The organism is Planotetraspora sp. A-T 1434, from assembly GCF_025420585.1.
Taxonomy (GTDB): domain Bacteria; phylum Actinomycetota; class Actinomycetes; order Streptosporangiales; family Streptosporangiaceae; genus JAOEGB01.
Window position 1 is genome coordinate 115,343 of the sequence record NZ_JAOEGB010000013.1, and the last position, 56,949, is coordinate 172,291.

The 56,949-nt window shown below is 70.3% G+C and carries 55 protein-coding genes and 1 pseudogene (2 of these 56 only partly in view); 32 read left to right on the forward strand and 24 right to left on the reverse strand.

Translation table 11 applies throughout. The features are described from left to right. The 3 genes in view from N5079_RS18530 to N5079_RS18540 are tightly spaced (at most 10 nt apart) and all read right to left on the reverse strand, a layout consistent with a single transcriptional unit that may run on beyond the window. Positions 1-1,999 carry the beginning of a type I polyketide synthase gene (locus N5079_RS18530; RefSeq protein WP_261585173.1) on the reverse strand. The gene continues 3,650 nt to the left of window position 1, outside the view, so the window shows 1,999 of its 5,649 coding nt (coding positions 1-1,999); the start codon lies at positions 1,997-1,999; the stop codon falls past the left edge of the window. Between the two features lie 10 nt (positions 2,000-2,009). Further along, positions 2,010-7,169, reverse strand: coding sequence for a non-ribosomal peptide synthetase (locus tag N5079_RS18535; RefSeq protein ID WP_261585174.1), 5,160 nt, complete (start codon positions 7,167-7,169; stop codon positions 2,010-2,012). Next, positions 7,166-8,095 (reverse strand): ornithine carbamoyltransferase, encoded by a 930-nt coding sequence (locus N5079_RS18540; RefSeq protein ID WP_261585175.1) that lies wholly within the window; start codon positions 8,093-8,095, stop codon positions 7,166-7,168. The genes N5079_RS18535 and N5079_RS18540 overlap by 4 nt, the downstream gene beginning before the upstream one ends. A 109-nt stretch (positions 8,096-8,204) precedes the next feature. Here N5079_RS18540 and N5079_RS18545 point away from each other — a divergent pair, with 109 nt between their 5' ends. Beyond that, positions 8,205-9,008 carry an alpha/beta fold hydrolase gene (locus N5079_RS18545; RefSeq protein WP_261585177.1) on the forward strand — a complete coding sequence of 268 codons (804 nt, stop codon included), beginning with the start codon at positions 8,205-8,207 and terminating at the stop codon, positions 9,006-9,008. 93 nt (positions 9,009-9,101) lie between these two features. On the opposite strand, the gene N5079_RS18550 is transcribed toward N5079_RS18545, so the two are convergent. Next, positions 9,102-9,428, reverse strand: coding sequence for a hypothetical protein (locus tag N5079_RS18550; protein ID WP_261585178.1), 327 nt, complete (start codon positions 9,426-9,428; stop codon positions 9,102-9,104). A 249-nt stretch (positions 9,429-9,677) separates the two neighbouring features. On the opposite strand from N5079_RS18550, the gene N5079_RS18555 reads away from it, so the two are divergent. Further along, positions 9,678-10,538, forward strand: a complete 861-nt coding sequence (locus N5079_RS18555; RefSeq protein WP_261585180.1) for an AfsR/SARP family transcriptional regulator — start codon at positions 9,678-9,680, stop codon at positions 10,536-10,538. A gap of 199 nt (positions 10,539-10,737) precedes the next feature. Here the strand turns inward: N5079_RS18555 and N5079_RS18560 are convergent, their stop codons facing one another. Further along, on the reverse strand, positions 10,738-11,355 hold the full coding sequence (locus N5079_RS18560) for a hemerythrin domain-containing protein (protein WP_261585181.1): 618 nt from the start codon (positions 11,353-11,355) through the stop codon (positions 10,738-10,740). 224 nt (positions 11,356-11,579) lie between these two features. Between N5079_RS18560 and N5079_RS18565 the strand changes: the two genes are divergently transcribed. The 16 genes from N5079_RS18565 to N5079_RS18640 all read left to right on the forward strand — a co-directional run bounded on the left by N5079_RS18565 (position 11,580) and on the right by N5079_RS18640 (position 23,881). Then, a complete protein-coding gene (locus tag N5079_RS18565) occupies positions 11,580-12,194 on the forward strand; it encodes an SIS domain-containing protein (protein WP_261585182.1) in 615 nt (204 codons plus the stop codon). After that, positions 12,191-12,475: a HypC/HybG/HupF family hydrogenase formation chaperone gene (locus N5079_RS18570; protein WP_261585183.1), complete on the forward strand. Its 285-nt coding sequence runs from the start codon at positions 12,191-12,193 to the stop codon at positions 12,473-12,475. The genes N5079_RS18565 and N5079_RS18570 overlap by 4 nt, the downstream gene beginning before the upstream one ends. Before the next feature lie 4 nt (positions 12,476-12,479). Beyond that, a complete protein-coding gene (locus N5079_RS18575) occupies positions 12,480-13,226 on the forward strand; it encodes an SIS domain-containing protein (protein ID WP_261585184.1) in 747 nt (248 codons plus the stop codon). A gap of 95 nt (positions 13,227-13,321) precedes the next feature. Further along, the gene (locus N5079_RS18580; RefSeq protein ID WP_261585185.1) at positions 13,322-14,344 is read left to right on the forward strand and encodes a hydrogenase expression protein HypE; all 1,023 of its coding nucleotides are present in this window, start codon (positions 13,322-13,324) and stop codon (positions 14,342-14,344) included. Position 14,345: 1 nt separating this feature from the next. Continuing rightward, positions 14,346-16,130 (forward strand): nickel-dependent hydrogenase large subunit, encoded by a 1,785-nt coding sequence (locus tag N5079_RS18585; RefSeq protein WP_261585186.1) that lies wholly within the window; start codon positions 14,346-14,348, stop codon positions 16,128-16,130. 33 nt (positions 16,131-16,163) lie between these two features. Continuing rightward, a complete protein-coding gene (locus tag N5079_RS18590; RefSeq protein ID WP_261585187.1) occupies positions 16,164-16,799 on the forward strand; it encodes a NifU family protein in 636 nt (211 codons plus the stop codon). Next, positions 16,796-17,434, forward strand: a complete 639-nt coding sequence (locus N5079_RS18595; RefSeq protein WP_261585188.1) for a DUF5947 family protein — start codon at positions 16,796-16,798, stop codon at positions 17,432-17,434. The genes N5079_RS18590 and N5079_RS18595 overlap by 4 nt, the downstream gene beginning before the upstream one ends. After that, positions 17,424-18,161 (forward strand): DUF6084 family protein, encoded by a 738-nt coding sequence (locus N5079_RS18600; protein ID WP_261585189.1) that lies wholly within the window; start codon positions 17,424-17,426, stop codon positions 18,159-18,161. Before N5079_RS18595 ends, N5079_RS18600 begins: the two co-directional genes overlap by 11 nt. Next, positions 18,158-19,597 carry a hypothetical protein gene (locus N5079_RS18605; protein WP_261585190.1) on the forward strand — a complete coding sequence of 480 codons (1,440 nt, stop codon included), beginning with the start codon at positions 18,158-18,160 and terminating at the stop codon, positions 19,595-19,597. The genes N5079_RS18600 and N5079_RS18605 overlap by 4 nt, the downstream gene beginning before the upstream one ends. Further along, positions 19,594-20,268 carry a hydrogenase maturation protease gene (locus N5079_RS18610; protein ID WP_261585191.1) on the forward strand — a complete coding sequence of 225 codons (675 nt, stop codon included), beginning with the start codon at positions 19,594-19,596 and terminating at the stop codon, positions 20,266-20,268. The genes N5079_RS18605 and N5079_RS18610 overlap by 4 nt, the downstream gene beginning before the upstream one ends. Then, positions 20,262-20,435: a DUF6893 family small protein gene (locus tag N5079_RS18615; protein ID WP_261585192.1), complete on the forward strand. Its 174-nt coding sequence runs from the start codon at positions 20,262-20,264 to the stop codon at positions 20,433-20,435. Before N5079_RS18610 ends, N5079_RS18615 begins: the two co-directional genes overlap by 7 nt. An 8-nt stretch (positions 20,436-20,443) precedes the next feature. Beyond that, a complete protein-coding gene (locus N5079_RS18620; protein ID WP_261585193.1) occupies positions 20,444-20,836 on the forward strand; it encodes a hydrogenase maturation nickel metallochaperone HypA in 393 nt (130 codons plus the stop codon). Next, entirely contained in the window at positions 20,784-21,062 is a 279-nt protein-coding gene (locus N5079_RS18625; protein ID WP_261585194.1) for a HypC/HybG/HupF family hydrogenase formation chaperone, read from the forward strand. Before N5079_RS18620 ends, N5079_RS18625 begins: the two co-directional genes overlap by 53 nt. Positions 21,063-21,068: 6 nt before the next feature. Next, positions 21,069-22,193: a hydrogenase formation protein HypD gene (hypD, locus tag N5079_RS18630; protein WP_261585195.1), complete on the forward strand. Its 1,125-nt coding sequence runs from the start codon at positions 21,069-21,071 to the stop codon at positions 22,191-22,193. Then, positions 22,190-23,437 (forward strand): hydrogenase expression/formation protein HypE, encoded by a 1,248-nt coding sequence (gene hypE / locus N5079_RS18635; RefSeq protein WP_315967865.1) that lies wholly within the window; start codon positions 22,190-22,192, stop codon positions 23,435-23,437. Before hypD ends, hypE begins: the two co-directional genes overlap by 4 nt. 24 nt (positions 23,438-23,461) lie before the next feature. Further along, positions 23,462-23,881, forward strand: coding sequence for a hypothetical protein (locus N5079_RS18640; RefSeq protein ID WP_261585196.1), 420 nt, complete (start codon positions 23,462-23,464; stop codon positions 23,879-23,881). Positions 23,882-24,176: 295 nt separating this feature from the next. Here the strand turns inward: N5079_RS18640 and hypF are convergent, their stop codons facing one another. The 4 genes from hypF to N5079_RS18660 form a co-directional block, all read right to left on the reverse strand. Further along, the gene (hypF, locus tag N5079_RS18645) at positions 24,177-26,618 is read right to left on the reverse strand and encodes a carbamoyltransferase HypF (protein WP_261585197.1); all 2,442 of its coding nucleotides are present in this window, start codon (positions 26,616-26,618) and stop codon (positions 24,177-24,179) included. A gap of 80 nt (positions 26,619-26,698) precedes the next feature. Next, a complete protein-coding gene (locus tag N5079_RS18650) occupies positions 26,699-27,178 on the reverse strand; it encodes a DUF1622 domain-containing protein (RefSeq protein WP_261585198.1) in 480 nt (159 codons plus the stop codon). Between the two features lie 252 nt (positions 27,179-27,430). Then, complete coding sequence (locus N5079_RS18655) at positions 27,431-28,195, reverse strand: hypothetical protein (RefSeq protein ID WP_261585199.1); 765 nt, start codon at positions 28,193-28,195, stop codon at positions 27,431-27,433. A gap of 131 nt (positions 28,196-28,326) precedes the next feature. Then, entirely contained in the window at positions 28,327-29,877 is a 1,551-nt protein-coding gene (locus N5079_RS18660; protein WP_261585200.1) for an MFS transporter, read from the reverse strand. A 285-nt stretch (positions 29,878-30,162) separates the two neighbouring features. On the opposite strand from N5079_RS18660, the gene N5079_RS18665 reads away from it, so the two are divergent. Beyond that, positions 30,163-30,426, forward strand: coding sequence for a hypothetical protein (locus N5079_RS18665; protein WP_261585201.1), 264 nt, complete (start codon positions 30,163-30,165; stop codon positions 30,424-30,426). Between the two features lie 45 nt (positions 30,427-30,471). Further along, entirely contained in the window at positions 30,472-31,545 is a 1,074-nt protein-coding gene (locus N5079_RS18670) for a tetratricopeptide repeat protein (protein ID WP_261585202.1), read from the forward strand. Positions 31,546-31,616: 71 nt separating this feature from the next. On the opposite strand, the gene N5079_RS18675 is transcribed toward N5079_RS18670, so the two are convergent. From N5079_RS18675 to N5079_RS18700, 6 genes are all read right to left on the reverse strand, one after another. Further along, positions 31,617-32,030, reverse strand: a complete 414-nt coding sequence (locus N5079_RS18675) for a VOC family protein (protein WP_261585203.1) — start codon at positions 32,028-32,030, stop codon at positions 31,617-31,619. Positions 32,031-32,241: 211 nt separating this feature from the next. Continuing rightward, entirely contained in the window at positions 32,242-32,913 is a 672-nt protein-coding gene (locus N5079_RS18680) for an acetoacetate decarboxylase family protein (RefSeq protein WP_261585204.1), read from the reverse strand. 100 nt (positions 32,914-33,013) lie between these two features. Further along, positions 33,014-33,877, reverse strand: a complete 864-nt coding sequence (locus N5079_RS18685) for a L,D-transpeptidase family protein (protein ID WP_261585205.1) — start codon at positions 33,875-33,877, stop codon at positions 33,014-33,016. Positions 33,878-34,181: 304 nt separating this feature from the next. Further along, entirely contained in the window at positions 34,182-34,745 is a 564-nt protein-coding gene (locus tag N5079_RS18690) for a hypothetical protein (protein WP_261585206.1), read from the reverse strand. 122 nt (positions 34,746-34,867) lie between these two features. Beyond that, positions 34,868-35,014: an AraC family transcriptional regulator gene (locus tag N5079_RS18695; protein WP_261585207.1), complete on the reverse strand. Its 147-nt coding sequence runs from the start codon at positions 35,012-35,014 to the stop codon at positions 34,868-34,870. A gap of 1 nt (position 35,015) precedes the next feature. Next, positions 35,016-36,569 (reverse strand): serine/threonine-protein kinase, encoded by a 1,554-nt coding sequence (locus N5079_RS18700; protein WP_261585208.1) that lies wholly within the window; start codon positions 36,567-36,569, stop codon positions 35,016-35,018. Between the two features lie 118 nt (positions 36,570-36,687). Between N5079_RS18700 and N5079_RS18705 the strand changes: the two genes are divergently transcribed. Then, positions 36,688-37,962, forward strand: coding sequence for a serine/threonine-protein kinase (locus N5079_RS18705; protein WP_261585209.1), 1,275 nt, complete (start codon positions 36,688-36,690; stop codon positions 37,960-37,962). On the opposite strand, the gene N5079_RS18710 is transcribed toward N5079_RS18705, so the two are convergent. The 3 genes from N5079_RS18710 to N5079_RS18720 form a co-directional block, all read right to left on the reverse strand. Then, positions 37,952-39,814 (reverse strand): N-6 DNA methylase, encoded by a 1,863-nt coding sequence (locus tag N5079_RS18710; RefSeq protein ID WP_261585210.1) that lies wholly within the window; start codon positions 39,812-39,814, stop codon positions 37,952-37,954. The genes N5079_RS18705 and N5079_RS18710 overlap by 11 nt on opposite strands. Positions 39,815-39,849: 35 nt before the next feature. Beyond that, complete coding sequence (locus N5079_RS18715; protein ID WP_261585211.1) at positions 39,850-40,035, reverse strand: phospholipase D-like domain-containing protein; 186 nt, start codon at positions 40,033-40,035, stop codon at positions 39,850-39,852. A 66-nt stretch (positions 40,036-40,101) separates the two neighbouring features. Continuing rightward, complete coding sequence (locus tag N5079_RS18720) at positions 40,102-40,251, reverse strand: hypothetical protein (RefSeq protein ID WP_261585212.1); 150 nt, start codon at positions 40,249-40,251, stop codon at positions 40,102-40,104. Between the two features lie 283 nt (positions 40,252-40,534). On the opposite strand from N5079_RS18720, the gene N5079_RS18725 reads away from it, so the two are divergent. Both N5079_RS18725 and N5079_RS18735 read left to right on the forward strand, forming a co-directional pair. Continuing rightward, the gene (locus tag N5079_RS18725) at positions 40,535-41,185 is read left to right on the forward strand and encodes a DUF4352 domain-containing protein (protein ID WP_261585213.1); all 651 of its coding nucleotides are present in this window, start codon (positions 40,535-40,537) and stop codon (positions 41,183-41,185) included. Between the two features lie 308 nt (positions 41,186-41,493). Beyond that, positions 41,494-43,287, forward strand: coding sequence for an O-acetyl-ADP-ribose deacetylase (locus N5079_RS18735; RefSeq protein WP_315967866.1), 1,794 nt, complete (start codon positions 41,494-41,496; stop codon positions 43,285-43,287). Positions 43,288-43,333: 46 nt separating this feature from the next. Here the strand turns inward: N5079_RS18735 and N5079_RS18740 are convergent, their stop codons facing one another. Next, positions 43,334-44,620, reverse strand: a complete 1,287-nt coding sequence (locus N5079_RS18740; RefSeq protein ID WP_261585214.1) for a CdaR family transcriptional regulator — start codon at positions 44,618-44,620, stop codon at positions 43,334-43,336. A 185-nt stretch (positions 44,621-44,805) separates the two neighbouring features. Between N5079_RS18740 and N5079_RS18745 the strand changes: the two genes are divergently transcribed. From N5079_RS18745 to N5079_RS18765, 4 genes are all read left to right on the forward strand, one after another. Continuing rightward, positions 44,806-45,735: a substrate-binding periplasmic protein gene (locus N5079_RS18745; RefSeq protein ID WP_261585215.1), complete on the forward strand. Its 930-nt coding sequence runs from the start codon at positions 44,806-44,808 to the stop codon at positions 45,733-45,735. 19 nt (positions 45,736-45,754) lie between these two features. Next, positions 45,755-47,260, forward strand: coding sequence for an amino acid ABC transporter permease/ATP-binding protein (locus tag N5079_RS35375; RefSeq protein WP_315967867.1), 1,506 nt, complete (start codon positions 45,755-45,757; stop codon positions 47,258-47,260). Between the two features lies 1 nt (position 47,261). Next, entirely contained in the window at positions 47,262-48,518 is a 1,257-nt protein-coding gene (locus tag N5079_RS18760; protein ID WP_261585216.1) for an NAD(P)/FAD-dependent oxidoreductase, read from the forward strand. Between the two features lie 377 nt (positions 48,519-48,895). Beyond that, entirely contained in the window at positions 48,896-50,308 is a 1,413-nt protein-coding gene (locus N5079_RS18765; RefSeq protein ID WP_261585217.1) for an MFS transporter, read from the forward strand. A gap of 401 nt (positions 50,309-50,709) precedes the next feature. Here N5079_RS18765 and N5079_RS18770 read toward each other — a convergent pair whose 3' ends face one another. Together N5079_RS18770 and N5079_RS18775 are read right to left on the reverse strand one after the other, a co-directional pair. After that, on the reverse strand, positions 50,710-50,949 hold the full coding sequence (locus N5079_RS18770) for a transposase (protein ID WP_261585218.1): 240 nt from the start codon (positions 50,947-50,949) through the stop codon (positions 50,710-50,712). A gap of 161 nt (positions 50,950-51,110) precedes the next feature. Then, positions 51,111-52,058, reverse strand: a complete 948-nt coding sequence (locus tag N5079_RS18775) for a helix-turn-helix transcriptional regulator (protein ID WP_261585219.1) — start codon at positions 52,056-52,058, stop codon at positions 51,111-51,113. Positions 52,059-52,120: 62 nt separating this feature from the next. Here N5079_RS18775 and N5079_RS18780 point away from each other — a divergent pair, with 62 nt between their 5' ends. Then, a complete protein-coding gene (locus N5079_RS18780; protein ID WP_261585220.1) occupies positions 52,121-53,062 on the forward strand; it encodes an alpha/beta fold hydrolase in 942 nt (313 codons plus the stop codon). A 206-nt stretch (positions 53,063-53,268) separates the two neighbouring features. On the opposite strand, the gene N5079_RS18785 is transcribed toward N5079_RS18780, so the two are convergent. Then, positions 53,269-54,282, reverse strand: a complete 1,014-nt coding sequence (locus N5079_RS18785; RefSeq protein WP_261585221.1) for a hypothetical protein — start codon at positions 54,280-54,282, stop codon at positions 53,269-53,271. A 59-nt stretch (positions 54,283-54,341) separates the two neighbouring features. Between N5079_RS18785 and N5079_RS18790 the strand changes: the two genes are divergently transcribed. After that, the gene (locus N5079_RS18790; protein WP_261585222.1) at positions 54,342-54,734 is read left to right on the forward strand and encodes a hypothetical protein; all 393 of its coding nucleotides are present in this window, start codon (positions 54,342-54,344) and stop codon (positions 54,732-54,734) included. Here the strand turns inward: N5079_RS18790 and N5079_RS18795 are convergent. After that, positions 54,617-55,158 (reverse strand): annotated as a pseudogene (locus tag N5079_RS18795) (DUF4158 domain-containing protein); the annotation flags it as partial. The gene N5079_RS18790 and the pseudogene N5079_RS18795 overlap by 118 nt on opposite strands. Before the next feature lie 505 nt (positions 55,159-55,663). Here N5079_RS18795 and N5079_RS18800 point away from each other — a divergent pair. The 3 genes from N5079_RS18800 to N5079_RS18810 all read left to right on the forward strand — a co-directional run bounded on the left by N5079_RS18800 (position 55,664) and on the right by N5079_RS18810 (position 56,855). Further along, a complete protein-coding gene (locus N5079_RS18800) occupies positions 55,664-56,254 on the forward strand; it encodes a hypothetical protein (protein ID WP_261585224.1) in 591 nt (196 codons plus the stop codon). A gap of 70 nt (positions 56,255-56,324) precedes the next feature. Then, positions 56,325-56,537: a hypothetical protein gene (locus N5079_RS18805; protein WP_261585225.1), complete on the forward strand. Its 213-nt coding sequence runs from the start codon at positions 56,325-56,327 to the stop codon at positions 56,535-56,537. 96 nt (positions 56,538-56,633) lie between these two features. Then, positions 56,634-56,855, forward strand: a complete 222-nt coding sequence (locus tag N5079_RS18810) for a hypothetical protein (protein WP_261585226.1) — start codon at positions 56,634-56,636, stop codon at positions 56,853-56,855. A gap of 28 nt (positions 56,856-56,883) precedes the next feature. Here N5079_RS18810 and N5079_RS18815 read toward each other — a convergent pair whose 3' ends face one another. Beyond that, positions 56,884-56,949, reverse strand: partial view of a Cof-type HAD-IIB family hydrolase gene (locus tag N5079_RS18815; protein ID WP_261585227.1) — the final stretch only. Its footprint extends 747 nt past the window's final position; the window shows 66 of its 813 coding nt (coding positions 748-813); its start codon lies beyond the right edge, outside the window; it ends in the stop codon at positions 56,884-56,886.

A 56,949-nucleotide genomic window follows, 5' to 3' on the forward strand; every position in this document is an offset into this window, starting at 1 on the left:
GCGCGTACTCGACGGCGAAGAGCAGCGGCTGGGCCAGGGTTGCCTCCGCCAGCTGAGCCGCGTCCGCCTCACGCCACGGGTCCGCGAGCTCCAGGCCGTGCCCGGCGAAGAGCCCCAGCACGTCGTCGAAGGCGCGGGTGAACGCGTCGTCCGAGCCGTGCAGGCCGAGGGCCATGGCCACCTGCTGCGCGCCCTGCCCGGGGAAGGCGAACACGACGTCGCGGCGCTCGGCCGCCCCCTCCACGACCCCAGAAACGAGCCGAGAAACGACCCGAGAAACGACCCCGGAACCGGCCCCGGAAGCGGCGCCTGAACCGGCCCCCGAGGCGACGCCCGGCCCGACCTCCGAAACGGCCCGTGAACCGGCCCCTGAACCGGCCCCGAAACCGGCCCCGGAACCGGTCAGAGCGCTCACGGCCTCGGCGGCCGAGCCCGCGACGATCGCCCGCCGGATCGGGTAGGCGCGGCGCCCCTCCTGGAGGGTGGACACGACCGCCGGGAAGTTCTCCTCGTCCTTCTCCCGCAGGTGGGCCGCGAGCCTGTCGCGGTAGGCCAGCTCGGCCGCCTCCGCCTTGGCCGACCACACGACGATCCTGGGCCGCTCCTCTTGTTGCGCCGGGGCGGCCGACGGCCCCTCGGCCAGCACGACGTGGCAGTTCGTTCCGCCCACCCCGAAGGAGCTGACCCCGGCGAACCGCGGCCGGTCCGGCTTCCTGGGCCAGGGGACCAGACGATCGGCCACGTAGAACGGGGTCTCCTGGATCCGCAGCTTGGGGTTGGGCTCGGTGAAGTTGGCCGTCGCCGGGATCTCCCCGTGCCTCAGCGCGTACGCCGCCTTGATCAGCGACGCGATGCCGGCCGCGTGGCCGAGGTGGCCGACGTTGCCCTTGACCGAACTGAGCGCGCACGATCCGGGAGCGAGATCCGCGCCGCCCGCCAGGCTGCCCGACACCGCGCGGAACGCCCGGTCCAGCGCCGCCACCTCGATCGGATCGCCGAGCGGGGTGCCCGTCGCGTGCGCCTCGACGTAGGAGACGTCGGCGGGAGAGACGCCGGCCATGCCCAGCGCCTGGGCCACCGCCGCCGCCTGGCCGTTCAGCGACGGGGCGCTGAACCCGGCCTTGTCGGAGCCGTCGTTGTTCACCGCGCTGCCGCGGATGACGGCGAGGATCGTGTCCCCGTCCGCGAGCGCGTCGTCCAGCCGCTTGAGCACCACCGCGCCGCAGCCGGTGCCGAACAGCGTGCCGTTGGCCTTGACGTCGAAGGGGCGCACGTGCCCGTCCCGGGAGACCGGCCCTCCCTCCTCCCACAGGTATCCGTGAGCCACGGGGAACTCCACGTCCACCCCGCCGGCCAGGGCGACGTCGCACTCGCCGTTGCGCAGAGCCTGGGCCGCCAGGTGGACGGCGACCAGCGAGCTGGAGCAGGCGGTCGACAGCGTGATCGCCGGGCCCCGCAGGGAGAACTTGTAGGCGACCGTGCTCGCCACGTAGTCGATGTTGTTCAGTGAGCTGAGCATGAAGCTGCTCGTGGCCGACACGTCCCCCATGTACCGCAGGTGGAGGTCGATGTACCGGTTGGTGCCCGAGGTGGCGTAGACGCCGACGTCGCCGTCGATCGCGTAGGGGTTGAATCCGGCGTTCTCCAGCGCGGAGTGCGCGACCTCCAGGAACATCCGGATCTGCGGGTCGCTGTGGGCGGCCTCCCGCGGGGTGTAGCCGAAGAAGGCCGCGTCGAAGTTCTCCACGTCGGGCGCCGAGGCGACGGCCTTGACGTAGCCCGTCTGGTTCAGCAGGTCTCGCGGCACCCCGGCCGCCCACAGCTCGTCGTCCGTGGGAAACGCGATGGACTCCACGCCGTCACGCAGATTGGCCCAGTACTGCTCGGCGTCGCCCGCGCCCGGAAACCGCCCCGCGACACCGATGATCGCGACATGATGTTCCGAGCCGTGCTGAGTGCCGTGACCATCGCTGTGTTCAGTGCCGTGTTCAGTGCTCATTTGGATGTCCTCATCTCGTACCGAGGTTCCCGGCTGGCTTGTCCCGCAGCTCGCGCCGGATGGCCCGGCGCTGGGCCGCGTCGGACGTCACCGGGTTCAGCCGGCCCGCCCGGGCCGGCGCGTGCCCGGCCGCCGACCCGGACAGATGCGCGGCGAGCGAGCGCACGGTGGGATGGGCGAACAGCGTCACGATCGGGATGTCCCTCCCGAGCCGGCGCCGCAGCGCCTGCTGGACCTGGGCCATGAGCAGCGAGGTGCCGCCCAGGTCGAAGAAGTTCACGTCCGCGGCGACCGCCCGCAGCCGGAGGATCTCGCCCCACGTCTCCGCGATGCGCCGTTCGAGGGGTGTCGACGGAGCCTCGCCGCCGGTCTCGAGAGCCGTCCAATTGGGCAGCCCGGCCCGGTCGACCTTTCCGTTCGGGGTCATGGGCAGGCCTTGCAGCACGACGATCCCGGCGGGAAGCAGATGGCCGGGGAGTTCCTGTCGCAGGTCTGCCCTGAGCCGGGCCAGCCCGACGGGCTCCGCCCCGGCCGGGACGACGTAGCTCACCAGACGCGCCTCGCCGTCCGGCCCCCGGCGCGCGACCGAGACGCAGTCCCGCACGTACGGCAGGCGAACGGCGCGCAGGTCGATCTCGGCGGGCTCGGCCCGATGCCCCGCGATCATCACCTGGTCGTCGGCCCGCCCTGTCAGCACGACCGACCCATCGGGCTGTCTTCGGCCCAGATCGCCGGTGTCGTAGCGGCCGTCGTGCCCGTGAGTGAGGTGAGGCGTGCGGACGACGATCCGCCCTATCTCCCCGACCGCCGCCGCCAGCCCGCCCACACCCTCCACGAGCAGCTCGGCCCCTTCGACGCCGCGTCCGATCGGCACCGGCAGCTCGCCCGGCCCACCCGGCTCCCCCGGGGCGACGACGTGCCAGCCCGCCACCTGCGGGGTCTCGGTCGTGCCGTACGCGTTGACCACCACGACGCCGGGCGCGAGACCGCGCAGGGTGGCGACGTCGGCCCACCGGAGCTGATCACCGCCGCAGACGGCCAGCCGCAGATCGGGCAGTAGTGGCTCGGGCAGCCGGAGGCCGCCGCGGGCACCGGCCAGTGACCGGACGAGGGGCGGGGTGAGATGAGCGATCGTCACCCGTTCGGCGGCGAGCCAGGCGAGCAACTCGCGGGGGGCCCGGATCAGGTCCGGAGGCGGCACGGAGATCGTCGCGCCGGTCCACAGGGGGGCGAACACGTCACGCAGCAGCGGGTCGTGGGCCAGCCCGGACAGCATCGCGAACCGATCCCCCGGGCATATCGCGAACCTCCGCGCGTAAACCTCCAGGAAGTGGGCGACCGGCCCCTGATCTCCCCGTGCGGCCCGCGGACGCCCGGTGGTCCCCGACGTGAACGCGACATAGGCCAGGCCACGCGCGGGGGTTCCGCGCAGGGGCGGCCCGTCCTCCGGCGTCCCGGGCACCGCCAGTACGGCCGGCACTCGCCGCGCCAGCTCCTCCGGAAGCGGGCCGGCCTCGGCCAGGTGGAGCAGCGCGACCGGTCGCGCCTCCTCTATCTGGGCGGCCAAGCGAGCGGGCGGGTAGGCCGGGTCGAGCACGAGGAAGGCAGCGCCCGCCTCGAGCACCCCCAGCAGTGCCGCGACCAGGGAGAGCCCCCGGTGTGCGTAGACCGCGACCACGTCGTCCGCGTCGCCGCCCGCGTCCCGTCCCGTGTCGCGGCCTGCCAGGCGCCCGGCCACCGCGCCCGCCCAGCAGGACAGCTGGCGATAGGTGACGGCTCCGGTGGGCGCGCGCACCGCGACCGCGTCGGGCGTGCGGCCCGCCATGGCGGCCACGGCGGACGGCAGCGACGAGAACGACGGCAGCGAGGGAAACGCGGACGGCCCGCTCCCCGCTCCGCTCTCAACGGCTGGGGTCTCGCCACCGTGATCGCCCGGATCGGCGGGATCGGCGGTCAGGGTGTGCCGGTCGAGCGGCGCGTCCGGATCGGCGGCGACCCGCCGGAGGAGCACGATGAACTGCTCCATGAACGCGGACATGTGCTCCTCGTCGCAGCGACCGCCGTCGAAGATCAGCTCGATCTCCAGGTCGTCCGGCCCCTCCATGACGTACGCGTTGAGGTCGAACAGGGCCCCCACGACGGGCGGCGGGAGCATCTCGGTGACCAGGCCCGCCATGCCGGGGGCCTGGTCGGGGGGACCGAGGAAGTTGAACCACGCCCGGAACGGGACACCCGCGCCGGAACGCCGCAGTTCGCGTTGCACCAGGTCAAAGGGAACGTCCTGGGCCTGGGCCGCGCCGGCCACGGCCGCGCGGGTCAGCCGTACGGCGTCGCTGAACGCCGCGTCTCCCGGCACGCCGGCCCGCAGCGGAACCGTGTTGACGAAGAAGCCCGCCAGGTCCTCGGTGCCCGGGACCGTCCGGTCGCCGAACGGGACCCCGACCACGAGGTCCTCCCCGCCGGACCAGCGGCGCAGGACCGTCATGAAGGCGGTGAGCAGCGTTACGAACACCGTGGCGCGCTGCTCCCGGGCCAGGCCGCGCACGGCGTCGGTCAGGTCGGGGCCGAGTGTGGCGGCCGTCCGCCGCGGCCCGCCGTCCGAGGGGCCTGTGGGAGGTGGCAGCGCGCGGGCCGGAGGCACGCCCGCAAGGTGCTCCCGCCAGTAGGCGAGCTGGTGGTCGAAGTCGCCGCGCTCCAGCCGCCCGGCGTACCAGGCGGAGTGGTCCAGGTAGCTGAAGGGCAGCGGGGGAAGCTCCGGCTCGGTCCCCTGGACCAGCGCCGAGTAGATGATCCCGAGGTCGCGCAGCAGGATCCGCAGTGTCCAGCCGTCGGAGACGATGTGGTGCATGGAGAGCGCGAGCACGCGGCCGGGGCCGTCGGGCAGGAGGGCCGCTCTCAGCAGCGGCGGCCTCGACAGATCGAACGGCCGGCGGGCGAACTCCTGGATCCACCCATCGATGCCGGCGGCTCCGGGTTCGGCGATCTCGAGGAGGTCCTCCCCCGCCACCGCGACCCGCCGGCTCTGCCGAACTCTCTGGATGGGGCCGCCTGCGGTCATCAGGAAGGCGGTGCGGAGGACGGCGTGCCTGTCCACCAGGCGCCGCAGGGCCGCCCGCAGTACGGGCACGTCGAGCGGGCCGGTGAGGCGGATGACCGCGGGGATGTTGTAGTCGGCCAGGCCGCCCGCCAGCCGGTCCAGCAGCCACAGCCGGTTCTGGGCCGGAGACAGTGGCCCTTCGGTGCGGGCGGGGTCGGCCGGGATCGGCTCTCCGGCGACAGCCCCGGCCACCAGCCGAGCCAGCTCGGCGACGGTCGGGTGCTCCAGCAACGCCGCGGGCGGCAGCTCGGCGCCGAGCTCCGCCCGGATCAGCCCGGCGACCTGGGCCGCGAGCAGCGAGTTGCCGCCCAGCTCCCAGAAGTCGGCCCCAGCGGCCGGGACGGCGCGGCCGAGGACGCGGGCCCAGATCCCCGCCACGGCCGCCTCGGCCGTACCGGCCGTGATGCCCGGCGGCACGACGCCTGACGTCCCGAAGCCTGACGCTCCGGGGGCGAACGCTTCGGGGGCGGACGGCTCCGGGGCGAGCGGCTGGGCGGACGGCCACTCCCGCAGCGGGGGCAGGCGGTCCCGATCCACCTTGCCGTTCGGAGTGACCGGGAAGCCGTCCAGCACGGTGACGAGGGCGGGCACCATCCCGGGCGGGAGCTGCCGCGCCGCATGGCGGTGCAGCTCGCCGGGGTCGAGCCGGTCGGCGGCGGGGATCACGTAAGCGGCCAGCTCGGTGCGGGCGGCGCCGTCGGCCGTCACCTCGTGCGGGACGACGACGGCGGCCCGCACTCCGGGATGGGCGGCCAGCGCCCTTTCCACCTCGGCCAGGTGGACGCGCACCCCCCGGACCTTGACCTGGTCGTCCCTCCGGCCGAGGTAGTACAGCTCACCGCCCGGCAGCCACCTCACTCTGTCGCCCGTGCGGTAGAGCCGGGCGCCCGGCGGGCCCTCGGGAGAGGGGACGAAGCGCTGCGCGGTGGTGGCGGGATCGGCCTGGTAGCCGCGGGCGAGCCGCACGCCGCCCACATACAGCTCGCCTTCCTGGGCCGGGCGCAGGTCGCCGTCCAGCACGTGCAGCTCCGTCGCCGCGAACGGGCGGCCGATGGGCACGCCGGTCTCCTCGTACGGCCCGGCTCCCGTCTCGTGATAGGTGCAGTCGATCGTCGTCTCGGTCAGGCCGTACGTGTTGAAGATCCGGACGTCCGGGCCGGTGACCGCGCGCAGCGACCGGTAGTCCGCGGCCGTCCAGTTCTCGCCGCCGACCACCAGGCACCGGGCGGACCCGAGGCGCTGTCCGGTCTGGAGCAGGTGGCTCACCAGCGGCCGCAGCAGCGAGGGGGTGAACTCGGCGAGGTCGGGCCGGACGCGCCGGATGAACGCGTGCAGGGCGGGCGGGCTCAGCAGCGTCTCCCCCGGGCACATCACCAGGCGGCAGCCGGTGAGCAGGGCACGCGCCACGTCGCCGGTGGCGACGTCGAAGCCGAAGCCGGCGACCTGAAGGACGCTCGTGATGTCCGTCCCGAGACCGTAGAGCCGGATCCAGTCGTCGAGGGTGGCAAGCAGCGCCCGCCGGCTGACCCCGACGCCCTTGGGAGCGCCGGTCGAGCCGGACGTGTAGATCAGGTAGGCGAGGACGTCGACGTCGTCCGGGCGCCGATCCCGCTCGTCCGGCTCGGGAAGGGCGCCGTGGTCGAGGGCGTCACGATCGGGGGCGCCGTGGTCGGGGGCGTCACGGTCGACCGCGAGCTGCGGAATCGGGATCCCGGCGAGCCGGTGGCGCAACCGGCCGTGGGTCAGGATGGCGACCGGCCTGACCTCGGCGAGGACCGCTCTGAGCCGGGCTCGGGGAGTCTGCGGGTCGAGCGCGAGATGCGCGGCCCCGGCCCGCCAGGTGGCGAGGACGCAGGCCGGCAGGTCGGCGGTGCGGTCCACGAGGATCGCGACGGTTCGCTCCGGCCCGGCTCCCCGTGCGCGCAGCCGGCGCGCTATGGCGGCGGCCCGGGCGTCGAGCTCGCGGTAGGTGAGGACCCGGTCCCCGTCCTCGACGGCCGGCGCGTCCGGCATGCGCCGGACGACCTCGGCGAACCGCTGGGCGGGGGACAACGCGGGATCGCCGCCGCTCACTCGTTCCGCCCCAGGATGCACCACTCCAGCACGGCCTTGGCGCTGTGCGCCTTGTTCTCCGCCTGGTCGAAGGCGATGCTGGCGGCCCCGTCCAGCACCTCGGCCGTCACGTCCTCGCCCCGATGGGCGGGCAGGTCGTGCATGAACACGGCCTCCTGGTGCCGGGCCATGAGCGCCCGGTTCACCTGGAAGGGGGCGAACACCGCCCGCCAGTCCGGATCGGGCTTCGACGTGCCGGTCGTCTGCCATCGGGTGGTGTAGACGACGTCCACCCCGCCGGGGGCGTCCGCCGGGTCGTGTGTCTCCCAGACCGAGGCGTCGTGCTCCTTCGCCAGCCGTACGGCTTCCGCGAGGATCTCCGCGTCCAGGCCGTAGCCGGGCGGTGTGGCGAGGCACAGCGAGACACCGGCGTACCGGGGCAGCGCCAGCGCCAGCGCGGCGGCGGTGTTGTTCCCCTCCCCCACATACAGGATCCGCAGCCCGGCGATCCGCCCGAAATGCCGCCACATGGTCGTCAGGTCCGCCAGGGCTTGGGTCGGATGCTCGTCGGCGCTCATCGCGTTGACGACGGCCATCCTGCCCTGGCCGGCGAGCGCCTCGACTTCGCGGGGATCCCCCGCGGTACGCACGACCAGCGCGTCGAGCATCCGGGCCAGCACCCGCGCGGTGTCCTCCATCGACTCGCCGGTGTTGAGCTGCAGGTCCTCCGGGCCGTAGGCGACATGACCCGCGCCGAGACGCAGCGCGGCGGAGGCGAACGCGGTGCGCGTCCTCGTGGAGGTCGCCCGGAAGAAGCCACCCACGACCAGGTCGGCCAGCGGCCGGTGCCCACGGGATTCCGGACCGGCGAACCAGGCGCCCCGCCGTACCAGATAGTCCACGTCACGGTCCGACAAATGCCGAAGCGAGGTCATATGTGAGTGCACGGGGCCATGGTGTCCACCGGTGACGCGAGCAACAATGCGGGCGGCAGAGGTTGGCGAGAAGTCGTCACGCCGCTTGACCGGGGGAACGCCCGGCAATTCCCTCCAGTCCATGCCCATTGTCCGAGTAGGAGCGCTGTCGTTCTCGTACGAGATCCACGGGACCGGCCGGCCCGTGATGCTGATCCCCCCGGCCGGCACCCGGGCCGCGATCTGGTCCATGCACCAGGTCACGGCTTTGATCGCGGCCGGCTACCGGGTGGTGACGTTCGACGCCCGCGGCACGGCGCCGTCGTCGGTGCCGCCGGGGCCGTACCGGCTCGCCGACCTGGCCGCGGACGCCGCCGGGCTGATCACGGAGCTGGGGCTCGCGCCCTGCGCGGTCATCGGGGCGTCGCTCGGCGCCATGACCGCGCAGGAGCTCGCCCTGGCCAGGCCGGACCTGGTCCGGGCGGCCGTGATGCTCGGCACCCGGGGCCGTACCGACTTCTTCCGCCAGTCCTCCGCGCGGGCCGCGGCGGCCCGCATGCGGGAACCGTCCGTGGGCGGCGACTTCGAGACGGTGGCGCACATGACTCAGCTGTTCGGCGCCGCCACGCTCGCCGACGACCGGGCCGCCGCCGACTGGTTCGCCGTGCTACGCCGGTTCCCGATGCGGGGGGCCGGGGCTGCGGCGCAGTACGAGGCGACCGTGATCCCCGATCGGACGCCGGCGCTGGCCGGCGTCACGCGGCCCTGCCTCGTCGTCGCCTTCGGCGACGATGTGGTGACCCCTCCCGCGATGTGCCGGGAGGTCGCCAAGGCCATTCCGCACTGCCGGTACGCCGAGATCCCGGAAGCCGGGCACTTCGGGTTCCTGGAGGCGCCGGTCGAGGTGAACGGCGCGCTCCTCGACTTCCTGGCTGAGACGGGATGACGAGTCGTGGCGGGGCGGGATGACGAGTCGTGGCGGGGCGGGATGACGAGTCGTGGCGGGGCGGGTTGACGAGGAGAAACCCGGGGGCCGGTCTCAGTGGAACGGCATGTGCTCGGGGGGCTGGGCCGTCCTGGGGGAGACGGGTCCGGCCGCCGCTGCCACCCACCGGCGCCTGACGATCTCCACGCCCGCCTGGAAACGGGTGTCTACCCCCAGATAGTCGAGCAGCTCGGCCACCCGCCTGCTGTAGGTGCGGGCCGACATGTTGAGCCGGCGGCTCGCGGTCGTGTCCGGCACGCCGGAGAGCAACTCCTCCAGGATCGGACGCAGCCGCGGCGGCGGCGACAGGTCGCGGGCCGGGGCGCGACCCAGGTCGTGGGGCGAGGACAGGGCCACCGTGCTCCCCCTTCCGCCGGACACGCGACTCCAACCGCTGCGCCTGACGCTAGCCGCGGGCCTCTACACGTCTACGTGGTGATCGCGCATCGGCTGCCGCATAGATTGCGCATAAACCCCCGAGTAAGAAACATGAGCGCCACTCGGACCACTGGAACAATTGCCACTAAAGGGTTGACAACGGTAACTCGACCTACTACCAACAACATGTCGCATCGGAAAATCTCGCCTCCCCGTTGGTCCGCGCGGCATATCGTCAAGGAGGACGCCGAGATGGAGTTCCGTATTCTGGGCAATCTCGAAGCGCAGGTGGGAGACCGCCGCGCCAATCTCGGCGGACTCAGGACCCGAAGTTTCCTGGCCGCGCTATTGCTCCACGCGGGGCAGCCGGTTACTCTTACCCGCCTCACCGAGTCATTGTGGACCGAGCCGCCCGCCTCGGCGACGGCCAACCTGCGCACGTACGCCACGCACCTCCGGCGGCGCCTCGACGAGGCGGAGCCCGGGGCAGACGACCGGCTGGAGACCGTGCCGTCCGGCTATCGTCTGATCGTCGGGCCCGATGAGCTGGATCTCCTCCAGTTCGAGGCGCTCACGGCGGAGGGCGAGCTCCTGTACGCCCAGGGCCGCCTGGCGGAGGCGAGCGCCCGTTACGACGAGGCGTTGCGGATGTGGCGAGGACGACCGCTGGAGAACGTATCCGGGGGCGCCCTGCTCGACGCGAGCATCGCCTGGCTGGAAGAACGCCGCCTGATGGGCACCGAGCAGGCACTGGACATCCTGCTGGCCGCCGGGCTGCATTCCAAGGCCGTCGCCGAGCTTCGGCGCCTGGTGGGCGAGTTTCCGCTGCATGAGCGCATGTGGTCCCGGCTGCTCGTCGCCCTGCACGAGTCGGGGCGGCGGGCGGACGCCCTGGCCACCTACGCGAGGGCCCGGGCCTGCCTCGTGGAGCACGCCGGGGTGGAGCCGGGGCCCGAGTTGCGCCGTCTCCACCAATTGATCCTGGCGAGCGACGGCCAACGAGCCGCGTCCCCCGCCCCGGCATTCACCCCGATGTCCATGGACCCCGGGCCCGGATACCCGGACTTTCGTTCAATGAAAATGAGCGCCATTCCAGGACGAGAATTCTCCTGAGAGCCGAATGACGTTCTTGTCAAATTTCGCCGACACCCGGCGCGTTTCACTGGAGGGACGCCGGCACTATTGACCACGGCTGTTTCCCCGCCGAGAACGACGGGGTCATGCCGCGCCGGCTTCGATCGGGCACGCGCAGGGCCGCGAGGCGCCATCTGCGCCGCGCGCGGCAGGGCTTGACTTGTCGGGACACGCCCCTCTAGCGCTTGCCGCCCTTCTGGAGAGCCTCGGCGAGTTGCTTCTTCGACATCCCCGAGCGGCCGGGGATGTCCGCCTCCTGGGCGCGCTGGTAGAGCTCTTCCCGGCTCATCTCCGAGACGTCCTGCCCGCCGCGCCCGGACTTGGCCTTGCCCTTCTTGGGACCGCCGGCGGACATCACGCTGATGACCAGGTCCCGCGCCTTGTGCTCGCTGAAGGCCCGGCCGAGCTCCGTCAGCCGCTGCCCGGGGACGGCCTTCGCGAATCCCGGCAGGATCTTGTTCTCCTCCTCCTGGACGTGGTGGTTGATCGCCTGTGCACACTCCTGAAGGAGCCTGTCGAAGTTCTTGTCGTCCGCCTTGGCGTCGAGCAACTGGAGCAGGATCCGTTCGGCCTGGTGGTGTTCCTCCGCTCCCTCGTGGACCTCGTCCTTCTCCTCCGGGACAGTCTTGGCGATCTCGGGATAGACGAGGTCTTCCTCCGCCCGCGAGTGGGCGACGAACTTGGCCGCCAGCTCCGCGAGGAGCGCGGGGCGGTTCTCCACGTCCTTCTTGAGTCGGTCGAACAGGGCCTCGACCTCACGATGGTCGGTCTTGATCATGCTGATGACGTCTGTCATGGCGCTTTCCCCCTTGCCGGCTGGCCGTACCCGGCCAAAGGAGACATACACCTACAAAATGGACCGTTCCCCGCTCGCGTCTCCCTTGCCCAGCACAAGATGATCTTTGCGAAATTACGGACATCAGTTGTCCTTTACCGTCTTGCTCGTATGTACGGTCGATAACAGGGGAGTCTCCCCAGAAGGGGAAACAACGGGGGCATCACCTGGGGAAGTGGTCCGTGATGGACCAGGCAGTCCTGGCTTCTGTTCCGGAGATCTTCGCACGTCGCGTGGGGCCCGCCCGCAGTCTCGCGACCGAGGCCGAACGGGTGGCCCGAGCCTGTCACGCCATGGCGACGCGGTTCCACCGTGGGGGGCGGCTCATCGTCTTCGGCAACGGGGAGGCGGCCACCGACGCCCAGCACATCTCGGTGGAGTTCGTCCATCCGGTGATCGTCGGTAAGCGGGCACTGCCCTCGTTCTCGCTGACGAGCGACGTGGCGACCATCACAGGGATCGCCGCCGAGACCGATTTCGGCGACGTCTTCGCCCACCAGCTCCGCCATCTCGGAGCGCCGGTCGACATCGCACTGGGTGTCTCACCGTACGGCAACTGCGTGAACGTGCTCAGAGCCCTGGAGACGGCCAGGGAGCTGGGCCTGCTCACGATCGCGCTCGTGGGCGGGGACGGCGGGGAGATCGCGCGGAGCCCGGCCGTCGACCACGTCCTCATCGCCCCCACCGGCGACCCCCGTGTCGCCAAGGAGGTGCACGTCACCACCTACCACATCCTGTGGGAGCTGGTGCACGTGTTCTTCGAGCAGCCCGGCGTTCTGGATCCCCAGGTGGTCGCATGACCGCTCATGATCCGGCCCGGACGGGCCCAAGCGTGACATGCCACGCCGAGGTCTGCGTGACCTGCTCGGACGAGGCGGTGCCGGTGACAGTGGTCAGCCTGCTGGAGGCGGATCTCGCGGTCGTGGACACCGGGCGGGGCCGGGAAGAGGTGAGCGTCGCCCTGGTGGAGGCCAGGGTCGGGGACACCATTCTCGTGCACGCCAAAGAGGCGATCGCCGTGCTGGGATCGGCCGGGGCGAGCGAGGGTCCGGCCCGCCAGCAGGTAGGGGTGAGGAGGTGACCACGTGAGCAGCGCCGATGACTCGATGGAGTCGCTGTACCCGTTCCTCTACTCGGCCTCCGCCGACCTCGACCGCGTCCTCACGGCGGTCCGCCAGTCCACCGTCGACAAGGCCAACGAGATCGTCGCGCTGCGCCAGACCGTGGCCGACCGCGACGGCGCCCGGATGGCCGCCTGCGCCGAGGCCATGGCCGCGGCCTTCAGCCGGGGCGCGCGGCTGTTCGCGTTCGGCAACGGCGGCAGCTCGACCGACGCGCAGGACGTGGCCGCCCTGTTCCTTCACCCGGAAGGCCACCCCGAAGGCCACCCCGAAAGTCACCCGGAAGGTCACCCGGGGAGCACGGCCCGGCCGCTGCCGGCGTTCGCCCTGACCGCGGACATCGCGGTGGTGACGGCCCTGTCGAACGACATCGGGTTCGAGGTGGTGTTCGCCCGTCAGCTCGCCGCGTCCGGCCGCGCGGGGGACATCGCGTTCGGGCTGTCGACGAGCGGCAACTCGCGCAACCTCATCGCCGCCTTCGAGGAGGCCGACAGGCGCGGGATGATCACGGTCGGGCTGGCCGGCTACGACGGCGGGCAGATGGCCGAGCTGGGCACCATCGACCATCTGTTCGTGGTGCCGTCGTCCTCGGTGCACCGCATCCAGGAGGCTCAGACCACCGTCTACCACGCGCTCTGGGAGCTGACCCAGGACGCCCTCACGCGGCTCGGCCCGGCAGCCGAGGCTCCGGTGCCGCCGCGCGCCAAGTGAAACGTGAAACACGTTCGATCCGCCCGAGGGTGGTGAGGCGCATGACCGCGCCGACCGACACGCAAGAGACCACATCGCAAGCGCAGGAAGAACCGGTGATCCATATTCTGTGGATCAACGCGGGGCTGAGCTGCGACGGCGACTCGGTGGCGCTCACGGCGGCGACCCAGCCGAGCATCGAGGAGATCGTGCTGGGGGCGCTTCCCGGGCTGCCGAAAATCGCCGTGCACTGGCCGCTGATCGACTTCGAGTGCGGCCCCATGCAGGGCGCGGACACCTTCATCGAGTGGTGGTACAAGGCCGACCGCGGCGAGCTGGAGCCGTTCGTGCTGGTCATCGAGGGGTCCATCCCGAACGAGTCGATCAAGCGCGAGGGGTACTGGTGCGGGTTCGGCAACAACCCGGAGACCGGGCAGCCCATGACGACCAGCGAGTGGCTGGACCGGCTGGCGCCCAAGGCGACCGCGATCCTCGCCGCCGGCACCTGCGCAACCTACGGCGGCATCCACGCCATGGCCGGCAATCCCACCGGCGCGATGGGCGTCGCCGACTACCTGGGGTGGGACTGGCGGTCCAAGGCGGGGCTGCCGATCGTCAACGTGCCCGGCTGCCCGATCCACCCCGACAACCTGTCGGAGACGATCCTCTACCTGCTCTACCAGCTCGCGGGCCAGGCGCCGATGATTCCTCTGGACGAGGCGCTGCGCCCGACCTGGCTGTTCGGCATGACCGTCCACGAGGGTTGCGACCGGGCGGGCTACTACGAGCAGGGCCAGTTCGCCACCGAGTACGGCTCGCCGAAGTGCCTCGTCAAGATCGGCTGCTGGGGACCGGTCGTGAAGTGCAACGTCCCCAAGCGCGGCTGGATCAACGGCATCGGCGGCTGCCCCAACGTGGGAGGCATCTGCATCGCCTGCACGATGCCGGGCTTCCCCGACAAGTTCATGCCTTTCATGGACGAGCCGCCGGGCGCCCGCGTCTCGGCGACCGCCAGCGAGGCCTACGGCACGGTTGTCCGCACCCTGCGCAACATCACCTTCAAGACGGTGGACAAGGAGCCGAAGTGGCGCAGGCGGGGCCGCGAGCTGCTCACTGGATACAAGGCGCCCTGGAGCTGACATGACGTACTCACCGGAGAAGGAACGTCAACTGGTCGAGATGGCCTGGGATCCCATCACCCGGATCGTCGGCAGTCTCGGCATCTACGCCAAGGTCGACTTCGCCAACAGGGAGGTCGCGGAGTGCTACAGCACGTCGTCGGTCTTCCGCGGCTACAGCATCTTCATGAAGGGCAAGGACCCCCGCGACGCTCACTTCATCACCAGCCGGATCTGCGGGATCTGTGGCGACAACCATGCCACGTGCTCGGTCTACACCCAGAACATGGCGTACGGCGTGGCCCCGCCGGCCATCGGGGAGTGGATCATCAACCTGGGCGAGTCGGCCGAGTACATGTTCGATCACAACATCTTCCAGGAGAACCTCGTCGGGGTGGACTACTGCGAGAAGATGGTCCGCGAGACCAACCCCGGCGTGCTGGCGCAGGCCGAGCGGACCGAGGCGCCGCACGCGGCCGAGCACGGCTACCGGACGATCGCCGACATCATGCGCTCGCTGAACCCACTGGAAGGCGAGTTCTACCGCGAGGCGCTCGCGATGAGCCGGACGACCCGCGAGATGTTCTGCCTCATGGAGGGCAGGCACGTGCACCCCTCGACGCTGTACCCGGGCGGCGTGGGCACGGTCGCCACCGTTCAGGTGTTCACGGACTACCTGACCAGGCTGATGAGGTACGTCGAGTTCCTGAAGCGGGTCGTCCCCATGCACGACGACCTGTTCGACTTCTTCTACGAGGCGCTGCCCGGCTACGACCAGGTAGGCCGGCGGCGGGTCCTGCTGGGCTGCTGGGGCAGCCTCAACGACCCGGACTACTGCGACTTCACCTACGAGAACATGAGCGACTGGGGCCGGCGGATGTTCGTCACCCCCGGTGTCATCGTGGATGGCAAGCTCGTCACCAACGATTTGGTGGACATCAACCTCGGCATCCGGATCCTGCTCGGCAGCTCCTACTACGAGGACTGGGCGGACATGGAGCCGTTCGTCACCCAGGACCCGCTGGGCAACCCGGTCGACATCCGGCATCCCTGGAACCAGCACACCATCCCGCATCCGCAGAAGCGGGACTTCACCGACAAGTACAGCTGGGTCATGTCGCCGCGCTGGTTCGACGGGGAGGGTCTGCTGGCGCTGGACACCGGCGGCGGCCCGCTCGCCCGGCTGTGGTCCACGGCGCTCAACGGGCTCGTCGACATCGGCTACGTCAAGGCCACCGGCCACAGCGTGCTGATCAACCTGCCGAAGACGGCCACCAGGCCGGAGACGACGTTCGAGTGGACGATCCCCGAGCGCGACGGCCGGCTGCTGTCCAACACGCTCGAACGCAACAGAGCCAGGACCTACTTCCAGGCGTACGCGGCGGCATGCGCGCTGCACTTCGTGGAGCAGGCGCTGAACGAGGTGCGCCAGGGGCACACCAAGACCTGGACGCCCTTCACGGTGCCCGAGGAGGCGATCAGCTGCGGGTTCACCGAGGCGGTCCGCGGCGTGCTGTCCCACCACATGGTGATCAGGAACGGAAAGATCGCCAACTACCACCCGTATCCGCCGACGCCCTGGAACGCCAGCGTCCGCGACGTCCACGGGACGCCCGGGCCGTACGAGGACGCCGTGCAGAACACTCCGATCTTCGAGGAGAACCCGCCGGAGACCTTCAAGGGGATCGACATCATGCGCACGGTCCGCAGCTTCGACCCGTGCCTGCCCTGCGGCGTGCACATGTACCTGGGCGGCGGCAGGGAGCTGCGCACCGTCCACAGCCCCCATGGGTTCACCGTGACGTAGACGAAGGAACATAGACGGAGGGAGACGCGAACGATGCCGGGAGCTCGCGACGTACAGGCGGCCGGCGACCGCGTGGACGCGCTGATCGCCGAGCTGGGCACGCTGGCCGACGCGCGGGCCCGCGCCAAGGCGGAGGAGCTCGTGCGGGCCCTCATCGAGCTGTACGGCGCGGCGCTGGAGCGCGTCGTCGAGATCGTCACCGAGGCCGGCGCGGCCGAGGTGCTGCGCGGGCTGACCCGTGACGACCTCGTCTCCGGCCTGCTCGTGGTGCACGACCTCCACCCGCTGACGACGGCGGAGCGGGTCCGCGCGGCGCTCGACGAGGTGCGCCCCTACCTGGGCCTGCATGAAGGCGGGGTGGAGCTCCTGGACGTCGACCCCGCCGGGGTGGTGCGGCTGCGGCTGGAGGGCACCTGCAACGGCTGCCCGTCCTCCCAGATCACCGTCACGCACGCGATCGAACGGGCCATCGCGCGGGCCGCGCCGGAGGTGTCGGAGGTCGAGGTCGAAGGGGTGGCCGTCGAAGGGGCGGCCGTCGGGGGCGTGACCGGCCCGGCGAGCCCGCTGCTGCAGATCCAGCCGCGGCCTCCCGGACCGTGCCCCGTACCGGATGAGCAGGTGCCGGATGATCAGGTGCCGGATGAGCAGGTGCCGGAGGAGGTCTCATGACGACCGGGCTGCGCCGGTTCCGCGAGCCTCCGCAGGCAGGCCCTCAGCAGGCCGTGGAGCGGTGTGAGATGTGCGCCGAGCCGCTCGGAGAGCACCACGGCCACGTGGTGAACCTCGAGAGCCGCGCCTTGATGTGCACCTGCCGCGGGTGCTACCTGCTGTTCACCCCGAGGGGAGCCGCCGGGGGCCGGTACCGGGCCGTGCCGGAGCGCTACCTCCACGCGCCGTCGTTCCGGATCTCGGCGGCCGACTGGGACGAGCTGCAGATCCCCGTTCGCACGGCGTTCTTCTTCCGCAACTCCGCACTCGGCCGGACCGTCGCCTTCTATCCCAGTCCCGGCGGGGCGACCGAGTCGCTTCTCCCGATGGAGACATGGGAAAGAGTCCTGGAGGCCAACCCGGCGCTGGCCGAGGCCGAGCCGGACGTCGAGGCGCTGCTGGTCGACCGCCGTCCGGACGGTTTCGCGTGCCATCTCGTGCCAATCGACGCCTGCTACCGGCTGGTCGGCCTGGTGCGGCTGCACTGGAAGGGCTTCGACGGTGGGCGGGAGGCGTGGGAGGCCATCGACGGCTTCTTCGCCGATCTGCGCCGTCGCGGCGAGGTCATACCACGGGGAGGGGACGATGGCGACTGAGCTCCGCTTCGACTGCCTGGACGCGCGGGCGGAGGCCTACGCGGCCTCTCCGACGTTGATGTTCCGGCTGCGCATCGCCGATCCGTCCGCGGCCGGGGTCCACGCCATCGCGCTGCGGTGCCAGATCCGCGTCGAACCGCAGCGCAGGCGGTACGACGAGAGCGAGACCGCGCTTCTCGCGGATCTCTTCGGCCGGCCGTCCCGGTGGGGGGACACGCTGAAGCCGATGCAGTTCGCCCACGTGACGGCCATGGTGCCGGGCTTCGCGGGGACCACGGAGATCGACCTGCCGGTGCCCTGCAGCTACGACCTGGAAGTGGCCGCGGGGAAGTACTTCGCGTCGCTGGACGACGGAGAGGTCCCGCTGCTCCTGCTCTTCAGCGGCACCGTCTTCGCCAGGAGCGAGACCGGCTTCTCCGTACGGCAGGTGCCCTGGGAGTGCGAGACCCGCTACCGGCTGCCGGTGGCCGTGTGGCGGGACCTGATGGACCGCTACTTCCCCGGCTCCGGCTGGCTGCGGCTGGGCCGCGACACCCTGCGGGACCTGCACCGGTTCAAGACGGAACGGGCGCTGGCCACCTGGGACGAGACTGTGAACGCGCTGCTCCGGCTCCCGCCCGAGGAGACGCTTCCCTTCAAGGACGCCGGCCGTTTCGAGGACGCCCGCGACATCGAGGACGCACACGACATGAGGGAGGCACGTGACATGAGGCAGGCACGGGGATGAGCGCGCCGATGGAGACGGCCCGCCGCGTCGCCGACGCCGTCCTCTACGAGGGCTACCTCCTCTACCCCTACCGCGCGTCCGCCGCCAAGAACCGGATTCGCTGGCAGTTCGGCGTGCTCGTCCCGCCCGGCTTCACCTCGACCGGCGAGCCGTCGTCCAGCGTCACCGAATGCCTCCTCGAACCGGCGGAGGACGCCCTGCTGGACGTGCGGCTGCGCTTCCTGCACGTCAAGGCCCGGACCGTCGAGCAGGCGGAGGGCAAGGATCACCGGCCCGTCCCCGAGCTGGCCGCCGGCGAGCGGATCTACATCACCTTCGACGAGGCGACGGAGCGGGAGGCGGGAGCCGTTCTGCCCGTGGCGGAGCTGGTCGGAGCCGAGCGGATCATCGAGGTCCGCGTTCCGGGCGACCAGTCGGTCGAGCCGATCATCGGGCCGGCCGGCGAACGGCTGGGCCGCGTGGTCGCCGAGCACCGGCCGGTGCGGGCGGCCCTCCGGGCCCGAGCCGAACGGCTGGCCGGGCCGTACGGTCTGATCAAACTGCGCGTCGGGGTGGAGAACACCACCGCGTGGGAGGGGGACGACGCGTCACGGGAAATGGCCCTGCGCGGATCGCTGATCGCCGCCCACCTGCTCATCGGGGTGTCCGGCGGGGCCTTCGTATCGCTGCTCGACCCGCCGGAGTGGGCTAGGGAGGCCGCTGAGGTCTGCCACAACGAGCACACGTGGCCCGTGCTGGTCGGCGAGCCGGGACACCGCGAGGTCGTGCTGTCGTCGCCGATCATCCTGTACGACTACCCGGCCATCGCCCCCGAGAGTCCGGGCGACCTCTTCGACTCGACGGAGATCGACGAGCTGCTCAGCCTGCGCACGATGACGCTCACCGAGGAGGAGAAGCGGGAGGCGGCGGCCACCGACCCGCGTGTGGCCGAGATCCTGGAGAGGACCGGCGACCTGCCGCCCGAGCTGCTCGAAAGGCTCCACGGCGCGATCCGCTACGTGGGCGCCCCCGTGGATGAGGGGCCGGTCGAGGACGGTGAGCTGGCGCACGTCCCGTCACAGGACGATTCACCGCGGGACGATTCGGCGGACGATTCGGCGGAGGACGGCTCGCCCACCCCGTGGTGGAATCCCGGCGCGGACACCGGCGTGTCACCGGAGACCGACAGCGTCATCGTCGCCGGGACGATGATCGCCAGAGGCAGCCGGGTCCGGCTGAACCCCGGGAGACGGCGCGCCGACGCCCACGACATGTTCCTGGCCGGCCGTACCGCCCGGGTCGAGGCCGTGCTGCTCGACGTCGACGGGGTGCGGCACCTCGCCGTCACCCTCGAAGACGACCCCGCGGCCGACCTGCACCGGGCCCACGGGCGCTTCCTCTACTTCGCGCCGGACGAGGTCGAGCCGATCGGCGGCGACGGGGAGGAGAAGGCATGAGGACCCTGGTGGCGGGCGTGGGCAACGTCTTCCTCGGCGACGACGGCTTCGGCGTGGCGGTGGCCCGGAGCCTGGCCGGAGCGGACCTGCCGGAAGGCGTCGAGGTGGCGGACTTCGGGATCCGCGGCATCCACCTCGCCTACGAGCTCACCGCCGGCCGCTACGACGCCACGATCCTGGTGGACGCCGCGCCGCGCGGCAAGGTGCCCGGCACGCTCTACGTCCTGGAGCCCTCACTGGGTGGACAGGCGGGTGCCCTGCCTGGGGACGCAGGCGCCTTCGTCGACGGCCACGCGATGACCCCCGAGGCGGTCCTCGCGCTCGCCGGCGCTCTCGCGGGCGACCGGGCCGCCCGGGGTGACCGGCCTGACTTGGGTGACCGGGGCTACTGCTTCGACGGCGCCGGGCGCGTGCTGCTCGTCGGATGCGAGCCGTACGACACCTCACCGGGCATGGAGCTGAGCCGGCCGGTCGCGGACGCCGTCGGCAGAGCGGCCGAGCTGGTCCTCGAACTGATCGCGGAAGGGGCGGCGGCCCCGGCCACCGTCCACGGCGAGAAGCCCGACGCCAAGAAGCCCAACGTCGAGAAGCCCGACGTCGAGAAGCCCGACGTCGAGAAGCCCAACGTCGAGGAGCACCCGGCAAGGAACAAGGAGGAGGAACGATGCTGAAACGCCTACTCATCGCGGTGACCACGCTGGGCGTGGTGGCGCTGCTCATCCAGTCGTTCCCCGACATCAAGCGCTACCTGGAGATCAGGAAGATGGTCCTCCGGGGGTCTCCCGTAGCCCCGGCCGGGCGTGGCGGGCACGCCGCGCCGCCGGGCACAGCGAGGTGACGAGGGTCATGCACGAGTTCGGGATCGCCGAGGCCATCGTGGAGGCCGTCGAGCGCCGCGCGAACGGCAGGCGGGTACGGCGGGCGCGGGTGCGGGCGGGAGTGCTGCTGCGCATCGCCGGGCCCGCGATGGACCACGCGTTCGCCATGGTCTCCGAGGGAACCGTCGCGGAGGGCGCGGAGCTCGACCTGGTGACCGAGCCCGTCCGCGTCACCTGCCGCACCTGCGGGCACGCGACGACGTCCGACGACGCCTTCGCGGTGTGCCCTGAATGCGGCGGCACCGACATCGACACCGAGGGCGGCGACCGTCTCGTCCTCGAATCCATCCAGATCGCGGAGGCGTCTCATGTGCCTGGGCATCCCCGGCGAGATCGTGGAGATCCTGCCGGGCCATACTGACCTCGCCAAGGTCGATGTGAGCGGAGTCCGGCGGGCCATCAACGTCGGCCTGCTCGAGAACGAGCGGCTCCAGCCGGGCGACTGGATCCTCATCCACGTCGGCTTCGCCCTGTCGAAGATCGACGAGGAGGAGGCCAGGGCCGCGCTGGACTTCCTGGAGGGCATCGGCCAGGCCTACGACGACGAACTGGCCGCGCTCCGTGGCTCTTCGATAGACCGGGGGTGAGCCGCGGTGCGCTTCGTCGACGAATACCGCGACGCCGAGAAGGCGAGGGCCCTCTCAGCGAAGATCGCGAGCCTGTGTGAGCCGGGCCGCGCGTACAAGTTCATGGAGGTCTGCGGCGGCCACACCCACACGATCTACAAGCACGGGCTGGAGGACTATCTGCCCGAGACCATCACCCTCGTCCACGGCCCCGGCTGCCCGGTCTGTGTGATCCCGATGGGCCGGGTCGACGACGCCATCCACATCGCCGAGCGACCCGGCGTCGTGATGACCTCGTTCGGGGACATGATGCGCGTGCCGGGCGGGCGGGGCTCGTTCTTCGACTCCATGGCTCAGGGCGCGGAGATCCGCATGGTTTACTCGCCGCTGGACGCGCTCAAGGTCGCCCGGCAGAACCCGGACAAGCACGTGGTGTTCATGGCGATCGGCTTCGAGACCACGGCCCCGTCGACCGCCATGACGGTGCTGCGCGCGGCGGCCGAGGAGATCGGCAACTTCTCGATCTTCTGCAACCACGTGACGATCATCCCCGCGATCAAGGCGATCCTGGACTCCCCCGACCTGCGCCTGGACGGTTTCATCGGTCCCGGTCACGTGTCGACGATCATCGGCTGCCGGCCGTACGAGTTCATCGCCCGCGACTACGGCAAACCGCTGGTCGTGGCGGGGTTCGAGCCGCTGGACATCCTGCAGTCGATCTACATGCTGCTCGTGCAGTTGGCCGAGGGGCGGTCGCAAATCGAGAACCAGTACGCCCGCGTCGTGCCGTGGGCGGGCAACCTCAAGGCGCTCAAGGCGATCAACGAGGTCATGGAGCTCCGCCCGTACTTCGAGTGGCGCGGGCTCGGCTTCATCTCCCACTCCGCGCTGAAGGTGCGGGAGCGGTACGCCGCCTTCGACGCCGAGCGGATCTTCGAGATCCCCGGCAGCCGGGTGGCCGACCCCAAGGCCTGCCAGTGCGGCGAGGTCCTCAAGGGCGTGCTGAAGCCGTGGGAGTGCAAGGTGTTCGGCACCGCCTGCACGCCGGAGACGCCGATCGGCACCTGCATGGTGTCCTCCGAGGGCGCCTGCGCCGCCTACTACAACTTCGGCCGTTTCTCCCGGGAGCGGGTGAGGGAGGCGACACGGTGACGGACGTCAAGAGCACGGACATCAAGAGGACGGGCATCGCGGCGGACATCGAGGGGACGGACACCCAAGACACGGGCACCGCAGGCACGGGCACCGCAGGCATGGGCACCGAGAGGACGGCCGGATGGGCCGAGGCCGCCATCCGGGAACACGCCGCCGACACGCGCGCGCCGAGCCGTGAGGAGCAGGTCCTCGAACGGATCGACCGGGCGCGCCGCCGCAAGGCCAGGGTGAAGGAGGAGCACATCACCATGGCCCACGGCTCCGGGGGCAAGGCCACGCAGACCCTGGTCGAGGCGGTCTTCCTCGAAGCGTTCCGCAACCCGCTGCTGGAGCCTCTGGAGGACGGCGCCGTGCTGGGCGTCGGCTCCGCCCGTCTCGCCTTCACCACCGACTCCTACGTGGTCTCCCCGCTGTTCTTTCCTGGAGGCGACATCGGGGATCTCGCGGTCAACGGGACGGTCAACGACCTGTCGGTGTGCGGGGCGCGCCCGCTGTACCTGTCGGCCGGGTTCGTGCTCGAAGAGGGCTTCCCGGTGGCCGACCTCAGGCGCATCACCACGTCGATGGCCGAGGCCGCCGCCGCGGCGGACGTCCAGATCGTGACCGGTGACACCAAGGTGGTGCAGCGGGGCAAGGCCGACGGCTGCTACGTCAACACGTCGGGCGTCGGGCTGCTGGACCGGCCGATCAGCCTCAGTGTGGCCGGGGCACGGCCGGGCGACGCGGTCATCGTGTCCGGGCCGATCGGCGAGCACGGCGTCACGATCATGCTGGCCCGGGGCGAGCTGGACATCGAGGCCGACCTGACGTCGGACACCGCCCCGCTGAGCGGCCTCACCACGGCGCTGCTCGACGCCTGCCCCGATGGGGTCCGCTGCCTCCGCGACGCCACCCGCGGCGGGGTCGCGACGATCCTCAACGAGGTCGCCCGCGCCTCGGACGTCGCCGTGGTCATCGAGGAGGACGCCATTCCGGTACGGCCCGGCGTGCGGGGGGCGTGCGAGCTGCTCGGCATCGACCCGCTCTACGTCGCCTGCGAGGGACGCATGATCGCGGTGGTGGACGGCCCGGCGGCGGACGCGGCCCTCGCGGCCCTGCGCGCGGATCCCCTCGGCGAGGGCGCGGCGCTCATCGGCCACGTCAAGGACGACCCTCCGGGGCTCGTGCTGCTGAAGACGTCCTTCGGCGGCACCCGCATCGTCGACGTTCTCGTCGGCGATCCGCTGCCCCGGATCTGCTGAGCCTTCTGAAAGGAGGTGCTGACCATGAAGGAGACAGGCCCCCCGACCAAGCCGGGCCGGTTCGAGGGAGAGGACCAGCACGGGTACTCCCCCGATGTGGAACGCGGCAGCGAGGAGGCCGTCCAGGCGGGCGACCGGGCCTTCTCACCCGAGGCGGCCGGCGCGCCGGACCGCGGACGTGAGGAGTCCGAGGAGGAGCGGTCCGGCGTCTCCGCGACCGACACGGAGGCGAGGTCCCCGCAGGACGTGGGCAAGAGCGCGTCCAGGCAGGGAGAGGAGATCGCCGGCCAGGAGCAGGAGCCCGGGCGGGAGCCCGCCGGCGCCACCGGAAAGGCGCGACGCCCGACCGGCACGTCGACCACGGAGGACTCCACCGGAGTCGGGAAGCAGGAGCCCATCGACGAGGAGAGCCCGACCCTGCCCGCAGGCGACCAAGGCGGCTAACCCTCGCGCGTGATCATGCACCGGTTCCTCGCCACGAGCGGTGACCTGCCCCTTCGCAGGCCGTGATCATGCACCGGTTCCTCGCCACGAGCGGTGACCTGCCCCTTCGCAGGCCGTGATCATGCACGGGCTCCTGGCGACGGGCAATGACCTGCCTGTCCGGGGACGTGATCATGCGACGATTCGGCGATCGGTGGTGCGCCGCAGGACGAGGCGCCTTCGCCCATACGACGACCGGCCGCTTGCGGTGACCACAAGCGGTGACTACGAACGGCCGGCCGCTCGGCGGCGGGCGTCAGCGTCGCCTGTCGCGGGCTGCGGCCACGGCCGCCTGTCCGAGGCTGATGCCTCCGTCGTTCGGTGGCACGCGCCTGTGCAGCAGCACCTGGAAACCGCGATCCTCCAGCAGGGCCGTGGCCCGCTCCAGCAGCAGATGGTTCTGGAACACGCCTCCCGACATCGCCACCGTCGAAAGGCCGCTGACGTCCCGGAGGAGGGCGCAGCCGTCGGCGATGACGCGGGCGACCGAATTGTGGAACCGGGCGGCGATCACCGCCGCGTCCGCGCCCGCCCGCAGGTCGTCGGCGACCGCCCGGACCAGCTCCGCACCGGGCACGACGAAGGGCGTTGAGGCCGGCCCGACGCTGGGCACCACGTCCGGCATGGCGACAGGCGCGGAGCCGAGCACGCCAGGAGGCACAGAACCGGACACTGGGCCAGACACAGAACCGGACACTGGGCCGGAGACGGGGCCTGGGACCTTGCCGGGCATCGAGTTGGATGCTGTGGACGGCGTCTTCCACGCGAGGTGGCAGCCGTACGCGCCGGTCTCGGACGAGTCCGCGAGTTGCTCCAGCTCGATCGCGGCCTGGCCCTCGTAGTTGATGGTGTCGCGGGGGGCGATCATCGTCGCGACGGCGTCGAAGAGGCGTCCCATGCTTGACGTCAGCGGAGCACTGACCTGGCGGCGGGCGAGCGCCACCACGGCCTCCCACCGCGCGGCGTTGCGCCGTACGACGGCCAGATCCCCGGGGATGTCCCCGCCGTAGACGACGTCGAGATAGGCGGCGGCCATCCGCCACGGCTGCTTGATCGCCGCCGCGCCTCCCGGCATCGGGACGGTGGCCAGATGGCCCATGCGCTCGAATCCGGCGAGGTCGGCGATGAGGAACTCGCCGCCCCACAGCGTCGCGTCCGGACCGTACCCGAGGCCGTCGAAAGCCACGCCGATCACCGGCCCGGCGACGCCGTTGTCGGCCAGGCAGGAGGCGACGTGGGCGTGATGGTGCTGCACGCCCACGAGGTCGACGCCGTCCTGTGCCAGGGCGTACTTCGTGGACAGATACTCCGGATGCAGGTCGTGGGCGACGACCTGCGGCGTGACCTGGAAGAGCCGCCGGAAGTGCACGACGCCTTCGGTGAAGGACCGCAGGGTCTCGTAGTTCTCCAGGTCTCCGATGTGGTGGGACACGAACGCGTGCCTGCCCTTGGCGACGCAGAACGTGTGTTTCAGCTCGGCGCCGCAGGCGAGGACGGGCCGGGGAAAGTCCCAGGCCAGCGGCAGCGGGTGCGGCACGTAGCCGCGCGACCGCCGGATGGGCAGATCATGACCCCGGAACACCCGGACGACCGAGTCGTCGGTCCGCATGTGAATCGGCCTGTCGTGGGTGAGGAAGGCGTCGGCGATGCCGCTCAGTCGCGTCACGGCGTCGTCGTCGATGTACGCGATCGGCTCGTCGGAGACGTTTCCGCTGGTCAGTACGGCGGGGCTGCCCAGCCCGCGGAGCAGGAGGTGGTGCAGCGGCGTGTAGGGCAGCATCAGGCCGAGCCACCGGTTGCCCGGCGCGGCCGAGGGCGCGACGTCCGCCTCGGGACGCCGCCGCAGCAGCACGATCGGCCGGGCCCGATCGGTGAGCAGGCGCTCCTCCGCCTCGTCCACGTGACACAGCCGTCGCGCCTCGGCCGGATCGGACACCATGATCGCGAAAGGCTTGTCCTCCCGGTGCTTGCGGGACCGCAGCGCCGCCACCGCGGGCTCGCACGCGGCGACCGCCGCCAGGTGATATCCGCCGAGCCCCTTGATCGCCAGCACGCTTCCGCCGCGCAGCATCTCCACGGCGTCCGGCAGGGGGTCTCCCGCCGTTTCCCGGCCGGTCCGGTCGAGCAGCCGGAGCCGCGGCCCGCAGGCGGGGCAGCACACCGGCTGCGCGTGGAAGCGCCGGTCGGCGGGATCGTGATACTCCCGCGCGCAGTCCGCGCACATGGCGAAGGCCGCCATCGTGGTGTTCGGCCGGTCGTACGGCACGTCGCGGACGATCGTGAACCGGGGGCCGCAGTTGGTGCAGTTGGTGAAGCCGTAGCCGTACCGCCGATCCGCCGGGTCGTCCATCTCGCGCAGGCAGTCGGCGCAGGTCGCCACGTCCGGCGACACGAGCGCGCGCCGGTCGCCGCCCGTCGCGCTCCGCGCGATGACGAATCCCGGCTCTCCCGTGGCGGGCATCCGGCCGGCGGTGATCCGCTCGATCACCGCGAGGGGCGGCGGGCTGCCCCTGAGGACCGTCAGGAACTCTTCCACTCGGGCCGGGGAGCCCTCGACCTCGATGAAGACGCCACTCTCGTCATTGCCGACCAGCCCGTCGAGACCGAGCCGGGTCGCGAGGCCGTACACGAAGGGGCGGAACCCGACCCCCTGCACGATTCCCTCGACCCGGATCACAGAGCGGACATGCCTGCTCACCTGCACATTGTCCATCGAGAGCAGGGAGCGCCGCCAGCTGGGACGGCGCTGGGGAGGCGCTTCCCTCACTGGCGAGGTGCTCAGCCATCCATGTCCGGGCGGTCGGGGGCACGGTCGGTGTCACTGCCGGGGGCGCGGCCGGGGCCACGGTCGGTGTCACTGTGGGAGCCACCGGGCCCGTAGGCACGCGCGGCTCGGACGACCGTCTCGGCCCCGCTGGTCAGGGCCCGCCGCCACGGAGGCACGCCCTCGATCTCCACCTGCAGTGAGAAGCTGAGGAACGTCCTGATGAGGACGATCAGGCCGAGCACCCCGACGTTCTGCGGCGTCGGCGACACGGCGACCGTGCGGATCAGGTCGGCCGCCACGAGAACCTCCAGGCCCAGCAGCAGTACGCCGCCGAACGTCTCGCGAAGCGCCTGATACCCGGCCCTGCCGCCCATGACCCGCCACGTACGGCCGGCCAGCACGAGCGACCACACCAGGCCCAGGACGAGCACGCCGACGCCGATCGCCTCAAAGGCCCGCGCCACGTGTTCCATCACGTCCGTGAACGTCATCCCCGCTCCCGTCGCCCGCACGACCTCGGCCATTCCTCTTCACGAAGCCGGTCGAGGCTACCAGCGCCGTACGGCCGGCATGAGGCAGAGGGGCCGGCACAGACGGCCTTCGGCTGGCCGACCCCTCGACGCGCCCAGGCCGGCTCAGCGGCGCCATCCGCCGAGCCGGCTCGCGAGACGCGACCGCAACCAGAACGCCCTCAAACCACGACGGGGTCGGGTGCGTTCTGGGCGGTCCTGTGGCTCTCGGGGCTACAGGCCGAGCTTCTTCAGCGCGGTGCGCCAGTCCTTCGCGATCGCCTTCTGCGCGGGCGCGAGCTGCACGTCACCGGCGCATACGGCCTTCCACAGGGTCAGCTCCACGCGGTTCTTGTCGGACGCGGTCTTCCCGCCCACCTTGAACACCGGCTCCGGCCACAGGTTCTTGACGCTCCTCGGCGCGCCGCCCAGGGACAGCGGGATGAGGTGGTCCTCCAGGTAGTGCGACGTCTTCGCGTCCCTGTAGGCGTACTGGGCGATCTGCTTGGCCTTCAGTCCGTCAAGGTAGAACTTCGAGGGCTGAACTATCTTGCTCCAGCCGGCCTTGCAGATGGTCGTCGCGACCGTGGCCTGGGTGACGGCGGGGTTGCGCGCGCCGGGCTGGCACTTCGGGTCGGGAAGGGGCAGGTAGGCCCGGGAGCACTTCGCCTTGGTGGGATTCCCACTCGGTGTGGGACTCGGGGTCGCGCTCGGAGTCGGGCTCGGAGTCGGGCTCGGGGCCGGGCCGGTCGAGGAACCGGCGGGCTTCCACCGCCAGTACGAGCCGTCCTGAACGCACTGGTAGGTGTCGCCGTCTTCGGAGTAGCCGTACTTGCCGTGGGCCGCGGCCGGGCAGAACGCTCCAGGGGTCACGCATTCCCAGTGGTCACCGACCTGCCTGTAGCAGCTCGCCGAGGAAGAGGCCGAGGAGGAGTGAGTGGTGAGGGCCGCGTCGGCCGTCTGGACCGCGAAGGGCGCGGTGAGCAGGCCGGCGGCCACGACTAAGGCGGATAACAAAGAACGGACGCGCAACGGCGCTCCTCTGATCAAGGGGTGAGAAGAACAGACAAGAAGACGGCTCACCCCCGGCGGAGGTTGACGATCACGCGCATCTGAGATCGTCGAAACGCCTACGTCCGCCGGCTCGACCCTGGCAGTCCGGGTGCCTGGGGCGGGCCGGCGCTCCCGCCCCCAGCCTCGGCGTCCAGCGGGATCGCCCCCCTTCGGCCTTCCGGCGGTGCCGTTCTGACTGCCGCGCCTGGCCGTCGCACGAGAACGACCACGATGACCAGCAGGGCCACCGCCATGACGAAGAGTGACGCCACCTGGCCGAGCGCGGTGGCCCCCGCCGCCAGGAGCGGGCCGGCCCACATGCCGGAGGTGATGGCCATCGTCAGGGTGGCGTTGTAGCGACCCCGCAGCGCCTCGGGGGCAAGTTCGTTGACCGCCGCCGGGAGCGCGCCCGCCATGAACAACTCCCCGATGCCCACCAGCCCCGCCGCAAGGGGCAGCGTCACGGACACGCCGAACAGGTGGGTCTGGGCCTCGACGGCGCACAGCAGCCAGGCGGCCGACCATGCGAGGGCGGTGACCGTCAGCAGCCCCGACGGCCGTAGCCGCCTGGTCAGGCTCAACGTGAGCGGCAGGCCCGCGACGATGGTCACGCAGTTGGCCACGCCGGCCCAGGACATGGCCGCCGGGTCGCCCGAGACGACCGCCAGCACCGGCAATCCGGCCTCGTAGACACCGTAACCGGCCGCTGAGGTCAGCGCCGCGGCGAGCAGAACCCGCAGCAGCGCCCGATCCGCGAAGACCCGCCGGTAGCCGCCGACGGCCGCTTCGGGCGACGCATCCGGAGCCGCCGAAGTAGCGTCGATGCCGGCCGCAGGCGCATCGAAGGTCCCGTGGGAGGCATCGAAGGCAAGCGCCTCCGGGCCGGTACGGGCCACTTCGGGGACGGCCACAGGCGCATCGGAGGTGCTCAGGGACGCGGCCAGGAGGTCGTCGGAGGCGAGCGGGGTCAGGGCCGGAGTGGTCGCCTTGGCGTGTGAGATCCGGACGAAGACGACGGCGGCGACGCACGTCACCCCGGCCACCCACCACAGCAGCGCGAGATCTCCCCCCACCGCGTGACGGGTGACGAGCGCTCCGGCCGCCGCGCCCGCTCCCATCCCCGCGTTGAACAGGGCGTACTGAACGGTGAACGCACGCGCGTGATCCGCCGGCCGGACCAGCCCGGCGATGAGCGTCGAGTACGCCGGCAGGGTCACCGACCAGCCGAAGCCGACCGACACCACAGCCACCCCGAGCAAAACCACGCCGTCACCGGCGGCGAGCAGCGCCAGACCGCAGACAGTGACGCCGAGGCCCGCCGTCATGGCACGGTGCCCGCCCACCCGGTCCGCGACCGTGCCACTGAGCCAGTTGCCCGGGAAGCTGGCCAGTGCGAGGAGTGAGGTCATGGCGGTGGCGGCCACCAGCGGCAGGCCCTTCACCGCGTGCAGCAGTATGACGAGGTAGGGCTGGGTCACGCCGATGCCGGCCGCGCTGATCAGGTCGCCGAGCAGGAGAAACCGCACAGCCGACGGAAATGTCCGCCACAGCTCGGTGGCCGACCGCCTCGCGCCGGCCAACCGCCTGATCATGGCGATGCCGAGGTGGCCGCGACCGAGTGGGACCACTGGCACTCCCCCGGCGCGGGCTCCGCCCACCGCCGCACTGCCGCTCTCACGCATGGTCGTATCCCAGCCGTTTCGTCGTCCCGTCAGGCACGTACACACGGTGAACGCGACCACTTGGTGGCCGCTAGGAAAGCACTTGTGATCCCACCCAGAGTGGGAGAACTCACGGGAGTCGGTGCCCGAGCCGCCGCCAAGCAATGTCCAAGCGTCGCGAGAGACGCTCAAGGAGCCCAGCCGGAGAACGCTCCGATCGGGCCACCGGAACCAGAACAGAGGAGACACCGGATGAACGACTCGATCATCGCCCCGCTTATCGTCCGCACCCAGACCCCCGGCCGTGGCCTCACCCAGAACCACAGCGAGGCGATCGCCACTATCCGCACCCAGACGGACACCCCGGGCCTCACCCAGAACCACAGCCAGGCCGTCGCCACCATCCGCACCCAGACGGACACCCCGGGCCTCACCCAGAACCACAGCCAGGCCGTCGCCACCATCCGCACGACAACCGGCGCGCCGGGCCTGGCGACCAACCACAGCCAGGCGTGACCCGGCTGGGCTGATCCACGGCACGGGTGGCGGCGAGGAGGAACAGTGATCACGGCATCGGACCCTCTTGACGACGCGGTCGCCCTGCACGGTCAGGCTTTGGCCGCGTTGGACGACCGGCGCTACCCGGACACCGTGCGCCTGTGCCGGCGGGCCCTCGAACTCTTCGAGGAGCACGCCGGCCCCGGCCACCCCGACGTCGCGAACGTGCTGACCCTGCTGGGCGGCGCCGAGGACGAACTCGGCGACCACCAGGCGGCCGAGGCCTGCCATCGGCGGGCGGTAGCGGTGATGCGAGCGCTGCCCGCCGAGAGCGGGATTCTGCTGCGGCTGCGCATCCAGGCCGACCTGGGGCTGGCGGGAAGTCTGCGACGACAGGGCCGGTATGAGGAGGCCGAACAGCTCCATCTGGCGGCACTGGCCGAGGCCACGCCCCAGTACGACGCCGTAGAGTTGGCGCCTCTCCACAACGACCTGGGCGTCCTCTACAAGTTCGCGGGCCGCCTCGACGAGGCTCACGCCTGCTACATGCGTGCCCTTGCCGTACTGGAAGTGGCGCACGGCCCCGGCCACCCCGCGCTCGCCGCTCTGTGGCACAACCTCGCCGGCCTGGCCCACAGCCGGGGCGACCTGGAGGAGGGCGAAGAGTACGCGCGCCGCTCGCTCGCGCTGCACCGCGAGGCGTTCCCACCTGACCATCCGGCTGTCGTGGCCGACGAAGCCCACCTCGGCGTCCTGTTGCAGGCGCGTGGCGCGCTGGCCGACGCCGAGCCGCTGCTGAGGAGAGCCATCGGCTTCTTCAGCGAGCGGTACGGCCCGGAGCACTACGACGTGCTCGTCAACCTGCACAACCTCGCCGCCGTTCTCGGGGGCCAGGGCTCGTACGGCGAGGCGGAGTCGCTCTACCTGCGCGCACTGGACGGCAAGCGCCGTACGCTCGGGCCGGACCACCCGGAGGTGGCGCTGACGCTGAACAACCTGGCCATCCTCGCCGCCGAGCGCGGGGAGACCGGGCGCGCGTCGGCGCTGGCGGCTCAAGCGCACCGGATCCTCGAAGTGCGGGCCGGGCCCGGCCACCCGGCCCTGGCCGGCCTCGCGAGCCTCGCAGCCCTCTACTGATACGGCAGGCCGGCACCTGGCATGGCCCGCACCGTAACCTGCGCCGGGCTGTCCATGAGATCGGATGTCGGCTACGCCGCGAGCGTCAGCTGCCAGGCCACGCCGAAGCGGTCGGCCACCCAGCCGTACTTGGCGCTGAAGCCGTAGGCACCGAGCGGCATCAGTGCCTGCCCCTTCTCGAGGAGCGCCGCGTAGACACGGTCGATCTCGTCCTCCGTCTCGCACTCGACATGCAACGAGATCGACGGGGTGAAGCTGAACCCGTGGTTCACACTGCTGTCGATGCACATGAACCGCTGGCCGGCGAGCGAGAAGGTCGCGTGCCGCACGCTGCCTTCCGTCCCCGCTTCACCGGGGCCGTAGCGCGTGATGGCGACGATCTCGGAATCGGCGAACAGCGACATGTAGAACGTCATCGCCTCTTCGGCATGGCCTTCGAACATCAGGAAGGTCGTGATCTTCTGTGGTCCGGTGGCGGAGGGCATCGTCGGTGCTCCTGTTCGAGATCGCGGTCAGTAGGCCGCCCCGCAATAAGGCGTCAGCGGCACCAGGGTCTCTTATACAAGGGGGAACCGACAGTTCCCAGGCCGGCGGGGGCGCCACGAAAGGCGGATGGCCTCCCGGGGCGCATGCCCGGGAGGCCACCTCTCATGCTGCCGGCGGGCAGTCATCGTCGTCGAGGCCGTACGGCCCGCGTCAGCCCATCACGGACTCGCCGCCGGGATAGGCGAAGGACGATCGGGGCGAGTAGAAGCCCCACGTGATCTGCAGCGGATCGGCGGGGCGCAGGGCGTAGACGGAGTGGCTCGGCTCCAGGAACTCCAGCGACACCACCTCGAACGGATCGACCGGCTCCGCCACGAAGGGGTAGTTCCCGCTGACCTTGTGCCCTCCGACCTCCGTGATGTAGCGAAGCTGGCCGCGGTTGACCGCCGTGCCCGTGTGACCGACCCGCGCGGTCGTGCGGATCACCGGCACCCCGTCGGACTCGGTGGTCGCGACCAGAGTCTTGCCCGTGACCTCGATCGTCGTCCGGCCGACGGTGGCGGGAACGCCACGCGCCTTCGCGTACTCCCGCACCACGGCGCTCGAGTTGAAGTAGTGCGTCCACCAGCGGCCGGGGGTGACGCCATCCGGAGCGTAGGCGTCTTCCAGGTCCGGCCCTATGTAGGTCAGCGAGTACGCGCCGAAGCCGGAGGTCTGCTCGGGCCGGTCGACGACGTACTGGTTCATGAAGACCTGCCGGTTGGCCATCGGCTGGAGGCCATCGGGCACCAGGGCCGCGACGGCCTCGGGATCGGCCGGCACCCACCCGAAGTAGATCATCCGACTGTTGACGACGAGCTGGGGAGCCACGAGGTCGGGCAAGTTTTCTCCCTGGCTATCGGCGGTATGTAGCCGAACCATACGGCAGGCCCCCGGGCTCGACAATGAGCCGCCCCGACGCGCACAGGCCGCCGCGGCCTCGTTACCGCACCAGTACGGTCCGGCCGATGGGCAGCCACGAGGTCTTCCAGAGCCAGTCCATCGCGGCCAGGCTGACGCGCACACAGCCGTGCGAGGCGGGATAGGGCGGCACCGAGCCGTAGCCGTGGACCGCGATTCCCCCGTTGAAGTAGACGGGCCGGTAGAGCGCGCCCAGGGGCCCCGAGTCCCACCCGTCGACCTTGCGGTAGGTGCGGTAGCTTCCGGCCGGAGTCACCGCCCGCCGTACCGTGCCGCGGCTGGTGTAGAGCTGACCGCTGCCGGTCGAGGTGTTGAAGATCTGCACCACGTCACCGTCGCGGACCAGCAGCAGAAGCTGCCTGGCGAGGTCGACCTCGACGACCTTCCCGCTGTCCGTGCGGGCCACCGGCCGGACGCCCCGCTCCAGGGCGCGACGGGTCCGCGCCCCGACGACCGCGTCTCTGGGCAGGCCCGCCGCCTTCTGCAGCGCGTAGACCGCCTGGGTGGTGAGCGGCCCGAAGGTGCCGCTCGGCGTGCTGAGCCAGTACCCCAGCTCGGTGAGCCTGCGCTGCAGAGCCAGCACGTCCGCGCCCTTGTCACCCGGCCTCAGCGTACGAGCCGGTGCGGCGGCATCGGCGGCGCGCGCGCCGGCCGACCCGAGCTCCGCGATCCGCCTCGCGGTCGCCACAGACAGCCCGGTCCGCGCCGCGGCGCGCGCGAACCTCGCGGTCCGCACGCTTGCCGCGGTGCGGGGCACGGCGGAGTGCGCCGTCCCGCTCGCGGTCACCGCATGCCGCACCGCCGCGGGCCCGTCTTCCGGTACGGCGGCGCCGGACGCGGCCAGGCCGAGCACCGCGACCAGCACGAGCGCCGATCTCGTCGCCATGACGTCTCCTCGGGGGTTCACCGGCCGCGCGACGCGGCCGGACATCAGTTCGGCGTCATACACACAATCGTTCTCCGGCGGCCCCGGCGCCAGAGACGTTCCTCCCCGTGGCGGCGGGACCTTCGTCGGTCCGCCTCAGAGGGATCGCCTGTAGCCGATTGTCAGGTGGGCGATCGGGCCGAACGGCTGGACCAGCAGGAGCGGGCGCCGCGGGGAGCCGGGCCGGTTGAGGGGATTGATGGGGTTTTGGGGATTGATGGGGTTTTGGGGATTGATGGGGTTTTGGGGATTGAGGAGAGTTGAGCTACTTGAGGATCGGGTAGTGCCTGACCAGGTCCGTGTTTCCCCACCACCGGCCGATGCCGGCGGTGTCTCCGGCGTTGGCGAGAGCCAGGCCGGCCAGCACGATCGCGTAGATCAGGTGCTCGTCCATGAAGGGGTTGTTGGCCAGCGGCAGCTCGGCGGCCCACATGAGCACGAGCAGCAGCCCACCGGTGACGGCCGCGATGCGGACTCCGGCGCCGAGGATCAGGGCCGCGCCGATGCCCGCGAGTCCGATCATGAACAGCCAGTCGGCCCAGCCCTGCCCCGCCAGGCCCGAGAAGAATCCGCCGAACGTGTGGTCGGCCGTGCCCTTCAGGAATCCCGTGGTCGGGCTGCCGCCGTTGATCCAGGCGCGCTTCCCGGGGGTGGCGAAGCCGAGGCCGAATAACTTGTCGGCGAAGGCCCAGAGGAAGACCCACCCGATCGCGATGCGGGCGGCTGCCCAGACGTATTTCACGGGCTTCGTGGTGTGGAGTTCGGTGGGAAGTGCGGGAGCCGGGGCCGCGTGCTGGCCCTGCTGGTTGCGTCCCTCGGTGATCGCCATGTCAGGCCCCTTTCGCTGTCGCTTCGCTTGGCTTAAGCAAACTCCTTTCCATGACGCCGGAGCAGTGCCGTACGGCTCGCCTCAGGGGAACCGAAGTCCCCGCGCGACGGGACCTTCGACTCTCACGGACGGACCGCGCCGGCCTCGATCACGGGCCCCTGGAAGACCCTCCGGTATGCCTGTGGGCTGGTGCCGACGACGCTCTTGAAGCGGTCACGGAACGCGGTGGGTGAGCCGAAGCCGACCTGGATGGCGATGCGCTCCGCCATGTCAGCGGTCACCGTCCAAGCCGTCCAGGATCCCCCGGACCTTGATCACGCCTGGGTGGCGGGGCCCATATCGACGCTCCAGATCGGGTAAGAGGTCCATCAGTGTCTTCCTGGCCTGGACGAGGTGCCCGGCGCCAAGCTCCAGGAGACCGATCTGGCGTCGCAGCTCCAGCAGCCGATCCTCGTCCACGCCGAACCGCTTCTCGTCCTCCAGCAGCCTGCCGAGCTGATCGAGTGCCAAGGTCGTCTCCCCCGCCGCCGCGTGGCAGTTCGCTTCCATCAGCCGGAAGCGCAGCACGAGATGGTTGTCCGGCCGATCCCGCTCGGCCAGGTCAGCCGCGAGCGTGGCGAACTCGACAGCCGCACGCCGATAGTCGCCGCCCAGGAACAGCACGTCAGCCAGCTCGATGCGCAACTCGACCACGTCCGCGTTCGTCGGCCCGAACGTGCGCGTGGCGGGCTCTACCAGCTGTGCCAGCACCTCGGCCGCCTGACTGAAGCGAGACTCGGCTTTGAGGGCGTCCGCGTCCTTACGGGCCAGCGCGATGTCGCTGTGCCTCACCGCGACGGCCTCGGGGACCGGAGACCGCACCGGCTCGTTGCCGTCCGGAACGGGGACCCGTACACCGTTCGCTGTGATCCGTCCGACGACCGCCGCGTACATTCGCAGGGGATGGGAATCAGACGTATCCACGAAGCCGGCGAAAGGCGGCAGCTCACGGCAGAAGTGCAGCAACCGTTCGTAGACCACTTCGGCTGAGGGCGGCCGCTTGTCCGGTGGCTTGGCGAGCAACCACAGGACGAGCCGTTCCAGCCCCTCCGGAACGTCTCGCCTGGTCATGCGCAGGGGACGCGGGACGAGCTCCATGTGGTTGCGCCACGAAGCCGCGACGGTGGAGCCGGCGAACTGGTTTCTTCGGGTGAGCATCTCGTCGAGCACCACGCCAAGGGAGTAGAGGTCGCTCTGCGGGCTGGTCGCGCCGGTCATGGCCTGTTCGGGCGCCATGTATTCCGGCGTGCCGACAACGACTCCGGTTCTGGTCAGCCTGGTCGCCGTCGGCGAGAGCGCGGCGGCGATGCCGAAGTCCAGCACCTTCACCGTCCCGTCACGGCACAGCATCAGGTTGCCGGGCTTCAGGTCGCGGTGGACCAGCGACCGGGCGTGTGCCGCGGCCAGGACCGAGCACGCCTGAGCGGCGATCGCCGCGGCCCATGCGACCGGCACCTCGTCCACTTCAGCGAGCAGATCGGACACGGAGCAGCCGTCGATGAGCTGCATCACCAGGTAGAGGTCATGCCCTTGGGTGCCACAGTCGTAGACGGCTGGAACTCCAGGGTGTTCCAGCCGCGCGGTGATCCGGGACTCGCGCACGAAGCGCTGTGTCAGCTCCGGATCGGGCTTGCCGTCGGGCAGCTTGTCGATCCGGATGAACTTGATCGCGATCTTCCTGTCGAGGCGCTTGTCGTGGCCGAACCAGACCTCGCCCATTCCTCCCCGGCGGCGGGAGTTCGGGTCCAGCTCGTAGCGACCATCGATGATCGTCCGCCTGCTCACTCCGAGCCGCCTTCCACGAAAGGCCCTGTCTTACGGGAGAAATTACACGACTGCCGCAGCTGCGGAAGGACTCGTGGCGGGGTGAGATCAATGCTATCGGTTGGATTTTCTCCGTATCATGCGCACCGTGCCCCTCACCCGCGAACCTGTCGTCCCGCTATCGCCGCTCAGACGCAAGCTCAGCGTCATCTGGGCGCTGGTTCCGCTTTTCACGTTCGGTGTCGGGACAGTTTTCATCATCGGTTCCGCCGCAGTTCGGGTGCGGCGTCGAGGCGTGCGACTTGCGGCTGTGGGTTACGGCGTTCTGTTCCTCGCCATCGTGATTTTCACCCCGGGCCGGGACGAACTTCCGAGAGAGGCGCTGCGGGATTCACTCGCCATGTGGACCTGGTTCGGCAGCCAGTGGGTCGCCGGCACGATATATGCGTTTCGTATCCGATTAGAGGCCTTTCAGCCCATAGGGCCTGCTGTCTCCGCTTTTCACCCTCAGGTTCCTCACCTCCCGACACGCCAGCCACCGCCTCCGCGATCGGACCGATCCCACCTCACTCAGGGTTCCCACGCCCGGTCGGTGTGGGATCCCTGGGGAGCCGGACCGGCATCCGCCTCACATGTCTCGGGGCCGGGCCGGGTTGGCGCCTATGCCTTGCTCCGCAAGCTCGGCGAAGGCGGGCAAGGGGCCGTTTATCTCGGGCAGGCGCCGGACGGGCGGCAAGTCGCCGTCAAGGTGCTTCATGAACCCGTCTCGGGCGGACCGGCCGGGCGCGACGGCTTCATGGGCGAGGTGGTCATCGCCCAGCGCGTGCCGCCATTCGCCACCGCGCCGATACTCGACGTCGGCTTCGCCGGCGACATCGCCTACATCGTCAGCGAATACGTCTCGGGTCCTTCGCTGGAACGCCTCGTCCGGGAGGCGGGGCCACTGGACGGCGACAGCCTGACCCGGTTGGCCATTTATACGGCCGCCGCGCTCAAAGGCATCCACGGCACGGGCATCGTCCACCGGGACTTCAAGCCCGCGAACATCCTGCTCGGGCCGGACGGCCCCCGAGTGATCGACTTCGGCATCGCGAAGGCGCTGGACCGGGCCACGACGACGACCGGCGGAATGAAGGGGACTCCGGCGTTCATGTCACCGGAGCAGATCTCCGGTGAACCCGTGGGCGCGGCCTCCGACGTGTTCAGCTGGGCCTCAGCCATGTACTACGGAGCGATCGGCCGGCTCCCCTTCGAAGGCTCCACGTTGTACGCGGTGTCCCAGAAGATCATGACTTACCAGCCCGATCTCTTCGGGCTGCCCACAGCGCTACAAGGACCCATGGCCGCATGCCTCAGCAAGGACCCGCTTGACCGGCCGACGGCCGCCCAACTGATGCTCATGATCACTGGGTAGACGGCTGCAGATCTCCCTCGATCAGTCCCTCGAGAATCTGCCCCGCCACGAGATGACCCGTCTCGGCGGTTCGCCGTACCGCGTCCTCAAAGGCCTCCAGCCGCCGGAAGACCGCACCGTACCGCCGCTGCTCCAGGATCGGCAGCCGCGGCAGCTGTGCCCGCCGCACATCCAGCCGGTAGGTTCCGGACAGCGTCGTGGCCGCGCGGAACGCCGATACGCGGAGGAAGCCGGCGACGAAGTGCGCGTCGAGGACCTCCTCATCCACCCGGATCACGAACAGATGCGGGCCGAGCGTGACCTCTTCCGTCATCACCCTGGCCCGCACGGCGCGGGCCACCGCGGGGATCACGATGTCCCCTGGGCGCGCCACCACCGTGCCGAGATCGGCGTGGCCACGTCCGGTCGGGCCGCGACCGAGCGTCACGTCCTTCGCTGTCAGCAGCGGGAGATCGCCTGATTCGGTCTCCATCCGCATCGGGGTCTGTTCCAACTGGACGGCCCCCGCCCGCGCCAGCTCTCCTAGCGCGGTCATCGTGAGACCACGGGATTTCGCGGTGACTTCCGGGATCATCCGGACCAGCTCGGCGGCCAGCCTCTCCAGGTCTTCCCGGCTCTTCTCGAGATCTCCTGCCCGTAACGCCGCCGCTTTGGGAAGGTAGCGGGACGGTGTGAGATCGACCTCGTCGTCGAGCAGGTCGATGATCGGCACGGGATGCCCCACGGCCCCCAACCCCTGGAGGCCGGCGCGGAAGGCCTCGAGCGGGCCATCGGCCATCAGCACGTGCGATGGGACGGCACCCTTGTCCTCGGGCCTCCGCAGTAGCCACAGATTGGGCGGCAACGACGACTGTGGGGCCGAGCCGGCGGGCAGCCCGATCACCGCCTGCAGAGCCCCTGCCCGCAGGAGCTGAGATCGGATGCGGCGCCCTGAGCGGCGGTTCGACGCCGCCGGGGGCATCAGCACCACCACCTGCCCACCGGGTCGTACCCGGGCCAGGCAGTGCTGCACCCAGGCCAGCTCGGATTCGCCCCGCGGCGGCAGGCCGTACTGCCAGCGGGGGTCGTTGGTCAGCTCCTCATAGCCCCATCCGCGCTCGTTGAAAGGCGGGACGCACAGCACGCCGTCCACCTCGGCCTCTGGGAACGCGTCTCCCTTGAGGGCGTCGCCTGGCCGCACAACGACCTCGGCCCCCTGGCCACCGAGCCGCGCGGCCGCCAGACGGGCGGTTGCCTGGTCCCGTTCCTGGCCGAGCAGCCTTCCCGCGCGTGGCCGTACGGCCAGCAGCAGCGCGCCGAATCCGCAGAGCGGGTCGAGAACCGTCTCGCATGAGCCGAGCAGCCCCGCCATCAGTGAGGCGACCTCGGGCGAGACGACCTGAACACGGCGGGAGTGAGTCTCCACGTATCGGCGGTACAGGAACTCCACCGTCTCCGTGGTTCCCCGCTCCCGGGCGAGTCCGGCGGCGGAGCGGATGAGCCGGACCGGTGGGTCACCGACGTCGTCCGGCAGTGCCGCCGCGAGCTTCGCGTCGGATTTCTCGAGCAACTGCTCGCGGTCGGGAAGGACGAGAAACGCGGCCACGGCGCCCACCAGTGACGCGAGCTGGAGATCATCCGCCGAGTTGCGGATCTGCTGCCACACCCGCTCGTCCTCAGGTAGCTCTTCCAGCTTCCCCTGATCCCGCAGCCATGCTTCCACGTCGGACAGAGAAAACAGCGGGTTCGACGAGGTTCCGCCAACCGGTTCGGGAAAGTCTGGAAACCTGCGGCGCCAGTTGCTGACAGCCGCCCGACCCACTCCGGCCAGGCGGGCGATGTCGCCTGCCGCCACCGTGGCGTCGTCGTGCATTGCGTACCTCTTTCCCGGAACCCCGATTCCGTGATCTAGCGCAGCCGCTCCAGCAAGCCCTTGCCGCGCAGGTCAGCGATGTGCTCGGCAGCCCGCTGCGGGGCCGTTCCGCCGTGCACGAGCAGCCCCGCCTCGATGCTCCTGGCCACGCCCGAGTGGGTCAGGTTGGCGCTGGACACCAGCAGCACCCGCCGGTCCGCCACGGCGAGCTTGGCGTGCATCTTCGCACGGCTCCCATCCCGCCCCGCCGACACCCCGGGTTCGGACCGCTTGCCGGGTGGCCGACGTCACAACTCGACTCCGCGCACCGACGCGAACGCCGCCGCCGGCTCGGCGCCGCCCAGGGCGGCCTCGGCGAAGCCGGGCACAAACTCCTGGAACTCGTCGCGCATCTCGTACGACGACGCCTCGGGCTTCGTGTCAGGAGAGGCGATCATCGGTGACCTCGGCAGCCGTCTTGGGGGCCGTGGGTAACAGTCTGGCAGGCATGAGGGAACGATCCAGATCAAATAGTCCGGGAAGCGACCCGAGTCCGTGCGCTGGAATCTACGGGACTCCACCGAAGCTTGTCCATAGCGAGAAAGCGCTTGTGCGCTCGCTTCACAGTCTGCTCTAATGCTGGACGTCTACACGAAGCGACCATGCCGGTGTGCCGCTGTTCGCCCCGTCCCGGGACGTACGCACGCTTGCGCCGCCGGCTCATCCCCCTCTGGAGATCTCGTGCACAACAACCCGCAGAACCCGGGCCCACACGGCTACGCGCAGCCGTACCCGCAGACCGTGATCGTGCAGAAGAAGGGCGGCGGCTGCCTGAAGGCCGTGCTCATCGGCACCGCCGTGCTCATCGGCCTGATCGTCCTCGGCACGATCATCAGCGGTGGGCACTCCGGCGGCACCGCGACTACGGTGGCATCCGCCCCTGATGAGAAGAGCACGGACGAGAAGACGAAGTCGGGGGACGAGCCGAAGCGGGCCGGCGTCGGTGACATCGTCAAGGACGGCAAGTTCGCCTTCAAGATCACCAAGGTCCAGAAGGGGCTGTCCCAGGTCGGCGAGGGCTTCACGGTCTCCAAGGCCCAAGGGCAGTACGTGCTCGTCCATCTCACCGTCAAGAACATCGGCGACGAGGCCCAGATGTTCAGCGACTCAGCACAGAAGCTCATCGACGGCAAGGACCGCCAGTTCGAAGCCGACTCCGGCGCCGCCGCCCTCGGATTGAAGGACTCCAACGCCTTCCTCAACACCATCAACCCGGGCAACGCGGTCAACGGCATCCTGCTCTTCGATGTCCCGAAGAACTTCCAGCTCAAGGCCGTCGAGCTGCACGACTCGATGTTCTCCGACGGTGTGACCGTCTCCCTGGCCGGCTGAGACATGAGGCACCACGGCCGCGTTCCGGGCTCCGTGCGCGGCGGTGCCATCGGAGGCGCCTGAAGCGATCCGCGCCCGAGTACCTCGTCAACGAGATCGGCCGCGACCGCGGCAAGGTCATGCTTCCCGTGGGAACCCGCCTGGTGATCGTCCACGCCGACGGCCCCTGGACCTTCGTCCGCCACTGACATGCTCCGTGACGACCGCTGATGCCTGTTCCGGCCCGCTGGATGAGGGACCGCGGGCCCTCACCGAAGTTCCCTGCAACTGAGCGCCGTCGTGGCACGCGACGGGCTTGAGGAATCCCAATGAAGATCAACTTAGTCCATGGCGACATCACGGAGCAGCCCGTCGACGCGATCGTCAACGCGGCGAACCCCGAGCTCATCCCCGGGGGCGGAGTCGACGCGGCCATCCACGCCAGAGGCGGCCCCGAGATCGAGGCCGACAGCCACGCCCGGTATCCGCACGGCATCAAGGTCGGGCGGGCCGCCGCCACGACCGCGGGCCGGTTGCCGGCCCGGTGGGTGATTCACACGGCAGGGCCTGTCTTTTCGACGCACGAGGACAGGGCGGCCCTGCTGACCTCCTGCTATCAGGATGCCCTGCGTGTGGCGGACGAGCTCGGTGCGGCCACGGTCGCCTTCCCCGCTGTGTCGACCGGCGTGTACGGCTGGCCGCTCGCCGATGCCGCCCGCATCACACTGCGTACGCTGCGAGCCACGAAGACGAAGGTCACCGAGGCGCGGATCGTGCTGTTCACCCGGGACGCGTATGAGGCATTCGAAACCGAGCTCAACAAGCTGAACGTGACGACCACGCTGGACGTCGACGTGGTCCCGCTCGACCGCTATGACGAGGTCACCGTGCTGGTTCAGATCTCCGCACCCGCTCAGGTGAGCGACAGGCCGCCCGCGACCCTGCAGGTGGTCCTTGACCGCAGCGGATCAATGCGGGGCGGCAAGCTCGCCGGGGCACAACGGGCTCTGCTGTCCCTGGTGGACCGGCTCGACCCCGTCGACCAGTTCGGCCTGGTCAGCTTTGACGACACGGCCCGGATCGAGGTGCCCAACGTACGGCTCAGCGACAAGGACGCCGCCCGGCTCGCGATCGCCGCCCTGCGTCCAGGGAGCGCCACCGATCTGTCCAGCGGACTGTTGCGCGGCATCCAGGAAGCACGGCGCGCCTCCGCCGACCAGGGCGCCAGCCTGCTGCTCATCTCCGACGGCCACGCCAACCAGGGCATCCTTGAGCACCAGGCCCTCGCGCAGATTGCCCGCGACGCCCGGGCCCACAACGTTTCGGTCACCACTCTCGGGTACGGGCTCGGCTACGACGAGGACCTGCTCGGCGCGATCGCCGACGGCGGCGGGGGCAGCGCCCTGCATGCCGGGGATCCCGATGCCGCCGGGCAGTTCATCGCCGCCGAGGTGACCGGGCTGTTGACCAAGACAGCCCAGGCGGCCTCGCTCGCCATCCGCCCCCGCGGGCCGGTGTCGTCCGTCAGCGTGTACGGCAGGCTGCCCAGCGCGACGCTGGACGACGCGACCGTGGTCGAGCTCACCGACTTCTACGCGGGAGAGACCAGGAAACTCCTGCTGCGCCTCGCCGTGCCCGGTATCGCGACGCTCGGCCTGGCCACCGTCGCCGACCTCGTCTTCACCTACGTCGAGACCGCGACGCTCACGACCTACACTGTGACCGTCCCGATCAACGTCAATGTGGTTCCAGGTGACGAGGCCGCGGGCCGCGTCCCTGACACCACGGTCGAGGCGGAGCGACTGTTTCAGGAGGCCCAGGAGGGCAAACGTACGGCCGTCGACCTCCTCGCGGAGGGTGACATCCATGAGGCCGCCCGCGTTTTGGGGATGTCCGCCTCTGCCCTCAGGAGAGCCGCGAGACGGCTGCCCGAACGGTCCAAGGAGTTCGATGACGAGGCCGCCGACCTCGACTACTACTCCGGCATGTCCCAAGTCGACGTCGGCCGGGCCCGCAAGGAGGCGTACCGCAGTTGGTCCAGCCGCACCCGCACCAGCGGGCGGCCCAATCAACCCGCCGCCCCGAGCGTGGACGACACCGACGACGGCCTCAACGAGGATTAGGGACTGACCCGCGGATCGCCGGAGGTGGGGCGGGACGCCTCCGGCGTCAGGTCGGCGGCGAATCCTCGAGTTGGTCGATGAGGCAGGCCAGGTAGACGGCCAGGCAGGTCCGGGGGTCGCGGAAGCTCTGCCCCAGTGCGGCCTCGATCTTGGCGAGCCGATACACCAGCGTATTGCGGTGGATGTGCAGCGCGGCCGACGCCTGGACGAGGTTGAAGCCCGACTCGCACCACGCCGTGATGGTCCGCCGGGTGGTCTCCCAGCCCGGCTGCTCCCGTAGCGGGCCGACCATGGCGGAGGCGAACCGGGCGCGGGCGCCGTGCGCGACCGTGGCGAGCAGGTCGTGCGTGCGGACGTCCGCGATGTGGGTGACGGGGTCGCTTCTCCCCAGGCGGTTGGCCAGGTAGAGGGCGGTCGTGGCGTCCCGGTAGGAGTCGTGGAGCTGGGCGACCGAGACCGCGGCGCCGCCGACGCCGATGCGGCACGAGTGGGGACGGACGAGGTCGCGGGCGATCTCCCGGCACCGCCCGAGGAGATCCGTGCTCGCGTCCTCCCCGCGGAGATGGTGCAACACGACGAACCGCCCCGAGGCGGCGGTCCCGACGAGGTCTCGCGGATCGGGGAACGCCTGACGGAGCATGCGCAGCATGGCCGACCTGAGCGTCGGGGGTTCCGACGGCGGCGGTGACTCCGGCGGGCCGACCCCAGACCCGGCCCCCGGCCCGAGCCCCGGCCCCACCCCAGACCCGACCCCCGACCCGGCCCCCGGCCCCATCCCAGGCCCGGGCCCGACCCCAGACCACGGCGCGCCGGCCTCGACGGCCACGTCGATCACGACGGCGCAGCGGCACAGCCGCAGTTCGTAGCCCAGCTCGCGAGCCTTGAAGGCGATGAGCTCGGGCTCGGTGATCTCAGGGTCGTAGTGCGCGAGGTCGCGCAGCACGTCCTCCACCGCGCTCTCCCGCAGCATCCGCGAGCGCAGCAGCAGGGACTCGCGCAGCAGGATCTCCGTCTGGTTGCGGACGACCCGGCCGAAGCGCTCGACCTGTCCGGGATCGCCGGTGATGCCGACGGTGCCGACCGAGTCGTTGTTGAGCAGGATCGGCAGCGTGACCCCGGGGAGGACGCCGATGAGGCGGTGCGCCTCCGCGGGGCCGTGGCTGGCCGGGCGCAGGGTCCGCATGACCTCGATCGACGCCTCGTGGAAGCTGCCCAGCCTCGTGACGTCTCCGCTCCCGATGACGATGCCGTTCTTGTCGGTGATGAGCACGTTGAAGCCGATGATCGCGCTCGTCTCCCGGGCGATCTCGTGGGCGATCGACGGCGTCAGCATCGATGCCTCGTCATCCCTGGGACTGTACGCCTCATACGAGCGTTTTTCCACGATAGACCGTGGATTCGTATTACTCGTCTAATGACCTGGCATAGCAGGCCACCTATGGTTCACCCAACAGCCTGGCGACGGCGACCAGCGACACCGTTGATCTCCAAGTCCCGCTCCCCCGAAGGGTGAATCATATGTGGACTTCTCGTGCACTCCGTCCGCGCCTGGCGGGCTTGGCGGCAGGGCTGGCCGTGGCTCTGATGGCCACGGCCTGCTCGTCGTCCTCGACCTCTGACGCGGCCGGCGGCGGCGACGGCCTGGGCACCATCGAGCCCGGTGTCCTGACGGTCGCCATCCAGCCGGCCGCGCCGTACACCGAGAAGAAGGGCGACGGGATGACCGGTCTCGACGCCGACATCGTCAACGAGATCGCCGCGCGCCTGAAGCTCAAGGTCAAGGTCGAGGTCACGGACTTCGCGGGCATGCTGGCCGGGGTTCAGTCCGGGCGGTACGACATGACGGTGGGCGGGGTCGCCTGGTCGGCCGAACGGCAGAAGTCCGGCCTGTTCACCGACCCGCCCTACTACTCGCCGCCGGCGATGGCGGTGCGGTCCGGGAAGACCTACCAGACCGTCGACGACCTGAAGGGCCTGAACCTCGGCACGGTCGAGGGATACGTGTGGGTCAAGTCGATCCAGCAGGTCCCCGGCGCCAAGCTGCACGCCTACCCGGACGCCAACGGCGTGCTCGACGACCTCGGCGCCGGCCGCGTCGACGTCGGGTTCCTCGACCCGCTGGTCATCCTCGCCGCGCAGCAGGCCCGTCCCGAGCTGAAGATCAGCACGCAGTACCTCACCCCGCCCACCGACCAGCAGGTCTCCGAGCACCCCGCGTACGACTACTTCCGGCCGTACATGGTCAGCTTCTACCTGCCCAAGACCGCCACCGCACTGGAGAGGGCATTCTCCGCGGAGATCGGCAAGATGTACGGCGACGGCCGGATGACCAAGCTCGCCCAGAAGTACGGCGCGGATCCGTCCCAGTTCCTCAAGCCATCCCCCGGCATGGCCGAGCTGCGGCGCAACGTCGACCGCCCCGCCGGCTGGACTCCGCCGTCCATCTGATTTCACAGGAGGAAACGGGATGTTCCAGGTCCCCTGGTCGGACTACACCGGCGAGCTGCTGGACGGCTTGCTGAAGACGGTCGAGTACACGGTCGTCGGCTTCGCCGGCGCGGTCGCTCTCGGGCTCGTCCTGGCGCTGATGCGGCTGAGCGGCCACCGGCTGCTCCGCTGGCCGGCCGCGGCGTACACCGAGGTCTTCAAGAACATACCTCTGCTGGCGATCGTCTTCGTCACGTACTTCGGGCTCGGCTCGGTCGGCGTGCGGCTGGACGTCTTCAGCGCGGGCGCTCTCAGCCTCGTGGTCTTCTACGCGGCCTATCTCTCGGAGACCTTCCGGTCGGCGATCGCGGGGGTGCACCACGGGCAGCGGGAGGCCGCCGAAGCGCTCGGGCTCAGCCGGATCAACGGCTTCACCCGGGTGATCTTCCCGCAGGCGCTGCGCCTGGCCCTCCCCGGCACCAACACCATGCTGGTCGACCTCCTCAAGTCCACCTCCTTGCTGGTCACGATCTCGGCCGCGGAGCTGATGTCGGAGGCCCGCCTCATCACGTCGGCGACCTTCCGTGCTCTGGAGGTGTACCTGGTGATCGCCGGCCTGTACTTCCTCCTGTGCTATCCGCTGTCGCAGGGCCTGCTCTGGTTCGAGCGCCGCATCAAGGCCGGGACGCCGCTGTCCCCGCGCCGTCGGCGACGGCTGCGCTCGGCGACGGCCCTGCTGGCGGAAGGAGGGGCCGCCGGGTCGATCTCCGAGTCCGTCGCCGACGCCGGGCCGGGCACGGTCCTCAGGATCGAGAGTCTCCGCAAGTCGTTCGACGGGCGCCGGGTGCTCGACGGGGTGAGCCTGACCGTGGACCGCGGGAAGATCATCAGTGTCATCGGGCAGAGCGGCGGTGGCAAGACCACGCTGCTGCGCTGCGTCAACCTGCTGGAACGGCCGGATGCCGGGGTCATCGAGGTGAACGGCGGGCAGATCTTCTCCGGCGGCGGCGCGACCCGCGATCTGGCCCAGCTGCGGCGCTCCGTCGGCATGGTCTTCCAGCGGTTCAACCTGTTCCCGCATCTGACCGCGGTGGAAAACGTCATGCTCGCCCAGACACTCGCCGGGGTGCCCGAGCGGACGGCGCTGGAGCGGGCGGTCCACCTGCTGTGCCGGGTGGGGCTCGCCCATCGGGGCACGGCATATCCCGAGCAGATGTCCGGCGGCGAGCAGCAGCGGGTCGCCATCGCCCGCGCCCTCGCGCTGCGGCCCGCCGTGCTGCTGTTCGACGAGCCGACCTCCTCCCTGGATCCGGAGTCCACGTCGGAGGTGCTCCGGGTGATGCGCGAACTCGCCGAGGACGGCATGACGATGATCCTCGTCACTCACGAGCTGACGTTCGCCCGGGACGTCGCCGACTGGGTGGTCTTCGTAGACGGCGGCCGGATCATCGAGGAGGGCCCGCCCGGGCTTCTGCTGGGCAGCCCCAGGGAGCCGCGGACCAGGGCCTTCCTGGCCAGCCATCTGTCGATCAGCGCGGAGGCCTGAGATGCCGATCGGACCAGTCCTGGTCGTCGGGGGCGGCGTCGTGGGCCTCTCTCTCGCCCACTATCTGACCGCGGCGGGGATCGAGGTGGAGGTGGTCGAGCGATCCGGCCTCGCCTCCGGAGCGTCGTGGGGCAACGCCGGGTGGGTCTGCCTCAGCCACTCGACGCCTGTGCCGGGCCCCGGCGTCGTCCGGTACGGCCTGCGGTCGCTGGGCCGCCCCGACTCGCCGCTCTACCTGCGGCCGTCGGCGGACCCGCGGTTCCTCGCGTGGCTCTGGCGGTTCTGGCGCAGCAGTGGCGAGAGCACGTTCCGCCGGGGCTACGCGGCGCTCGCCGACCTCAACCGGCCGACGTTCGACCTGTTCGAGGAGCTCGCGGACGCGGGGGTCGACACCACGCTCCGGCGCCCGGGGCTCGTCCACGCCTTCCTGTCGGCGGACGAGGCCCGTCACCACCTGCGGATCCAGCAGGTGATGGCCTCCGGGCGCTACGACATGCCCGAGGACGTCGTCGAAGGCGACGAGGCGCACCGGCTCGACCCCGCGCTTTCACCGGAGGTCCGGGCGGCCTACCTCGTCCGCGGCGAGGGCGTCCTCGACCCCCGGCGCCTGGTGGAGTCGCTGGGCGAGGTGGTCCGCGACGCCGGCGGAAAGGTCCACGAGCACGTCGAGGTGACGGGGTTCCGCACGGTGGGCGGCCGGGTCGCCGGCGCCCGCACCAGCGCCGGTGACATCGACTGCGGCTCGGTCGTCATCGCGGCGGGCATGTGGTCCTCCCGCCTGCTCCGCCACTTCGGCCTGCGGCTCCCCCTGCAGGCCGGGAAGGGCTACAGCTTCACCGTCGAGCTCGAAACGGCACCCGAGCACTCCCTCTACTTCGGGGACCGCCGGATCGTGGCGTCCCCGATCGGGGGCACCACCAGGCTCGCCGGGACGATGGAGCTGAGCGGCGACGACCGCCGGCTGAACTGGCAGCGCATCGTGGCGATCGCCCGTGGGAGCCGCCGCTATCTCGGCCGCTGGTTCGAGGACCAGGACGATCTGCCGACGCTGATCCGCGATCCATGGGTGGGCGGCCGCCCGCTGCTGCCCGATGGCCTGCCCGTCATCGACCGGCTTCCCGGCCGCGACGACGTGTTCCTCGCCACCGGGCACGGCATGCTGGGCGTGACGCTCGGGCCCGCCACCGGCAGGGCCCTGGCCGACTACGTCCTGTCGGGCCGGCGCCCGCCGGTGCTTGCCCCCTTCGGGTTCAGATGACGCGACGCCCCGGAAGGCGCGGCGTGAGGCGATCACCGAGACAGATAATGAGTGCCCGAACAGGACTATCAGCCTCATATGGCGATGCCTGGCCACATCTGGCCACATCTAGCTACATCTAGCCACAGACCATGAACGACTTGACAAACCACACCGCCGTCAACAGTCTTAGACAGAGACGATCTGTTAATTAGACCATCTGGGGGCATGTTCATGGCGCGCCGGTGCTTTGTATACACCCATCCGTACGGCCGCCCCGCCACATGAGCGACTCTCCGGCGCGGGTGCACGCGATGCAGCCGTCAGAACACGTCACCACGATGAGCGCCGACCGGACTCAGGTCACTCACGGTGCCGTCGACGTCAGCGGAAAGCGCATGACCTCCCCACCTGAACCCGCCACCGGGCGCGGTGGCGCCGCCGTGCTCGTCCTGGCCTTCTCCGGCATCGTCGTCGCGGTCATGCAGACGTTGCTGGCACCGCTGCTACCGAAGCTGCCGGTCCTGCTGCACGCCCCGGCCTCCGACACCACGTGGGCCATCACCGCGACTCTGCTGTCCGGTGCCATCGCCACCCCCGTCATGGGCCGGCTCGGCGACATGTACGGCAAACGCCGGATCTTCTTCGTGAGCCTCGGCCTGCTCGTGGCGGGTTCGCTGGTCTCGGCGGCCACCGCGTCGCTGCTGCCGATGGTCATCGGCCGGGCGTTGCAGGGCAGTTCCATGGGCGTCATCCCACTGGGCATCAGCATCATGCGCGACGAGGTTCCCAAGGAACGCCTGGGGTCGGCGATGGCGCTGATGAGCTCCTCCCTGGGCATCGGCGGCGCACTGGGGCTGCCCGCCTCCGCCGCGATCGCCCAGCACCTCGACTGGCATCTGCTGTTCGTGATCTCGGCCGGGCTGGGGGTTGCCGCGATCGTTCTGACCGCGTTCTTCGTGCCCGAGTCAAAGGTGCGGTCACCGGGCCGATTCGACGTTCCGGGCGCGCTCGGCCTGTCGGCGGGGCTGATCTGCCTGCTTCTGGCGATCTCCAAGGGCGGCGACTGGGGCTGGACCAGCACCACGGTCATGAGCCTGTTCGCCGCCGCCGTCGTCATCCTGGCCGTCTGGGCGGTCGTCGAGCTGCGCATCGCCGAGCCGTTGGTGGATCTGCGCGCCACCGGACGCTCACCGGTCCTCCTCATCAACGTCGCCTCGATCCTGGTCGGGTTCGTGTTGTACGCGCAGTCCCTGGTGCTTCCGCAGTTGCTGCAGCTGCCCCGGGCGACCGGCTACGGGCTCGGCATGTCGCTGATCTCCGCGGGGCTGTGCATGGCTCCGGCGGGCCTGGTGATGATGGTCGTCTCTCCCCTGTCCGCGCGCCTGTCCGCGGCACGGGGCCCGAAAATCTCGCTGCTGCTGGGCGCGGCCATCGCGACCACCGGCTACGCGCTGGGCCTGGAGTTGATGGGGGCGGCCTGGCAGGTGGTCCTGACCTCGACCGTGACGGGCACCGGCATCGCGTTCGCCTACTCGGCGATGCCCGCCCTGATCATGAGGGCCATCCCGCCGTCGGCGACGGCGGCCGCCAACGGGTTCAACTCGTTGATGCGGGCGATCGGCACCTCGACCTCCAGCGCCGTGGCCGGAATGGTGCTGGCCGGCACCAGCCAGTCCTTCCGCGGCATCGCCGTGCCTTCGATGGACGGATTTCGCACTGTTTTCCTGATCGGTTTCGCCGTCGGAATTGTTGCCGTGGTGAGTGCCGCATTGATTCCCGCACGCCGGGCCAGGCACGGCCGCTCCTAATACATCGCGTAAACCGCGCACCCGCGCAACCGCCATCCCGTGATTTCCGTGCGGGATCGCGATTGCGCGGGCTTTTGCTGTTCGTGGGGACGGTCGGCCGCATATGTGCCGGATGACACATGTGAACTTCACGCGCCAGGTGCCGGACCGGTAGGCCCGGACATTGGCCCGGAAGCTGCCGCCGGAGTCGGTTGTGATCGTGTCGACGCTCCTCCAGTCACCGGAGCCGCTGGAGTGGAAGTAGACGCTGATGCGCTGGCGCCCGACGCGGCACCCGTCGGTCGCGCGGCTGCGCAGCCTGCCGCCGAGAGAAATCCGATGTGCAGGGAGTCGCGGATCGTCCCGGACACGACCTTCGCGCCGCGTCCCCATGCCTCGGTCGTTCATCGCGTTCAGCCACGTCATACCGCGTTTGGAGCCAAAGTTCTGGAGACGTGCGACAGCCGCGACCGCTCCAGCGCCTCGATGCCCTTCTTCGCGATCGGCCGGTACCCGACGTTCAGTGAGTGCGCCGTGAGGCACGCGGCGATCGAGATCGGCAGGTCCTTCAACCGGGACCGGCCGCGGGACACGGCGGTGAACGCCTCGGCGAGCTCCGGCACCCACAACATGACCTCCAGGATCGCCTCGGGCAGCTCCACGCGCGGGAGCATCGGGGCTTGAGCAGCAACCCTGCGGCCAATGGCGTTAGCGAGCCGATGGGGCAGGGCTTACCGCCACCGACCGGTCCGATGTGGGTGGACGCTAACACTGGATGCTCGTCGAGCGTGCTCAGCACGTGGGTTGAGCGCCCGTGCCGGCGTCAGCTGTATCGCTCGACGAGCGCGTTGCCGATCGAGGCCAGGTGGTCTCGCACACCCGGGGGGCCGGTCACTTCGAGCCATTCGACCAGCCCGGCGAGTTCGCCGGCGAGGGTGTAGTGGTCGTGGCCGCGGATCACGACGTCGATGCGTCCGTCGGTCGTGGTGCCTCCGACTTCGAGTCGGTCGCCGAACCCGATCCGGAGAATGCCTATGGCGTGGGGCGCGCAGACGGCCTGGACCTCCAGAGGTGTTCGTTTGCGGTCGATCTCGTCGGCGATCTCGCGCCAGCTCTCGGCGAGGTCGAAGTCCTCGGGCCGGTGCACGGGATCGCCGGTCGGGTCGGCGGATGTCACGCGGTCGATCCGGAAGGTCCGTCGGCCGGTCTCGGTGTGGGAGACGAGATACCACGCCGGGCCTTTGGCGACGATGCCCAGCGGGTGGACGGTCCTCTCGGTTCCGGCGCCTTTGCTATCGACATAGCCGAGCCGCACCTGGACGCCGCGGATCACCGCGTCCTGGAGGTCGTCGAGGAAGCGAGGTGGTCGGTGCTCGACCCGGCTCGACCCCCATCGTCGCGGGTCCATGACCAAGGATGATGCTGCTGCTTCGGCTTGGGCGCGGAAGGGTTCGGGCAGGGCTTGGACGAGTTTGCGCAGGGCTGCTTTCACGGCCGGGGTCGCGGCCGAGGCCGGGCCGGCGACCAGGAACAGGGCGCGGGCCTCACCCGCGGTCAACCCGGACAGGTCGGTACGGGCGCCGCCCACCAGGCGCCAGCCGCCGCCCCGTCCTTGCGTGGAGTACACGGGCACCCCGGCCATGGCCAGGGCGTCGAGGTCGCGGCGGGCGGTGCGCTCGGAGACCTCCAGCTCCCGGGCGACCTCTGCCGCTGTCACCTGCTCGCGCCGTTGCAGCATGAGGAGGACGGCCACCAGCCGGTCGGTTCGCACGCCCACAAAACTCCCACACAAACCGGTCATGAGGTGACCGGTTTCGGCGTCAGGATGGCGCCATGACCTCAACCGATTTCCCCGAGCCCACCCTCATTCCGGTCAACGGTGTGGAACTCGAAGTCTTCGAAGCGGGCCGAGAGAACGCGGGAAGGCCCATCGTGCTCTGCCACGGCTGGCCGGACCACGCCTTCACCTGGCGCCACCAGATGCCCGCCCTCGCCGCGGCCGGCTACCACGTCATCGCCCCGAACCAGCGCGGCTACGGCAACTCCTCCCGCCCGGCCGAGGTGACGGACTACGACATCGAACACCTGTCGGGTGACCTCGTCGCGCTCCTGGACCACTACGGATACCAAGACGCCACGTTCATCGGCCACGACTGGGGCGCGTTCGTCGTCTGGGGCCTGACCCTGCTGCACCCCACCCGTGTGAACAAGGTGATCAACCTGAGCCTGCCCTACCAGGAGCGCGGGGAAAAGCCGTGGATCGAGTTCATGGAAGACATGCTCGGCGGCGACTTCTACTTCGTCCACTTCAACCGGCAGCCGGGCGTCGCCGACGCCGTATTCGAAGACAACACCGCCCAGTTCCTCCGCAACCTGTACCGGAAGAACCAGCCGCCGCCGGAGCCTCAGCCGGGCATGGCACTGATCAACCTCGCCAGAGCGCAAACACCCCTCGGCGAACCCATCATGAGCGACAGCGAACTGGACGTCCTCGTCTCCGCCTTCGAAACATCCGGATTCACCGGCGGCATCAACTGGTACAGGAACCTCGACCGCAACTGGCGCCTCCTGGCGGACGTGGACTCGATCATCCACCAGCCCGTCCTCATGATCTACGGCGACCGGGACCCGGTCGCGAGGTCGGAAAACCTGGCAGAGTTCGTGCCCAACGTGGAAGTGGTCTGCCTGGACTGCGGCCACTGGATCCAGCAGGAAAAACCCGAAGAAACAAACCAGGCCATTCTCAAATGGCTGGACAAGCGGGATGACGCCTAACGTCTCGTGATCCAAGCCTGCGAAAACGCCTGGCCACTGAGAGTTCTGGGCTCACTACCGCGAGGGCTTCCCGAACCCTGGGGATTGAGCGGCTCGGTCCATCCCACGCAGGCCCGCATCCGGAACCAGCACCCGCATCGGACCGGTCAGTGGCGGTAAGCCCTGCCCCATCGGCTCGCTAACGCCACTGGCCGCAGGGTTGCTGCTCAAGCCCCGCATCGCCGTGGTGCGGGCCCGCAGGTCCCACCAGGGACGGCGGTTCCTCGATCGCCTTCACCCCGGTCAGGTGGATCTTCCCCGCGCCGTCGACCCGGACGTCGGGGTTGGCGATCAGCCGTCCGCCGACCTCCTTGAGGGCGTGCGGGAGTGCTCGGCCAGCAGCGCGTCCGGGTTGTCGGGAGGCTGAGCGCGGTCAGCGCGTTGGGCCGGATCGCCTCCTCCCACTGCGGTCCTTCCAGCAACTCGGCCTGCGGGTTGCGCCACTTGGTGGAGGCGTCGGTGTAGATCTCGCGGCGCTTCAAGCCGCGCCAGAACTGCTCCAGCACGCAGAAGGCGTAGGCGTGCCGGTTCACCGAACCGTCGTCGCGGACCGGGTGCCCGAACACCAGGCGCTTCCACGGCCCGTTCACCACGTCGGCGTCGACCAGGCGGCCGGGGATCAGCGGGGCGGGCAGGCGGCTGCGGTAGCCCAGGATGTCCGGCAGCGCCTTCATCGCCTCCAGGACGGACGTGCCCTCAGCGTTCGCGCCGAAGGAGATCACCTCGGGCAGCAGCTTCAAGAACCCGGACACGGTGGTGTAGCGGCCGACCAGCTCGGTCCGCCAGTCGTCGGGGTCGGCGGCGTCCGCCGGCGGCACGTTCTCATTCACTAGGACCAGCGCCGCGCGCAGATCGGCGCGGGAGATGACCGTCTCGAGCGCCTCCCACACCTCGGCCACCCGTACCTCCTCATCCGGGCCGCCCCACCCGTCGGATTCGAACAGCGCCTCCACCGCGACCCCCAGCCGGGCCGCGGACTTCGCCAGCTTCGGGTGCTTGCGGACCTTCTCCTTGTTGGAGGCGTTCTGCGCCTTGTTCACCAGCTCGGCCGCCATCAACAGATCCAGCAGATCCAGGGTGTCGTCGACCGACTCGCCCTCCAGGAACCGGACCGTGGCCAGCAGCGTCGCCAACCGGCGGCCGTCCGGATGCCTCTTGAGCGCGGAAGCGTCTGCCCGCATCCCCGTACTTGGCGAGCTCGCCCAATCGGCGCTGCGGCACCAATGCCTCGGCGCCCAACTTGGCGAGCTCCAGGCCGTCGATCTCCGACACCTGGTCCAGGGCCTTGATGATGGTCGGGCCAGACGCCCGCGGCGCCACGCCCTTTCGCCACCGCTCCAGATCCGACACCCGCGAGGCGGGCGGGACCTCCAGCAGCTGGTCCAGAACGTACCGCTGGCCGACCGTCAGCAGCCCCTCCAGCACGCTCCACAGCCGCTTCGTCGTGTCGTCGCGGACCTTCGCCACCAGCCGGACCAGCGTCGTCACGCCCGGAAGCAGTACCTTCCGCTCCCGCAGCCACCCCACCCCATCGGTGAAGATCGCTTTCGGCCCGTCGCCCGACGTCCACGACCGGGCCGCCACCCACGTCACGAACTCCGGCTCGACCGAGGCGAAGTCCTTCCACTGGTAGGCCTGCCGATCTCCTCCTGATGATCGAACGGCCTCGGCCGCCGCTCGGTGTACCGCTTCACCTGCGACGGGTCCTCGACACCGAGCTGATCGGCCACGAACTCCAGCACCACCCCCGGCTCATCCAGAGGATCCTCCAGGAACGTCCCGAGCCAGCGCACCGTCACGAGCTGCAGCGCGAACCCGAGCTTCATGTGCTCGCCGCGCCGCCGGCCGACCAGAGCCCGGTCCTCGTCATCGAGGAAGAACACCCGCTCCAGATCAGCCTGCGACGGCGGCTCCGCGAACCGCCCGTACGCCGCCGCCTCATCATCGGTCAAGAACTCCACAGGCATAGCCCGCAAAGTAGGACCGACCCGCCAGTAACCAACGCAGAGCCACTGAACCGTTGCAAGACCCCCGCCCGGCCTGGCAGCCGTCCGCATCGGAACGGCCAGTCACGATAAGACGAGCCCGCTGGGCTCTTTAACCTGACTGGCCGTTCGGTTGCTGCTCAAGCCCCTAGCCCCGGGGGGATCACCCCGGGCGGGGCCGGAATGGCGGCCCTGAGGCCGCTCAGGGCCGCCGCAGAGCCCGAAGACGCCTTCCGGCGGGAGATCGAGCGGCGCGGCCTGGTCGAGCCGGAGCCCTCCCCTGTCTCCCCGGCCAGACAAGCCGGGCCCGCGCCCGGGCCCGCGCCGCCGCCGAGCGCGCCATCCGCGTCGACCACGAGCCCGCCGAGGTCCCGCGCAGTCGGCAGTATCCCGAGCAGGCCCGGAAGCTGGCCGCGCTGCGCGAGCGCCTGGCGCGTCTGACCTCCCCGGAGGCCGCCACCCAGGCATGAAGGCGCGGCCTTTGGTTGCCGGCGAGCGCCTCCTGCGCGGCGGCTAGCCGGTTGACCGCAGAGGCGAGCGCGAGGCTGGCGAGTTACCGGTGGCGTCGGCTGGGGTCGTGGTCGACGAGTGCCGCGGCGACGGCCTCGGGGCTGGGGTTGGTGTAGATGCCAAGGCTGCGCAGGGGCCGGTCAAGGACATTGCAAGCGCGCTGCAGGGGGTCTGCCCGTCAATGGTGCTCAAGCCCGCCTATGAGGAGATCACGATGAACCGCAGCCTGCGCGCCATGTTCGGCCTGACCGCCGCCGCCGCGACCATCGCCCTGGCCGTCCCGGCCATGGGCGGTGCCGCGAGCGCCTCACCGTCGCCTTCCGATATCAACAACTCCAGCCATGCCCACGATGTCGCACAGGAGCGCTCCTTCCTGTTCTCCTACACCTTCAACGACCACCTCAAGGTCGCCGGCGGCAATTTCACCGTCGATCACCGCGTCTTCCTGGTCGTCAAGTTCAACAACGGCGTCACGAAGTTCTCTCGGTGGGTGGTAGCCCGCACTCATCCCGTCACGCCGGGCGGCGCCATCTACGTGGAGACGACCGTCGCCGCTCCCTGTTACGGGGGCAGCAACGGCTACGCTCAGGCATATGACGAGGCCACCCGCACCTGGTCGCCGACCTTGCCCGTGAGGATCTGCCAGCGCATCGACTGACGGCCGGCCCGGGCCCGATGGCATCTCGTGTCGCCCCGCAGCGCGAGCGCGCGAGACCGGCGGGGATTACTTGGAAGCGCAGACGGCGCCGGAGCGCGACGCCGAGGCGATCGACCTGGTCGGCGCGGCTGACCAGGTCGGGTCCCGTCAACACGTACGGGCCGTGGACTGGTTGGCCGCAGTCCGCGAGCAATACGGCAACAGCCGCATCAGCGACATCGCGCTCGTCAACGACAGCCGTGCGCGCCATATCCGGACCCGCCACCACGTCGCCCGCTCGTAACTGCGCCGCCCAGCCACGGGGGTTGGAGGCCGACGTGTCGCTGCGCAGCACCACCGGTCGCAGGCCGGCATCGCGCAGCAGGGCTTCCATGTCCGCGTGCACCTGAACGATTGGATCACTCTGACGAACGGCCTGGTCGTCTACGGCTGTCGAGGACAGGTAGACGACGCGGGGTGCCGCTGCCGCGAGTTCCGGCAACAGGCCGTGCACGGAGGCGGCGTCGAGCAGCGGCCAGATGAGAAAGACGGAGTCGACCCCCACGAGGGCGGCACGCGCCGCGCGATCACGCCGATCCGGGTGCGGCCTCGACCGGCGTGATCGCGTACGGCACGGGCGTCGGGACCGGTCAGGCGGGGAACAGCTCCTCGATGACCTGGGCGACGCCGTCCTCGTCGTTGGAGGGGATGATGTG

What these genes read in the sequence shown, in the direction of transcription:
- N5079_RS18595 (WP_261585188.1), top strand. Translation starts at nt 16,796, where the DNA reads ATGACGACCGGGCTGCGCCGGTTCCGCGAGCCTCCGCAGGCAGGCCCT.
- N5079_RS18585 (WP_261585186.1), top strand. Translation starts at nt 14,346, where the DNA reads ATGACGTACTCACCGGAGAAGGAACGTCAACTGGTCGAGATGGCCTGG.
- N5079_RS18695 (WP_261585207.1), bottom strand. Translation starts at nt 35,014, where the DNA reads ATGGCGGAGCGCATCGCCATCCAGGTCGGCTTCGGCTCACCCACCGCG.
- N5079_RS18565 (WP_261585182.1), top strand. Translation starts at nt 11,580, where the DNA reads ATGGACCAGGCAGTCCTGGCTTCTGTTCCGGAGATCTTCGCACGTCGC.
- N5079_RS18650 (WP_261585198.1), bottom strand. Translation starts at nt 27,178, where the DNA reads ATGACGTTCACGGACGTGATGGAACACGTGGCGCGGGCCTTTGAGGCG.
- N5079_RS18675 (WP_261585203.1), bottom strand. Translation starts at nt 32,030, where the DNA reads ATGCCCTCCGCCACCGGACCACAGAAGATCACGACCTTCCTGATGTTC.
- N5079_RS18665 (WP_261585201.1), top strand. Translation starts at nt 30,163, where the DNA reads ATGAACGACTCGATCATCGCCCCGCTTATCGTCCGCACCCAGACCCCC.
- N5079_RS18740 (WP_261585214.1), bottom strand. Translation starts at nt 44,620, where the DNA reads ATGCTGACGCCGTCGATCGCCCACGAGATCGCCCGGGAGACGAGCGCG.
- N5079_RS18690 (WP_261585206.1), bottom strand. Translation starts at nt 34,745, where the DNA reads ATGGCGATCACCGAGGGACGCAACCAGCAGGGCCAGCACGCGGCCCCG.
- N5079_RS18555 (WP_261585180.1), top strand. Translation starts at nt 9,678, where the DNA reads ATGGAGTTCCGTATTCTGGGCAATCTCGAAGCGCAGGTGGGAGACCGC.
- N5079_RS18745 (WP_261585215.1), top strand. Translation starts at nt 44,806, where the DNA reads ATGTGGACTTCTCGTGCACTCCGTCCGCGCCTGGCGGGCTTGGCGGCA.
- N5079_RS18570 (WP_261585183.1), top strand. Translation starts at nt 12,191, where the DNA reads ATGACCGCTCATGATCCGGCCCGGACGGGCCCAAGCGTGACATGCCAC.
- N5079_RS18605 (WP_261585190.1), top strand. Translation starts at nt 18,158, where the DNA reads ATGAGCGCGCCGATGGAGACGGCCCGCCGCGTCGCCGACGCCGTCCTC.
- N5079_RS18625 (WP_261585194.1), top strand. Translation starts at nt 20,784, where the DNA reads ATGTGCCTGGGCATCCCCGGCGAGATCGTGGAGATCCTGCCGGGCCAT.
- N5079_RS18715 (WP_261585211.1), bottom strand. Translation starts at nt 40,035, where the DNA reads ATGCACGCCAAGCTCGCCGTGGCGGACCGGCGGGTGCTGCTGGTGTCC.
- N5079_RS18685 (WP_261585205.1), bottom strand. Translation starts at nt 33,877, where the DNA reads ATGGCGACGAGATCGGCGCTCGTGCTGGTCGCGGTGCTCGGCCTGGCC.
- N5079_RS18620 (WP_261585193.1), top strand. Translation starts at nt 20,444, where the DNA reads ATGCACGAGTTCGGGATCGCCGAGGCCATCGTGGAGGCCGTCGAGCGC.
- N5079_RS18735 (WP_315967866.1), top strand. Translation starts at nt 41,494, where the DNA reads ATGAAGATCAACTTAGTCCATGGCGACATCACGGAGCAGCCCGTCGAC.
- N5079_RS18545 (WP_261585177.1), top strand. Translation starts at nt 8,205, where the DNA reads ATGCCCATTGTCCGAGTAGGAGCGCTGTCGTTCTCGTACGAGATCCAC.
- N5079_RS35375 (WP_315967867.1), top strand. Translation starts at nt 45,755, where the DNA reads ATGTTCCAGGTCCCCTGGTCGGACTACACCGGCGAGCTGCTGGACGGC.
- N5079_RS18780 (WP_261585220.1), top strand. Translation starts at nt 52,121, where the DNA reads ATGACCTCAACCGATTTCCCCGAGCCCACCCTCATTCCGGTCAACGGT.
- N5079_RS18590 (WP_261585187.1), top strand. Translation starts at nt 16,164, where the DNA reads ATGCCGGGAGCTCGCGACGTACAGGCGGCCGGCGACCGCGTGGACGCG.
- N5079_RS18615 (WP_261585192.1), top strand. Translation starts at nt 20,262, where the DNA reads ATGCTGAAACGCCTACTCATCGCGGTGACCACGCTGGGCGTGGTGGCG.
- N5079_RS18765 (WP_261585217.1), top strand. Translation starts at nt 48,896, where the DNA reads ATGACCTCCCCACCTGAACCCGCCACCGGGCGCGGTGGCGCCGCCGTG.
- N5079_RS18610 (WP_261585191.1), top strand. Translation starts at nt 19,594, where the DNA reads ATGAGGACCCTGGTGGCGGGCGTGGGCAACGTCTTCCTCGGCGACGAC.
- N5079_RS18710 (WP_261585210.1), bottom strand. Translation starts at nt 39,814, where the DNA reads ATGCACGACGACGCCACGGTGGCGGCAGGCGACATCGCCCGCCTGGCC.
- N5079_RS18705 (WP_261585209.1), top strand. Translation starts at nt 36,688, where the DNA reads ATGCGCACCGTGCCCCTCACCCGCGAACCTGTCGTCCCGCTATCGCCG.
- N5079_RS18785 (WP_261585221.1), bottom strand. Translation starts at nt 54,282, where the DNA reads ATGCGGGCAGACGCTTCCGCGCTCAAGAGGCATCCGGACGGCCGCCGG.
- N5079_RS18720 (WP_261585212.1), bottom strand. Translation starts at nt 40,251, where the DNA reads ATGATCGCCTCTCCTGACACGAAGCCCGAGGCGTCGTCGTACGAGATG.
- N5079_RS18640 (WP_261585196.1), top strand. Translation starts at nt 23,462, where the DNA reads ATGAAGGAGACAGGCCCCCCGACCAAGCCGGGCCGGTTCGAGGGAGAG.
- N5079_RS18560 (WP_261585181.1), bottom strand. Translation starts at nt 11,355, where the DNA reads ATGACAGACGTCATCAGCATGATCAAGACCGACCATCGTGAGGTCGAG.
- N5079_RS18760 (WP_261585216.1), top strand. Translation starts at nt 47,262, where the DNA reads ATGCCGATCGGACCAGTCCTGGTCGTCGGGGGCGGCGTCGTGGGCCTC.
- N5079_RS18600 (WP_261585189.1), top strand. Translation starts at nt 17,424, where the DNA reads ATGGCGACTGAGCTCCGCTTCGACTGCCTGGACGCGCGGGCGGAGGCC.